Origin of the sequence: Enterococcus sp. DIV1368d, assembly GCF_050542975.1 — a bacterium.
Classification (GTDB): domain Bacteria; phylum Bacillota; class Bacilli; order Lactobacillales; family Enterococcaceae; genus Enterococcus_D; species Enterococcus_D casseliflavus.
On the sequence record NZ_CP172939.1, the window covers coordinates 1844383 to 1902053 of the forward strand.

Consider the following 57671-nt stretch of genomic DNA (forward strand, 5'->3'; position numbering starts at 1 on the left):
ACCCGACGTCCGTCGATCCCCAACTCATTGCCTTGCTGGATATGATTGTCGATCAATGCAGACAAGGCATTGTTTGCTGCTGTGATCGCATGTATATCGCCAGTGAAGTGTAAGTTGATATCCTCCATCGGCAACACTTGTGCTTTGCCGCCGCCGGTGGCGCCGCCTTTGATGCCCATTACTGGTCCTAAAGATGGCTCACGTAAGGCGATGACGGTTTGCTTGCCGATTTGATTTAACGCATCTGCAAGTCCAATGGTCACGGTTGACTTGCCTTCTCCAGCGGGTGTCGGACTGATCGCTGTGACTAAAATGAGTTTACCCAGCGGATTGTTTGCTTTTTCGTTGATTGCCGACCATTCGATTTTTGCTTTATACTTGCCATAAAGTTCCAGGTCATCGCCTGTTAAACCAAGTGGTTCAGCAATTTCAATAATCGGTTTAGGCATTGATTCTTGTGCAATTTCGATATCTGATTTCATTTTTACCCTCAATTCACGAACTATTTAGCACTTTAAAATGTATTTTGTTTGCTATGCTCTTATTATACTTGATTTTATTCAGAAAGAAAGAGAGATTTTTCACACTTTTACAAGAAGTTTCACGAATCCTTAATGTAAACAAAAAACAACGTCCCTCCTAAGGCTGTAACGCCAAAAGGAGTGATCGCTGCTTTCTAGATTCCTATGAATTACTCGTTGGTTTCGACCTGCACCCTTTTTTCAGGGATTTTTTCTTGAAAAAAAGTTTCTAACCATGCCACATCTTTTTTACGCAACGTGAAGGTATATGTTTTTTGATGATCGGTAATGCTTATTAAACGGTTTATAATTTGCCATTTTTCTATCTCAGGTAAAGAAATAAGGCTTTTCTTCCATAAGCGCGCATAGCGAATCAGGAGCAAATCATTTCTGATGAGCATGCTTCGGTGAATCCCTAACCATACAAAAAAGAAAAAGACGGCTAATACGAGGTTGCTTTTCCAATAAGGTCTGGTATTTTCTAACGAAAGAATCAAACTGATAAATAATATCATCATAGTAAACGACCAATAAATGATCGCTGTAGCAGCTTCCGGTTGCCAATACAATTTACGCTTCATAAAAGTTCCTCACAACATAAAATTTCTAGTATACTATCTTTATCATATCAAAAAAGGGTGAGACAATGTTAAAAGTTTATCTTGATGCTTCCACGAAAGGCAACCCCGGCCCTAGTGGCGGTGGAATCGTCATTGTCGGTACTGATCTGCATGAACAAATTGCGTTTCCGCTACCTGATTCAACCAACCACCAAGCAGAGTTCGCTGTGATGGTCAACGCGTTGCAGCTGCTGATTGACAAAGGTTTACAGGAACAAACAATTATGCTCTATACCGACAGCAAAGTCGTTTCGCAGACCATCGACAAGAATTATACCAAAAACCCTGCTTTTTCTGATTATTTAACAGAAATTCAATACTTGTTGAAACAGTTCGCTTTAGCAATCATCCAATGGGTCCCTGAGAGTCAAAACAAAGGTGCCGACCATTTGGCACGCCAAGGATTAGCAAAAGCGATGAAATTAAAGGATCGGAGACAATAACCGAGAGAAGTTTTGTTTGAAGCGCAACCAGTAAGATTGCTTCGCCAAAATTTCATCCGTCAGTAATGTTGATTGTGCCATATCCTCTTCAAAGAAGCCTTTCAACGTTTGCGTGACATCGTGATCGTAGGCGAAGGCATTGACTTCAAAATTCAAGGCATAACTCCGAATGTCTTGATTCGTCGTCCCAAAGGAACTAATGGTATCATCCATCATGACCGTCTTCGCATGGAGGAAACCGTTGTTATAGATGTAGATTTTTGCACCACGACGATGCAAGTAATTGGCATAATGCTGCGTTGCCCGGTAAATAAATGGGTGATCCGGCATACATGGAATCATGATTCGGACGTCTACACCTGAGTGAATCGCAATTTCTAATGCATTCATCATACTGTCATCGGGAATCAAATAAGGCGTTTGGATCCAAATCGATTCTTTGGCAGCCAAAATCATTTTTACAAAACCGCCTTTGAGAATTTGGGTCTCACTTTCCGGCCCATCAGCGACGATCTGCAAATCAACATTTCCAGATCGCTCTTTCGGCGGTAGAATAAAGTAGCGATCCTCGTATTCCAGCTGATCCTCTTCTCTTTTTACAGATGCGTTCCAGTCACGAATAAAAATCTCTTGTAGTGTAAAACTGGCAGTACCTACGATTCTCGCATGGGTGTCTCGCCAATAGCCAAATTTGGCCTTTTTCCCTAAATACTGATCGCCGACATTAAAGCCGCCAGTCCATCCGATTTGACCGTCGATCACAACGATTTTTCGATGTAGATGGTAGTTCAATCGTGTGTTGCGGATTAGGTTCTTCGAAGTGATGAAAGGCACGACTTTTCCACCGGCATCAATCAACGGTTGAAAGAATTTCCGATTGGCCTTCGGTGACCCCCATGGATCATAGACCAAACGCACTTCAACACCTTCACGGGCTTTATCGATCAAGATTGACAAGAATTGGCCACCGATCTCATCATTAAAAAACGAATAATACTCCACATGCAGATTATCTTCTGCTTGCTTCATGTCCTCAAACAATGCTGCAAATTTTTCTTTTCCATCTGTATAAAATTCTACTTTGTTTCCTTTCGTCAAGGGCGATTCATCAAGGTTCTTAAAATAGCGCTCTAATAGATGATTGTCATCTGAGTAAGGATGTTCAGGAAAAGAATAATTGTGCACTTTGATGATTTGATTCAACTCATTGATCCTACTTTGGTGGTGCTCACTAAATTTATAAATAATTTCTCCGTCGATCCCCCGACCACAAAACAAGTACAACAAGAACCCGATGCCGGGGATGAATACCAACGTCATCATCCAAGCAAAGACACTTGCAATCGAGCGTGGTTTCCGAAAAACAGTAATAAAGGCAGCGATCGTATTAATAAACAAAAGTGCCAATAATACTGTGGAAATCATGCTCATATCCATTTTTATCATAGTTTCCTCCTATATCCTGTAACCCTATAATAGGTAACTGTGATCGAAAGCAAGCTTCAATTCATAGTCCCCTAGTGTTTCTTTGATTTTTTGTTTCAGCATTTCTTCGATTTCTTGATCACTATACGCCGATTTTGCGGGAATCACTAAATCAAAAGCCAACAGATCTCCTTTGACCTGAAAATCATGCATCCGTAACTGTGGGTCAACGAAGCGAATGATCTTTGACACTTCTTTTTTTAAATGCCGATACTGCTGATCTTGAATTGGTACTGGATCAAGATGACAGACCAGGTCGACCTTTAAAGATTGGCGAAAATCTTGTTCAATCGCATCAATCACCTCATGCGCTTCTCGTAAAGACCACGTTTCATCCACTTCGATATGCACACTGGCAAAGCGATTTTTCGGTCCATAATTATGAACCAGTAAATCATGGTAACCGAGAATCGTCGGATAGTGATCCAAGCGTTGCTCCATGGCAGCTACTTCTTCTTGGGTTGGGCGTGCCCCTAATAATTCGTTGATAAAGGAACGAATCATTTTGATTCCGCTAATCAAAATATACAAGGCAATCAGACAGCCGACAAAGCCATCGATACGTAGGCCAGTCAGCCACTCGATCGTCGCTGAAAACAAAACTGCCCCCGTTGTATACACATCGTTGAGACTGTCTTGTCCGCTGGCTTTAAGTGTTTGAGAGCCGATCAGGTTCGCCAGCTTGCGGTACATCGCTCCCTGCCAGATTTTGATCAAAATCGATAAGACCAAAACGATAAACAATAGTGGGGAAAAACGGATACTCGTCGGTTCCATGATGCGTTGCACAGAGCTGATGAGAAATTGGCCGCCAACAAACGTGATGATCAAAGATACTACAAACCCACTGATGGCTTCAAATCGCTCATGACCATATGGATGTTCACTGTCGGCTGGTTTCGCAGAGATCTGAAAACCGATCAATGTTAAAATAGACGAAGCGGTATCTGAAAGACTGTTGATGGCATCTGCCATAATCGAAACAGACTGGGCAGATAAGCCAATGATAAATTTCCCAGCAAATAATAGTAGGTTGGAAAGCAACCCGAGGCTACCTGCTAATTTCCCGATGGCTGTACGTTCGTAGACACCATTTTTTTTGCTACGATCTAAAAAAAAGTTTAGCAAATCATCACCCTCTCAAAAAACCATCTTTCTTATTTTACCCCGAAGGAATTCAATTAAACAACTATTCGTATCGTTTTTTCGAAAAAAAAAGCGAATTCCCTTCAATTATCAAACGCATTTTCAGATAACACGTAGGAAAAAAGGAAAAAGATAACGGAAGGGTCTCCCCCTCCGTCATCTTCGTTCAAAAAAGGAATGTGTTAAAGACCTACGCTCCTCTTTCACCTATCTTCTTAAAGGAAAGGAACTCGCGGGTATAGATTCAACCATAGTGTGCTTACTTGGCAGCTAACCACGCTGCTGCTGTCTCAAGTGCTGCTGCGATTCCTTCTGGATTCTTCCCGCCGGCTTGTGCCATATCAGGACGGCCGCCACCGCCGCCGCCAACTTTAGGTGCGATCTCTTTGATCAAATCGCCCGCTTTCAATCCTTTTTCGTTGGCTGCTTTCTTCATGGCAGCTAAAAGATTCACTTTGCCATCATTCGCGGTAGCTAACACTAAAATATCAGAATGGTCTTTTTGTTTCCATTGGTCAGCTAGTTGACGTAATTGGTTCATGTCCTTTACAGTCACTTTTGCTGTGATCAGACGCAGACCATTTACTTCTTTGACATCCTTGAAAACATCCCCTGCTTGCTGGTTTGCTAACTTGCTGGCAAGAGCTTCGTTTTCTTTTTGCAATTCACGCAGCTGCGCTTGCAGTTGTTCTGTTTTGGCAACGACTTCTTTTAATTGGGCGGATTTAACGATCCCTGCAATTGCTTTTAATTGCGCTTCTTCTTCATGCAATAACGTATAAGCTTCTTGACTAGTCACTGCTTCAATCCGACGAACACCAGCACCGATCCCTGATTCAGAAACGATTTTGAAAATACCGATATCCTCCGTATTTGCTACATGGGTTCCCCCACATAATTCGATCGACCAATCGGCAACATTGACGACGCGAACGTCATGCCCATATTTTTCACCAAAGAGTGCCATCGCTCCCATGCCTTTTGCGGTATCGATATCCGTTTCGATCGTCACAACAGGAAGAGCTTCCCAAATTTTCTGGTTTACGATTTGTTCCATTTGGCTCAGCTCTTCGCTGGTCACTTGCCCAAAATGACTAAAGTCAAAGCGCAAATGTCCTGGAGCAACTAATGAACCTGCTTGGTTCGCATGGCTGCCCAATACTTCTTTTAAGGCTTTATGCAATAAGTGAGTCGCTGTATGATTTTTAATGATCTTATTGCGACGATGCTGATCCACTTGTAAGAAATAGTTCATGCCTTCTTGTAGTGGCGCTTTGATTGTAGCAGTATGCAAGAACTGACCGTTCGGTGCTTTTTTGACATCCGTCACTTCCGCTACGATCGTACCATCTTCTGCTACGATCGTGCCTGTGTCCGCAACTTGTCCACCCATTTCTGCGTAAAATGGTGTTTCGGCAAAAATCAGTTTTGCTTCACCTGTCGAAACAGAATCATGTAACGCTTCGTCTTGGATGATCACTAATAATTCGCTGTTTGCTTCAAGTGAATCATAGCCAACGAAACGGCTGTCAACTTTGATATCTGTCAATAAAGCGGATTGTACGCCCATTGAAAGCTCCGTTTGTCGAGCTGCACGAGCACGGGCACGTTGTGCATCCATTTCTTGTTCAAACCCTTGGTGGTCCACTTTCAACCCTTCGTCTTCCGCCACTTCTTCTGTCAATTCAACTGGGAAGCCGTAAGTGTCATACAATTTGAAAATATCTTGACCAGCTAACGTATCTTGACCGTCTGCTTTTACTTGGGCGATCACTTGATTTAAAATATCTAACCCTTCATTGATGGTTTCATGGAAACGTTCTTCCTCGTTGCGGATCACTTTCTCAATAAATTCTTGCTGCTCTAGTACTTCAGGATAGTAGCTTTCCATGATCTCGCCAACGATCGGTACTAATTTGTATAAGAAGGCAGCATCGATCCCTAATTTTTTCCCATGCATGACTGCACGACGTAATAAACGACGTAAAACATAGCCACGGCCTTCATTTGAAGGAAGTGCCCCATCGCCGATCGCAAAAGAAAGCGCGCGGATATGGTCTGCAATCACTTTAAAGGAGATATCTGTCGTTTTGCTGTCGCCGTAGTTCACACGACCGCTTAAATCTGCCACTGCATTAATGATCGGCAGAAACAAGTCTGTTTCAAAATTGGTTGGTGCATTTTGAACGATGGAAACCATTCGTTCCAGCCCCATCCCCGTATCAATGTTTTTATGTGGTAGTGGTTCATAGGAGCCATCTGGTTGATGATTGAATTCTGAAAAGACCAGATTCCAGATTTCCAAATAGCGTTCATTTTCGCCACCAGGATAGTTTTCGGGATCATCTTCCGCTACGTCATTAAACTCAGGACCACGGTCATAGAAAATCTCTGAATCTGGTCCACATGGTCCTGCACCGATGTCCCAAAAGTTGTCTTCAATCTCAACGATATGCTCTGGTGTCAAGCCGACTTCTTCTGCCCAGATCCGTTTTGCTTCTGTGTCTTTTGGATAAACCGTGACATATAATTTTTCTGGATCAAAAGCCATCCATTCTGGTGATGTCAAAAACTCCCAGGCCCAATGAATCGCTTCATTTTTAAAGTAATCGCCGATCGAAAAGTTGCCTAGCATTTCAAACATCGTATGGTGTCTCGCTGTTTTCCCAACATTTTCAATATCGTTGGTCCGAATCGATTTTTGCGCATTGGTAATTCTTGGGTTTTCAGGAACAACACTGCCATCAAAATATTTTTTTAGCGTTGCCACTCCTGAATTGATCCATAATAGGGTTGGATCGTTGACTGGGACAAGGGACGCACTTGGTTCAATTGAATGACCTTTTGATTGAAAGAAGTCCAAAAACATTTGGCGTACTTCTGCACTGGATAATTGTTTCACGTTATTCTCCTACTTTCTTCTGTGTTCGCTTAAGATACAGGGGCTGACAAAATTGCTGGTAAGGCGCTCTTATGCCTGTCGAGTCATTTTGACGAAAAAAAACACCATTGCAGAGCAAGGACGTCGATACGCGGTACCACCTTGCTTGCAATGATGTGACTCATTACCTCTTAGACTCGTTAACGCGGAGTGGACGGCAACATTTCTGCTACAGTTGAGCACCAAAGGGAGCAATCCGTCTGAATTCATGTTTTTCTCTCAGCAATGAAAAACTTTCTGTAATGAATCATCAAACCGACCATATCCTTCGTCATTCAAAGTATAAGGAAATGTGTCGAAAAAGTCAATCCTCAAATCCGTTCTTTGTTGATCAGAATCGCTTTGCGGTAACGATAGCTTTGCGGAGAAAGCTTTTGATCTGGCTGCAGCATTTTCCGTGAACGGTAATAACTGGCATATGGCAAGGCATCGAATAAAGGATGCCCACAAATCTGCCAGTTCTCCATTTTTAAAGACAAGCCATCTGTCAGCTCCCACGCATCCGCAAGCCCATAGGTGCAGCCAAATAAATTCGGTTCAAGCAATTCAGCGGTTGACAAAGAGACACTATCGTCGCAGGACTTTTCATTGCCCCAGCGAAAAAGTCGCCGAGTCGCAGCACCGCAAACGTATTCCCATTGATCCTCTGATAGTAGCTGAAAGCCTTGTTTATCTAACTGCTGTTTCAATTCTGTTTGACTGACGGATTCGTGGGTAAATAACTGATAGGTTTCCGATAACGGCTCTAGTGCAGCAAAATAGCGATTCTCTTCGTGGTAAAAAGCGGGTAATTCCCAACGCAAGCTTTCCTCAAAGGACGCTGGTGCTGTGAATTGTGCCTTTAGCTCTTTTTCGAAAACACTGAATTGATCGACTAACCCGTGAAACTCCCCAGTGATTGTATTTAACTGCCCGATATACCTTGCGCCAGCAGGCAGAGAACTTTTTTGGACTAGCATAGGATCAATCACAGCTTTGCGCAAAGGGCTCGTAGACTCATTGACAAAAATCCCCCAATCCTGGCTGGTTTCTAACTCATAGATTGTTTCCAGCTGGCGAATGATCTCGTTGGGGGCTGACTGCCAATTTTTACTCCAGCAAGTAGCTGGTAATCCTTGCACACCGAGATCCCAACCTAAGATCGCCTCAGAGTTCCCTGGTATAAAGACAAAGTCTTCGCCATCGATCGTTAATTCAAAGGTCGCACATTTCAACCCTGCATACGTCAACTGACTAAAATGGACATCGGTGATCTCCTTTAAAGGACTGACAAAATACATTAAAATTTGCTGGATCAGCTGTTCTTTGATTTCAAAGGACAGTGTCTTCCAATTTGACCATTGTAACGCCTCAAAAAAATCCACGTCATTTCTCCTCTCATCTGCTACAATTACTATATAACGAGTATACCACGAAAAAGGAGGAAAACGACTGATGCTTTATTTTGGACGCAGTCCGTGGATGCTACAAGCGGTTTTCGCCCTGCGGCAAGCCGTTTTTGTGGAAGAACAGCACATCCCTATAGAATGGGAATTTGATGAAAAAGACCAATCTTGCCCATACTTTCTTTGGCTAGATGGACGCATCCCGATCGCGACCATTCGCTATCAATTCTCTTCACCGAACACTCTGCAACCTGATCGCTTTTGCGTAGCCAAGGCCTATCGGCACCAAGGATACGGCACCAAATTATTGCATTATCTCGAAATGCGTGGTGTCCAAGAGGGTGCCCTCCAATCAGTGTTATCCGCAGAGATCGACGCTTGTGCGTTTTATGAATCCTGTGGGTATCAAAAAAAATCCGAGCCCTATACTGAAGATGGTGTATTGTGTGTAGAAATGACCAAACAATTAAAAACAGCAGTCAAGTAAGAGAACACCCCTTACATGACTGCTGTTTTGGTAACCATTAACTATTCGAATTTTTCTTGTTTTTGCGGGCGGTTCGAGTCGTTTGACGACGTTCGATCTTCCGTTTTTCTTTGTTCTTCTTATCAACAGCCCATTGAATTTTTTTCTTGTAGCCAGGCTTGATTTTTTTCTTCTTTTTCTTGACTAAGCCAATCAAGGTTGGGTCTAATTCGTCACGAGATTTTTCCCGCTTTTGCCGACGATTCCGATCGTAAGTCGCAACGATCTCGCCATTTTTGATTTCCTTCGGTTGGAAAACAACCCCTAAATCTTCGATGGCTTGGATTGCTCCTTCATCGCTTGGATCATATAACGTGATCGCGGTCCCATCCATTTGGTTTCGACCGGTCCGACCAACACGGTGGATAAAGAAGTCTAAATCAGCTGGAATCTCAGCATTGATGACATGAGAAACCCCTTCAATATCAATTCCTCGCGCAGCTAAATCTGTTGCGACAACATATTGGTAGTCCAAATTTTGCACTTGGCGCATGATCCGTTTTCTTTCACGAGGACTGATGTCGCCGTGGATCTTCGCTACTTTTAAGCCTTGTTCCTTTAAGTAATCCGTAATTTCATCCACACGGCTCTTCGTGTTGGCAAAAACGATGGCAAGATAGGGATGGCCTGTAGTCAATAATTGGTAGATCAATTTATTGGTATTTTTCCCTTTGGTAGAAATCAACCAATTCTCGATCGTATCAGAGATGACTGCTTTCGATTTGATTTCTTCGATCAATGGATTGGCCATGTATTTTTTCAAGAATGGGCGCAATTTCTCTGGAATCGTTGCGGAGAAAACCAGCATTTGTAGTTTCTCAGGCAAACGTCCCGCAATTTGATCGACTTCTTCTAAAAAGCCCATATCCAAGGTCATGTCTGCTTCATCCACGACAAATACATTGGCAGTGTGAACCCCTAACGCTTGTTCGTTGATCATATCCAGGATACGACCAGGTGTCCCAATCACGACATGGGGCTGTTGATTTTGCAGACGGCTTAATTGACGTTGCTTATCCGTTCCTCCGACGAAATTTGACACTCGAATTTCAGGATCATGAAATCCGCCGATTTGTTTTGCGGCGTGATAGATTTGCGTGGCTAATTCACGACTCGGTGCAGTGATCACTACTTGCACTTCATCTTTTTCGGCATCGATTTTATCCATCAATGGCAGTAAAAATGTGTGGGTCTTACCACTTCCGGTCTGTGATTGCCCTACAACACTGCGTCCTTTTTGGATAACAGGTATCAGTTTTTCTTGCACTTCTGTTGGCTTAGAGAACTTTTTATCAGCAAGTGCTTCATAAATAAATGGTTGAAATTTAAATGACTCAAAAGACATTCAAACACCTTCTTTCTTTTAGCATCCTTTGGATTATAGCATATGTTGCCTTGTTTTCCTAACTTTCTTTTGTAATCGATTGATGATCGATCGTACTGATAGTATACGTTGCACTGCGGCGTTCATAGAAAAAGCGGCTTTCTTTTTTTATTGCTGCCCACAAGAGATTCAAGTAAAAACCAAACTGGATCAACCCAAAAATAACTACCATCAACAAACTAACGACTAAAAGCAGCAGATTGTTGGACTCAAGAAACGGTGCGAAAAAGATATTGACCCGACTGATGCTGGCATAAATCAGATAAAACAAACCATAGCGTTTCAATAAAGCCCCCAAGCTGACACGCTCACGGCCTTCTTGCATGATTTTGATTCGTACGAGTTTTTTTCCAATCGTTTGTCCTTTGGCAAGGTAAGCCAACAACACAAAGTACAGCAACACTTCAAGAGCAAAGTACCAATAGTCCCCACTAAAGTCCCGTACCGTCTGTTGAGTGAGCAAACGAACAGCGATCACCACAATAAAACTGACCACTTTCAGTATTACCCAGTCGATCAACCAAGCAAACACCCTTCGTGTCACAGTCACCCGAGTGCCTTTGGCGTAAGAATCCGCATCCATCTCTTCCCTTGATGGCAATAAGAACGTAAAAAGTGGGGCGATCGTCCAGCCCACAAGCCCTCCAACTGTATTGACAAAGAGATCATTGACATCGAATAAGCGATACGGACGAGGATAAATAAAATACAGTCCCGTCAACTGCGTTAATTCAAAAAACAACGTCAAGCAAAACGTAATAACGAGTGTTTTTAAAAAGGAACATTTGAAGTAATAACGCAAATAGACCCCAAATGGTAAGGTCAACAATAAATTAAAGAGTGGCTCAAGGAAGACCCCCTGCTTCATAGCGGGAAGATAGGTTTGCGGATCGTGAATGTTTAAGACGGTCTGTTGGACAAAATGTTGCCACGATGCCCCTAACTGCAATTCCATCTTAGGACCAGTCATCTGTGCTACCTCTTCGATCGAGGGCAATGGTAGGATAACTAAGAAATAGGCGCACAATAAATAGAAGACAAATGAATACAGAACCAGTGCGCGTGACAAGATAAAACGACCGTATTTTCGATATTGGATAACAAAAAAAATCATTGATATCGCCAATGCTAGGAAAGGAAAAACCAGCAAGGCAACCTTTATTGGGGTAATATAAGCGGACATAAAGAACTCCTTCACGTTTTCTTTTTATCTTACACGCTATTTCCCAAAACGTAAATTTTGGAGTATCATAAAAGAAAAGGAGGTTAAAAAACCATGTTAAATCCCTATTTTGCCTTTGGCGTACCGGCATTCCTTTTGGTTTTATATGCAGCTTTTGCTCTTTTTCGCCGGTCTTCCGATATTCCCTATTTAGGCTTCGTCCTTTTCATCATTGCTGGTTTTCTGACAGGATTTAGTTTACAAGTCATTCAACAAGCCATCAATGAAGTGGAGAAAACATCTCTTGAACACGTGCAAGAAACCCACCTTTACTCGCCTTACTTATTAGCGATTCCATTGATTGTGGGCATTCTTTTACTGATTGTCAACTTGATTCGCGGCTATTTAAAAGTCAAAAACGTTCGTCTGCGGACAAAATAAAAACAACTTACCTAGAAATACGAATTGATCTTGCTCCTCTTGACGGGAAATGAGATCGCTTCGTATTTTTTTGGTAAGCTGCCTAGATTGCTAGACCCCTTCTAAAGATCCATCCGCCACTTTCGTAGTAAAACAGTTTATCAACTAAAAAAAGGTTTATTCGTCGGCTAGTTCTTCATCCAGGTCTGTCTCTGAGGTATCAGCAAAAGACTCTTTCACATCATCATTGACTTGCTCCAATAAATATTGCCAATCACTATTCGACACAACCACCACATCGATATTCTTTTCTTCATCGATCAGCTCGAAATTCGAAACATCCTCTCCTAACTGCTGGAATAGGTCGATCAATGTTTGGTCTTGTAGCGTTACGTATTCAGTCCGTTTCATCCTTCTTCCCCCCATGAGTCAAAAAATTCATAAAACAAGATATCGAAACTAGTAAGATCGGTCATCTTTTGTAAAGTAGATAGATCTAAACGAATAAACGCTTTTTCCACTAATAAATAATGGTTTTCTTCCAGCGCTTCTTCGATAAATGGTAAAATCTCTTCTTCATCCCCTAATGTTTCACTAGAGATTTGGTCGATTTGATCAAACAAGCGATCATCTTGCAACAAAAAGAATTGATCGTCGTAAAGATAGACTGCGATTTGATATTGCCGGATGGGTAGCTCAGCCCGAATGACAAAAAAGCATTCCCCTGAATTGGAAATCGCTGGCAATAGTTCATTCGGTTGTAATGCCTGTTGGTAGTACATTTCCATCCCTCCTTTGTACTTATTATTATAAAGAACAATGGAGGAAAAAGGAAATAATCGAATTTCAGTTTAAAAAACTCTAAACAAAGTTAAACATCCCACTCTGCATAGAATTCTTCTAAAAAATCCTTCATGAAAGCCACACGTCGTTGGGCTTCTTTTTTGCCATACGCCGTGGTCATCTTTTCAGGAAGCAAAAATAGTTTCTCATAAAAATGATTGATCACCGTCGTTCCTTTTCGGTAATCTTCATGATTTTGAAACGTCTTTGGGGCTAAGTCACTGACATGGATCGGGTGTTGATGACTGCCACCAAAATAACTCGTCCGTAAAATACCGATCGCACCTAAAGCATCGAGACGATCTGCATCACGAACGACGCGGCCTTCTACTGAGACAACTTGCGCGCCTTGCAAAAGTTCTTTTGAAAAAGACAGATTCTCGATAATAGAAAAAATTTCTTTCGTTTGTGCTTCACTGGCTCCCGCTGTGGTCAAACAAGCTCGCACTTCATTAGACGCCGCTGTGACATCCGCCACAACTTTGTCATCCACCGTATCATGGAGATAGGCTGCCGCCTGTACGACAAAGCAATCAACTGCCAATTCGTCGGCATCAATGATGGCTTGACTTAACCCAGCCACTCGTTTGACATGATCAAACCCATGTCCTGTGTAATCATTCCCCAGAATACTTTCGGCATAAGCAATTACTTTGCTAAGATCGGCAACATTGTATTCTTCCTTCATTTTTTTCCTTCTTTCGATATGAAAGCAGCTAGCCTTCTTTTTTCGATGGTGTTTGATACAAAAGGAAAAGAAGTTCAACAAGACGAGCACCCCATGAAATAATTGGGGCGGCAACGTCTTGCGAAGCTTCTTTCCACTCGTTACTTTTAAGCGAAATCTTGCGTCTCGCTGATTTTATAGACGCTAAAATAGATCTTGCGTAAATAGTCTAATAGATATTGAGGATTCAATAATTCATCCGTTGCATCTAAAATCAATTCATTTGGTTTCTTGGATGCGCCATATTGATGGATATTTTCAGTCAACCATTTACGAATCGGTGAATAATCATCCGAAGCCAACACTTCATCGACATTGATTTCTTTTTCCATGGCATGGAGTAATTGCGCTGCATACATATATCCTAGAGCATAGGATGGGAAATACCCGAAGCTTGAACCTGACCAATGAACGTCTTGTAAGATCCCTTCCAAGTCATTTTCTGGACGAATCCCTAAATATTCCTCGTATTTGTCATTCCAGATTTTTGGCAGTTCATCGATCGATACGGTTTCGTTAAAGATCATTTTTTCGATCTCGTAACGAATAATAATATGAATGACATATGTCAGACTATCAGCTTCAATACGGATCAAGCTAGCTTTTGAATGCTTTAAGGAGTCATAGAAAGTGTCAAAAGACACATCATCAAACGTGCCTTCCGCACATTCTTGGAAAAATGGGTATTGCTTTGCCCAGAAATTGCGGTTGCTGCCGATAATGATTTCATTAAACAGCGATTGGGATTCGTGGATTCCCATGGACGCCCCTTCATGAACAGGCGTGCCTTCGTATTTCTCATCGATGTTTTGCTCGTACATCCCGTGACCAGCTTCATGAATCACACCGAACAGTCCCATCGAAAAGTCAGTTTCGCTCCAGCGTGTGGTCAACCGTACATCATTGTGGTTGATCCCCGTAGCGAATGGGTGGACCGTATTATCCAAACGGCCGCGAGAAAAGTCATAGCCTAAGTCGGCGATCACTTTTGAGATAAATTTACGTTGTTGCGCTTCGGTCATCTTACGTGAAAGGATCGAAGTGTCTGGCGCTGTTCCTTTTTCAGCCAATTGACGACGAATATCCATGATACCATCTCTCACTTGTGAGAATACGTTATCCAAGATCTCAACCGTCATATTCGGTTCGTATTGATTTAATAAGACGTCATAGTTCGTCAGCTCATTTTTCTTCCAATAAGGAATCAATTCTTTCGTTAAGCGAATGTTTTCAGAAAGAGCATCTTTAAATAAAGAAAAATCTTTTTCTTTACGGGCTTTGAGCCAAGCAGTATGTGCTTTTGACGTAGCTGAGGAAGCCGCCATCGCCAACTCATTGGGCACATCTTTTTGCAATTCATATTCTTCTTTGACTAATTGATACGCCGCTTTCCCTACTTCTGATAATTCATCTGGGTGTTTCCCGAAATAGCTGATTGCTTCTTGGATTGGTTCCCCCACTTTTTTATCAAAGTATAGACCATATAAATAGCTGTCAACTTCCGCACGGTAATCACTGGCTTTTTCTGGCATCCCTGTTTGATTATCCCAACCTAAGATCCCCATTGCTTGTTGTAATAGATCGATTTCTTTTAATTCTTTCAGAAATTCTTGTTCTTTCATTCAGCAGACTCCTTTTTGCGTGGCGGACGTTGTCCCCAGTATTGGAAGAGATCGGTACGAATGGCACCGTTGTATAATTTGCGTTTTTTTGTCGCTTTTTCGCCGTAATGGGTCTCAAAAGTCAAGTCACTGGTCAAAAAGTACTTGCTCCAGGTTTTAAGCGGTCGAAACACTTGGCCCATTTCCTGATACAGTCGCTGAACGGACGCTTCTTCTCCTAAGCGTTCGCCATAAGGAGGGTTAGCCACAACGACACCATACTCTTTTTCTGTTTTAAAGTCTTTAACGGCTTGTTGTTTGAAGGTGATCGAGTCTCCTAGACCGATTTCTTCCGCATTTCTGCGGGCGATCTCAATCATTCGACCATTGATATCCGAACCGGTAATATCTAATTCGACATCATAATCTGCTGCTTCATCTGCTTCTTTCCGTACTTTTTCAAATACTTCTGCTGGGAACCAATCCCACGTTTCGCAAACAAATTCCCGATTAAAGCCAGGGGCGATATTATGGCCGATCAACGCTGCTTCAATGCACAATGTGCCTGATCCACAAACGGGATCGACAAACGGCTTGTCTTTGTACCAATTTGTCAGCATCACTAAAGCCGCAGCCATGTTTTCTTTCAGCGGCGCGCCTCCTTTTTCTAAACGATAGCCACGTTTAAACAAACTAGGGCCAGTCGTATCCAATGTGATCATCGCATGGTCTTTCAATAAAGCGACTTCTAATTGGAAAAAAGCGCCAGTTTCAGTCAGCGGCACACTTGCTGGACGATGGTATACTTCTCTTAAGCGATTGACGATTGCTTTTTTGGTGATCGCTTGACAATCAGGTACGCTATACAATTTTGATTTGATTGATTTTCCAGCTACTGGAAATTCAGCGTCTAAAGGTAAAAAGTCTTCCCACGGTAACGCTTTAACTTCTTCAAACAGCTGATCGAAAGTCAATACGTCAAATTCCCCGACGACAATTTTGATACGGTCCGCTGTACGGAGCCACAAGTTCGCGGTAGCAATGGTCTCCATCGTCCCTTTAAAGCGCGCTCGGCCGTTTTCAACCTCACACTCGATCCCTAAATCCCGTAATTCTTTGCCCACTAGTGCTTCTAAACCGCTCGCAGCGGTGGCAATACAATTAAATGTTTTTTCAGTCATAACGCTCTCCTTCTTGGTATAAAAAAACCTTCCGTTGCTGGAAGGATTCCCTGATAGGTTGTGATTTTCTATAAGCCATGTTTTGTCCGTATTTTCCTCAGGGAGAAGAAAACACTGGGTAATTATCTATCTGCAATTACTTGCCTTCTTGCTCCGTTCATTTCCGTGCAAAAAGTGCCCCTACCATTGTTTGGGTTGCTCGCTCGAGGGGTTTACCGCGTTCCACCAAGACGGTTTCCCGCCTTGCTTCGTCACTGTGGCACTTTCAAGGATACTTTGGCATAGCTTACACCTTAGCCATTTTTCCTGCCGTTACTTTCTCAAGTACCCTAGCTTATGGTTTCGCTAGGCACGAACACTACAAGCATCTCAGCTTGTGCGAGCATGGACTTTCCTCAGCATAATCGAGTTATGCCGCAATTACCCGAAAACCACAACTATCTTTTCTACATTAGATTAGAATTGACGGGTTTTTTCGTTGTCATCTTCAAAATCAGCATTTGTATAGTTGCTGTTGTAGGAAGAAGAACGAGTGACAGGTTCTGATTCACGATCAAGCTTTTTGCCAAACACTTCTTTTTCAAGATTCGACAAACGTTTCAAAATATCAAAGTTTGTAACGGTTTGGCTTTTCGGCGCTTCTTGTTGAACACGAGATGCGATCGCTTGGTTTTTCGACAATTGATCGATTTTCGCTGTCAGACGGTCATTTTCTTCTTGCAGGGCTAAGATCTCTTTATTGTAGCTTTCGTAGTCTTTAATGATATTATCTAAAAACTCGTCCACTTCAACTGGATCATACCCGCGCATTTTTGTTTTGAATTCTTGTTGCAGAATATCTTTTGGACTATAAATTAAATTTGCCATTATTTACACCTCATTGTTTATTCCAAATGGTTTTCACTTTCTAGACCATTCTATCAAAAAATATACGAAAATCAAAGTAAATTACTATCAAATGTTGCGTTTTGTAGGTCATCCATTGTTATTTGATGAATAAAGTAGGGATTTTGCTCACTATAAGCTTTGGCATCTCTTAAGAAATAATTAGGTTTTCCTGGAAATTCGTCATCATATAACACAAGTGCGCCTTCGGTATGCTCCAGTAAAAATGCCGTGTGATTTCTTAATTGACTGGGGTCTTGGTAAGGCTTATGGCTGGTGGCATTGACATAATCGGCAAATGACTTCGCTGTTTGCAGTGCCTGCTGATTTGTTTCGTTCCAATTTTCACCAAACCCTTCAAAAGGAAAAATAATTCCTAGTTTCAGTTCTGGGTATGTTTGTTTTAATTGTTCAACGGCTTCGGCACACCACAGCTCCGCTCCAAGATTCCCGCTGATCAAGAGCCATTCTAACCCTTCTTCGACATAATTGGTCAAAGTCGACATTATTACTTTCTTAATAACTGCAATCTTGGGATCTTTTGCTTGAAAGACACCTAATTCATAATTACGATAGCCAGTAAAGTATAAGGTTTTCATTGTTTCTCTGGTCATCTCTTTTCTTTCCAAACGACTTTTTGGTATAATGTTGCCTAGGAGTGTGAACAACATGGTTATTCGTTACCCGAATGGACAATCTACTACCTATGATGACGGCAAAAAACAAAAAATGCAAGAGAAACTAATAAAGCCAAAAACGTATGCCAATCGTGGGATGCGTTTTGAAGAAGCGATCAATGAAAGCAACCTTTATTATTTGAATCGTAAACTTGCTGTCATTCATAAGAAACCGACACCAATTCAAATCGTGAAGGTAGATTATCCAAGAAGAAGCGCCGCCGTAATCAAAGAAGCCTATTTCCGCGAGGCATCCACCACTGATTACAATGGGGTTTATCAAGGGCAATATATCGACTTTGAAGCGAAAGAGACTCAAAACAAAACGTCATTTCCCTTTAAAAATTTTCATCCACACCAAATCAAGCATATGGAAGACTGTTTGGAACAAGCGGGTTTATGTTTTGTTCTTTTATGGTTTTCTAGTCTACAACGCTGCTTTTTTCTCGATAGCAAGTGCTTAGTTTCTCAATGGCACCTGCAAAAAGAAACGGGAAAAAAATCAATGACACTGGCCTATATTGAAACGAATGGGATTGAAATTATCCCTTCAATTGCGCCACGTATTCCCTATTTAAAAGCAGTTGATCAATTTTTAACGATGAAGGAGAATGATTAGTATGGCAAATGGATCACAATCGAGGACCTCTCGGCATGATTCTAAAAAAGGTACAGCTAAAAAAGCACCAAAGCCTCCTAAGGCAAAAGGCAAACGAAGCATTGGGAGTATTCTTTTAAAAGTATTTATGGGGCTGTTTTTCTTGGGCTGTATCGGGATTCTATCCGGGATGGGGTTATTCTGGTGGTATGCCAAAGATGCGCCTGCACTTGATGAAACACGCTTGGATTCAACGGTTTCTTCTCGTTTCTATGCGTCAAATGGCGAATTGATCACTGAATTCGGTAGTGAAACCAGAGAGAAAATTACAGCAAGTGAGATTCCTCAACTGCTGGAAGACGCGATCGTCTCTGTCGAAGATCGCCGCTTCTACCAGCATATCGGAGTCGATCCGATTCGGATCGTCGGTTCCGCATTATCCAATGCCACAACCGGCGGTATGCAAGGCGGAAGTACGTTGACACAGCAATTGATCAAGCTGTCCTTCTTTTCTACCAGCGCTGAAGACCAAACATTGCGTCGAAAAGCACAAGAAGCATGGATGGCGGTTCGTCTTGAACAAATGAAATCAAAACAAGAGATCCTCACTTACTACATCAATAAAGTATATATGTCCAATGGTGTATATGGGATGCAAACGGCCGCAATGAAGTTTTACGGCAAGCCGTTAGCTGAACTAGACCTTGCGCAAACCGCTTTGATTGCGGGTTTACCAAATGCCCCTTCAGCTTTTGACCCATTTGCGCATCCTGATAATGCGAAAAGTCGGCGAGATGTTGTTTTAGGTGCGATGCTGGAAAATGAAAAAATCACGCAAGCGGAATATGATGCGGCCGTTGCCGAGGATATTCAAGAAGGCTTGCAAGACAATCCCCGTGAAAACCAAGAGTGGAAATACTTTGACAACTACTTTAACGAAGTGATCGCTGAAGTCAAAGAAAAAACTGGGAAAGATGTGTATACTGACGGCTTAGATATTTATACTAATGTCGATATCGATGCACAAAAACGATTATATGACATCGTCAACAGTGACGACTACGTTGATTACCCAGATGACAAGATGCAAGTTGCCGCTACCTTAGTTGATGTCAACACAGGCAAGGTGACCGCTCAGATCGGTGCCCGTAATGTTGATGATGTTCTAGCAAATAACCTGGCTGTCAATGTCGCACGAGACTTTGGTTCGACCGTCAAACCAATCACAGACTATGGCCCTGCCTTTCAATTTCTACAAGATTCCACGGGTAGAATGATTTTAGATGAACCTTACACGTATAAAGGGACGAATATTCCTGTTTACAACTGGGATCGCCAATATATGGGCAATATCACCTTGCGGACCGCTCTAGCAGAGTCTAGAAATGTGCCGGCAGTGAAGCTGTTTGATGAAGTCGGCGCGGACAATATCGCAGACTTTCTCAGTGGTTTAGGAATCGAATATGATACGATCACCCAATCCAATGCGATTTCCAGCAATACAGATAAATTGGATGGCACAAAGTATGGGATCTCCAGTCTGAAAATGGCCGCTGCTTATGCTGCGTTTTCAAATGGTGGCACCTATTATGAACCACAGTACGTCAATAAAATCGTCATGCAAGATGGTACAGAAGACGAAGAATCCTTTAAAGTTTCTGGTCAAGAAGCAATGGATGATACGACAGCTTACATGGTGACCGATATCTTGAAAGATGTTATTTCAGTCGGAACTGGAACCAACGCGCAAATCGATGGTTTGTACCAAGCAGGGAAAACGGGAACGTCCAACTACACCGATGACCAGTTAGCACAACTGGATACATCGAATGGTGCCTACCCTGATATTACCTTTGCCGGCTATACTCCCTCCTACTCATTGGCGGTTTGGACAGGCTACAACGACAAAATGACACCGATCACTGATAGTAGTACCCATGTGGCTTCAGATGTCTATCGTGAATTGATGCGCTATGTTTCTGCTTCTGTAGAAAACACGGACTGGACAATGCCTGACGGATTGACACGGATCGGAAGAGAGCTTTATCTTGAAGGGACGTACACCCAACCAAGCTATTCAGCACCAAGTTCTTCCAGCAGCAGTTCCTACGTTGAACCAACGACACCTTCTACAGAAAGTAGCGAATCAACACCATCAAGTACAACAGAATCATCAAGCGAAGTAACACCACCAGTGACAACACCTGATGAGGATGATTCATCATCGGTCGTTACGCCTCCTGCTTCTAGTCAGGATCCCGGTTCAACAACACCTTCCAGCAGTGAGGATAATCCTTCCTCACCACCGGACCCGCCGGAACCAAACGATGGTAGTGTCGAATAATGGAGAATCGCAAAAAAACAGTAGATCAAAATCTGATCTACTGTTTTTTTTAATTCCTGCCATATAAATGTAGAAGCTTACTTTTCAAGCTCTTCAAACAGCAATTTTTTATCGGAAAGCTGATAAACTTGATTATGCAGATCGTCAAATAAATGAATCACATTTTCTTTCGTCTCGTTCACTTCAAAAAGAATCTCTTTGGCACGATCATGAATCCCATCGATCCGCATTTCTGTCGTACGGATCATTCGTTCAGATTCGATCTTCGCTTCTTGAATCGTGCGATTTGCTTTTCTTCTAGCAAAGACTAAAACCTCACTGATTTCTGTTTGGAACTGCTCGTTTTCGATTTGTAGGGTTGCATTTTCTTCCCGTAGTGCTTCGATCTTCGCCTGAAGCTCTGCGACTTCTTCATTTGATTCGCTAGCTGAAACTTTTGCTGCAAGCTCTTCTTTTTCTGCCAATTGCTGTTTCAAATCAGCAATTACTTCTTGCAACTGCTGGATTTCTTGCCGCTTCAACGTCCATTCAGCGCGTTCCTTTTCGTAATTTTGTTTCTCTTTTTGCTCTTTTTCTTGCTGAACAGCTAACTTAGCTTCTAATTGCTGGATCTTTGCTTCAAGTTTTTCTGTATCTACTTTTCTAAGCTGTTCTTCTAGGTCTTTGACTTTCTTATTCGCTTCTACTAGCGAAGCTTTTAATTCTTTTGCCTCTGCTTCTTGTTGAGCCACTACCTTCTGCTGTTTTTTTAACTGTTTTTTTTCTTCCTGTAGTTGCTCGTTTTCTAAAATCAATTCTTTAATTTCAAAAGATAAATTTTCAATCATATGATCCTTTTCTTGTTCTTCTGACTCTTGCTGATGTGTCTGGTTTATACTCAATTCTTTCTCCATACGTTCTCCTTTATCTTCAACGAGTTGACTATCCTTGGCGTGGTTATCACGGTTCCCAGAGGATTTTTGCTGCACTGCTATCTTTTTGACACTTTGATCTGTCTGTTGATCAACAGATACTCTTTGCTGAGAAATCGGTTTTGCTAAAGTCTGTGCGACAGGTTTCGCTGTTTCTTTCTGAGTTTTAGGTAGTTCATTGTCCGCTTGTCGATTGGTTCCTTTCTCTTTTTTTTCAGGCGTAGCCTTTGCGGACCCTTGATCCTCAATGATTCCCTCTTCTTGATTTGTCTCCTCAAATTCATTCAACTCTTCTATGGATAATTGATTTACTTCATCCATTAGCTTTTGGACAGAAAACAAACCTTTGTTTTTCTTTTTCATCATTAATTTTTCACACTGCCTTTTTGTTCATTTGTATTGATCGTTTCACTTTGATCCGTTTGAGGAGTAGACGATATGCTCTCGCTCCTCTCGTTGTTGGCTACTTCTTGAGCATCAGTGTTTGGGAATCTGCGTTCTAAAAGGGTCCAGACCCCATTCTCGTCACGAATGATCGTCTGCTCAAAGGACTGATCAGAATCCTTGGAAAATTGGACAGAGAAGGTTCCTTGGGTGATCAGGGGAACGTTCTGCATATCATGGAGTAGATAAGAAAAATTCTCTTCCCATCCGTTTAAGTCATCAATTGATGGTAATTTGCTAGATAGAACAATCGAGATTTCTTGCAAAGGCTGATCAACAAAAATCATCGCTACAGTGCGACCTAGATATGGTGATAACTGATAGGCCAACTCATATTCAGCTGCGAACTGTGCTTCACGATCATTGGAGACGAGTAAATGCTCCCAATCAATCGCTTCAAAAGAAAAGCCGTTCTCAGGATATGCAAAAATCGGCATACGCATCCATTCCGTTTGTTCAGTTCTTAGCGCGAAGACTTCCTCTTTCAATTGACTGGTTTCTTCTTGCAGCTTTTGCAAATGAATGCCGCCTGTCAGCTGAAAAACTGTTAGTAGCAAGACACTTACGATTATGGCACTACTGCAGCCCAATACAATTAGCAGGTGCCCACTGCGCAGGTTGTGCTTAAATAAACGCAGTTTCCTTTTGGCTAAAGCATCTGACGACAGCTGCTTTTCAACTTTTCTTAATAAATATTCTCGATACAATCGCCAACCGATGATACTACCTGCTCCAATGGCAAGCAGTATCATCCCAATATAGATAAAAATCACAGTCTCTTCCTTCCATCAAAACTAAAATTCGTTTTATTCATCTATTTTGATACAAACTTAGTCTTGTTGATATGTTGCAAGAAATGAATCATCGCAAACTTCCTTTCAAAAAGCTGATGTGTCAGAAGAACGTGGTCACCACACCATAAAAGGTTTTACTTGAAATGATTCCAAATTCTCTACTATCACTTGAAGTGAGCAGTGCATCGCCAACGACAAAGTACTCATCTTCTTTGAGGTACCCCCGAATCGGCAACGCCTCAACGGCTTCATCCTTCACAGTGATCATAAATGAAAAATCAAAGTCAGTATCCTCCGCCCCAATCAACAAACGCTCCTGTGTACGAACGAAGGAATCCCCCGGCACACCAATCACTCTCTTGATCAAAAATTTTCCTTCCTGTTCGAAAGCGATCAGCTGATAGCGATTTGGCTGGCGCTTTTTATGAATCAGCACAACTTGTCGATCCTCGATCGTCGGCAGCATGGACGTTCCTCTGACTAACGCCAGTCGATACGGCTGAAGAAACACAATAAGCAATAGGACCATCAAAAAGATACCGCTGATAGGAAGACCTATTTGTCTATGCCTTTTACTCATATTGCCAGCCCTCCATCCTTATTTTGGCATAATATATGAAACACTTGATGAGTGCGCCAATTCATTGCTGATCACGCGATAAGAGATTGTGGTTCCACCATAGACATTTCCTTCTGAAACCAAAATACCATTTGGACCAACGGCTTCAACAAAAGCGACATGACCATAACGAGGATCAGATCCAGCTGTTCCAGGTGCAAAAGAGATCATACTGCCTGCTTTAGGCGTTTGACTGACGTTGTAACCTAAACGTCGTCCGGTATTGCCCCATTGACCACCATTTCCCATGTAGTCATCTACTTGACCGCCTAATTGACTCACGCGATTGAACACATACCAAGTACATTGTCCAACAGGATACGAACCAGAAAGATTGTAGTCACGACCGTTGTATTCTGGGAATGTCATAAGGGAGCGATACTCTTCTGGAATTTGTTCTTTTCCTTGGATAAACAAGCCTGTTTCTGTTGCGATCACTTGGTCATATTGCGTCAATCCATAGACCGCAATCAGTGAATTGATTTTTTTACTATAATTAACATCAGTCGCATAAGTGCCCGTCAAAGCATCTGCTGCCCGAAGATAGTTTTTTGATTCAGAGCACCACACGTCTTGATAAAAGGTTGGATTTCCAGTGATTCCTCCGCGAATCAATTTGACATAATCTGCCATGGAATCTCGATAACTTGAATAGGAACGAAAGGCGGCTTGAATTTGGAAAAGTTCCCCGTTGCCTTTATCTTCCATTGTTGGTAAAGTCACGCTGTTTCCTTGATAACTGCCTTTGATGCCAAAAAGGTTATAATGGGGACTGCTGGAAAGCCCGCTGTCGCCACTGCCGCTTTCAAGGATCGCTTGCGCGATCAAAACAGAAGCAAAGACATCGTATTCTTGCCCTAAGCTTTGGGCTTCTTGTGCCAATGTTTCAATAAACATCTGGGTCTTTTGATTCACTGTAAATTCGTAAGGGGCTGGATATTCAGCAACTAGCTTTTCGCCATATGTAGCCAATTCAGGATTTGATAGCCGTCTGATCGATAGCGGCTCTTCGATAGAAACCCGCTGAACTTCGATGGCAGTTTTCATTGGCTCTTCTTGATTTGTCACTAAACTTGCTTGGTAACCATCTGCGAGGTAGATACCGATTAACTTATTTGCGTCATATAAAAGATCCCCCGGCTGTAATTGTTCAACCTGCTGTTCTTTTTCTATCCAGCTAGCTTCCCCATTTATAACCGCTTTGATCCGTTCATTGATCCATTCGTCCATCGTCAATGGTTCTTCTAGTTCACCAATTTGTCCGATGATCTCGTAGACGAATGCCGCTTGCCATTGCGCATCATAATCAGCTAATATCGGCAAGGTGAAATCTAACAGATTCGAATCTGCGATCTTTGCTGCCCGAAAACTCTCTGGTAAATCAATAGTACGTCCATCATAAAAAGAATTTTTCAAGTCAGAAGTAGCATCTGGTGTTTGAACGACAGGGTTTATTACTTGCTCAGGTGCAATAATCGGAGGTGTTTTCGGCTCCTCTTTTTTTGCATTTTCAGTATTTTCGTTGCTATCAGTTGAAATTTCATTTTCTTTTGGTGCCAATGACTCATCAATCAAGTCGGTCTCTTTTGGCTTGTTCTCTGTTTCTACTTCTAGATCGTCCGTTTCAGCATCTATTTTTTCCTCTTCCTCGGAAGGTTCCGTGGACTCTGATTCCTCTATTTCGGTCGTTTCCGCTGACTCGGTCGTTTGCGTTGAGTCTACTTCTTCAGACGAATCGGGAGTTTCTACAACGGTATCTGCTGTTTCTGAATCCATAAGCGTCTCATTTGATTCGGTGGATAGCTCGGTCGAGCCCTCCGTTTGCTCTTTGCTGACGTCTTCTTGACTCTCTTGGTCTTCTGCTGCCGATGAATCTTGATCATCAAGTTCCTGTTCGACATTTGTATTTTCTGAATAGTTATCAGGCTGAGGGCTTTCTTTCGCCAGCAATACGGGAGAAACAAAAAGTTGGCTTGCTAAAATCCCAGCACTGAATAATGTCAGATATGACTTCTTTTTTTTACTCTTCATACAGTTTCCTTTCTCTTGTTTCAGCTGGCATCATTGGTTTTGAACAAAACCTGACGAACTGATTCAAAGCTGCTTGAATAGTTTTTGCACGAGTTTAGGTGAACTCTATATCTTCGCGGTTATTATGAAGTAAGCGTGATCTACCGCAAAAAAACGGTAAAACCCACTGCTTTTCAAGCGATTTACTCACTATCTTCCTATCAAGAATGGAAGCTGTCATAGGTGTCAACAGCTTCCATTTGATAAGATTGAGCATTGATCATTCGGTAGATGGGACAAAACTTAACTCCCATTCAATCGTTGCTTGGTAGGTCATGTTACGCGGATTTGATCCAATGGGAACTTCAAGTTTGACACTATCCCCCATCGTCCCCATATCCCCGTAGCGCTGAATCCAGGTACCGCTTCCTTCATTTGCATCTGCTTCAGCGATCAAAGCGGGTACCCCAGGATCAAGGATCATTGATTCACTATAAGTGGGAGGAATTGCTGAATTGGCAGCATTCGTCAGCATAACTGCATTTTCTAAAATAATTCGTGCACCCCGAAGTTCTTCTCCTCGATCATTACGAAATCCTGCAGCGGATAATGTCGCGTTAAGTTCCCAACCGGTAAATTGAGCGCGCCGGTCAGAAATCTGCACGTAATTTGGCCGTTCCTCAGTTACTGAGCCATCTGCACTGCTAAGACGTTGCGGCAATGCCTTGTACTGTTTGGTATCTGCACTTATTGATACATCTCCAAAGCTATACTGGGAGATGAAATCGACACTGATAAACCCTAAATGGTCTGGTATATCCGGTTTATTTTCTGGGTTCACTTCAATATCTGGCGCGATCGGATCTCGTGGATTCATTGTGGCAATCTCTTGAACAACTGTTTCATCTGTATCGAATTTTCCATTTAAGAAAGCGTAAGCCGTCACCGTATTATGTTTTGTAAACCGATCCCCCTCGGCTAAGGTCAAGCTGAAATCACCATTGGCATCTGCTTGAAGATGAAACAAGCTGTTATCATCAAAAGAAGGTGATTGCAGTTGCGGTGCGGGAATAACTGGATCTCCGTCAAAACGAATCACACTATAAGGTGTGGCTTTTCCTCTAATGATTCTTGATCCATCTAGTGCCGGGTCTTCCGTTAATGGTTCTAAATGAACTTCGACATCTGGAATATATTCAAATAGGATACGTTGTGCTCTTGTGGTAAAATTCGCGCGAAAATGATCAACGATCTCTTGTGAGATGGAAGAAACATTCGAAATCGATGACAAGGTAGAGGAAAAATTCACTTTTAAATTGAAGATTGGACTCCAACTGAAGTCTGGTTCCTCCGTCAAGTTTCCATGCCGCCATTGCTTCGCTGCTTGAATATCCACATCTAATAGCCCGCCGCTGCCGGAAATCGAAATAAGGCTACTATTTGCTGCATTTCCGGTAACCGCCCTTGTTTTCTCTAAATTGATGCGTTGTGCATCCGCAAAAGTGAAGGTTGAGGCCGAGCTCAAAAATGTCATCAAGGAATGAGAGGGATTGGTTCCGTCTGACTTAATATCCAAGATTCCTTCTTTAGCAACAATAAATGTGGCGGCACCGGCTACATGGATCACTCCGGATGTGGTGGTCCCTTGATTCACTGCATCAATTTCGACACTGCTTTTATTTCCAATAAGCATCGTGCTTCCAGCACCCATGTAGATAATGTTATAGGACCATCCATTGAGGCTTGTGGTACGTCCGTCAGCTTTGATTACCACTTTGCTATCCTCAGACATTTCAAAGTGGGCGCCGCTTGCATACATACTGATTGCGGGGGAGTTGGCTCGGGCATTCAAATGCAGCTCTGATCGATTACCGATATTGATCCGTCCATTCGCAATATAAATATTTGCTCCAAAAGCCTCACCGGCTGTTCCAGCTGCACGCAGGGACATCTTTGCATCATTGCCAATAGTCATACGCCCCGTTGCATAATATAAATAGATATTGCCGGAATTTATTGTCGACATGTCAACTGTTGCGTTATCAAGAATTTCCAATTGTGTTACTTCCATATTCGCTTGGTTGGTTGCATTGATCGTTTGCACACGTCCAGATCTGGAAGTATATGTCGGAGTTTGATGCGATATTACTTCGCCAGACATAATAACAGGTGTCGCTAACGAGTGGATCAACTGATTGCCCGCGTTGGTTAAATTGTGGTAACGCATTCTGGATAGATTTTGCTGAGGAATACTCATATTCGTAAAGTTCATAAACCCATACCAGTTGCCATGAACGACATCGATATTTTGATACGTAATGTCCCACGGCGTTGCACTATTGACGGTACTATCATAAAATCCGACAGCAACAGCTCTAAAGTCGATTTGATACCCATTGCCTTCGATCACAAGCGTTCTTGAAATTCCAGAAGCATTGGTCCAAATATAGGCTAATCCATTTGTTGGGTTGGAAGTTGCACTTCCCACAGCCACTCCAGAAACTCCTTGAGTAGGATTATCCGAAGATTCAAAGTCGTTTACGATATTGATATAATTTACATCTTTGTTCACGATTGCCGCCATAAATTCTTGCCAATTGGAAACATCTCGGTGACTGATTTCGTTTAACGGTGTGACCGGTTCTGTCAATTGGGCAATCGCTTCTGCTTGATCAGCTTCTGTGTCTTGCTGATTCTCGTTTAGGTTCGCGTCATTGGAAGGTTGCGTGGTTCGTTCCCCTTCCTGCGGCGTCTCTGATGGTGAGACTTCTGTCTCGATCGTTTCATTATCTGCATCATCATCCGAGTCCTCTTCCCCGTCATCTTCTGCCTGTACTTCGATCGTTAGTTCCGCTTCACCTATAATCAGTTGATAATCGCCTATTTTATTAAAGACGATAGGAATCTCGAACTCCATTAGCTCTTCATCAAAGGTAAGCTTCCATTCCTGTTCTTCTTCAGACAGCTTTTTACTCTTCACTTCTGCAGCAAATTCTTCTTCCACGATCAATGCTTCTTTCGCTACAACTAGCGTAATCTCATCTAACGGTTGGCTTGATACGACGAAAACATCGATCGGTTGATCCACGATACCTTCAATCACACTAACTGGAAACTGAAAAAAAGGATTATGGATGTCAAATTCTTTTGTTTGGATCGGTTGTGTTGCTTTATCAAGCAAGGACATGTTCTGCGTTTCGTCCAATGGTTCAATCGTGTGATCGATGGCGTGGATTTCTGGCAATAGTAAACTACTCAGACTTGGAAAAAAAGTTTGCACACTTAGTAATCCAATAATGATCGCAATTATTACCTTGTGTGGGGTATTCTTCATTTCAACTATTCCCACCTTCCTTTGCCTTTTTTTTCTTATGAACAATTAGGATGATCACAAGCAATAAAAACAAGCTGATTAGACCAGCCGTGGCGATCATCCACCAATTGAGCGACGTATCTACATTGACATCGAGTTCATTTAAGCGGCGAGCATCTTCTGCCTCCACGCTAAATGTCTGTTCCCAAGACCACTCTTCCTCTCCTGACCGTGCAGTAAGATTTAATACATACTCCCCATTACGAAAACGATCGCCATTCAAGGGAATTGGGAAATGCATATGTGAATTAGGAGCCATTTGCATCGCTGCTTGACTTGCTTCATATAAGATCGTCTCACTGCCAACAGATCGAATTTCAGCTGTTACTTCCAATTGATTGACAAATGTCGATGTATAATTTTGGATAACAGCACTAAATACGTTTCGGTAATTTACTTGATCGGCAAAAACATCAAGCAGTTCCAATCCCGGATCCATTGCGGACCGATTGTTGCTTACTACCACACCAATGACATAGGAAAATGCATTCCGTATGCCTAATCCTTCTTCAGCAGATTGTGTTTGCTCCTCTTTAGAAATAACTTCATTGATTCGAATGCCACCTGCCAAAACCCCTTTGAATTCCTCTTCTGGCATCGCAATCGGTAAAGAAATGATTCGTTTTTCTAATGGATCTAACGATATGGTTTCCGGCACCTCTACCAGTTCATCAATTGATGCAGGTAAAGTCGGATCAGGGGATTCTGCATCCCGGCCATATTCCACAACACCATTCACATTCGTAAATGCCGTATGGGCAGAAATTTCTATTTCGATCGCTTGATCAGAACCATTTTCGATCTCTAAAGCCAATTCATCACGTTCTCTTGCCCCAAGATTTAAATCGAAATACCCCAACGCCCCTCCTTCCAGCTGACTTTCTGGTAAGATAGGCGTCACATAGAAGTTTAATTCTGATTCTGTCTGAGCATAGCTCAATCTTGGCGAAAAAAAGAATGATAGCAGGATGACCGCACAGGTAACCGTTTTTATCCATTTCATTCTTATACGTTGTTCAGTCAAAAGTGGTTCTCCTTCCAAAAAAGGCAGGAATAATTTACTATTCCTGCCAGTTGTTTCTTGTTGCAAGCTATGATCCTTCTTACGGATTTACTGTTTCGCCGCCACTATCAACAGAAGCAGTTAGCGTCCATGTCATTTCCGCAGTATAGTTGGTTGCTAGCTGCGTGGTAGAGCCTGGTACAAATAGTTGAATATCATCATTTCTGATAATTTCGTCTTCTTGTTTATTAAGATTTTGTTCCGTCAATTTTTCTTGATCTCCCCAGTAAATCGATGAAGCGCCCGCGCCTTGACCGACCGAAGCACGCATGACAGGAATGTCTTGATCGTTGACATCTAGGATCAACGCATTTTGTTCTTCACTATTGATAACGGCACTTGGCTGTAAGTCTCGATCACCTTCGCCTTTGTTGAACACGATCTCAGGGTTTGCCAACTTGATTTTTGCCCCAGTCAAAACATCCCCTGATTCAGAAGTAAAATCAGTTAGACTAACATTTAATGTCCAACCAGCATGCGTTCCTCGGGTATCTTGCACTTGGGCAAATGATACATACGGTGTCGTACCTGATTGATCAGCCAAATTACGCTCATCTGCAACCATTGAATACCAACGATCACTGGTAGAGATAGCATTCTGACCAAAATCAAAAGTTTTTGGTGCATAAGCAATGGTAAACGGACCCGTTTGCCCTGGCGGTGTTGGTTCGATTGTTTCTACTTCTGGGTTTACGACTGGAGGCTGTACCTCTGTTAGATCGCTTCCGTCTGAGGTAAATCCTATAACGTTATCGGTAGTCGTTTCTAATGAAGATTGGGCAAAGGCTTGAACGCCTCCGGCTAGTAAAGTGGTGGATAATACAGCGACCGTAGCTAAACGAATCTTTTGCATTTCTAGTTCCTTCTTTCTTTTTTATTCAGTACAAAACCAAGTTATTGAACCGTTTCTCCGTCCGGTCCGGCTGTTGCAGCCAATGTCCAAGTAAGGGTTGCTTCATAAAGAGCAGCGTCTTTTGCTGTTGATCCAGGAACAAGTAATTCGATTCCGGCATTTTCAACAACCTCTGCGCCTGCTTCCACTTGTCGATTGATTTCTTCCTGATCGCCCCAAACGACTGACGAAACGCCGGCACCTTTTGTTTGAGCGGCGGTCAGAACCGAACGCTCACTATTTGTAGCATCTAAAATCAATCCATCCGCATGAATTTGTGGTTCATTTTCTTGGTTGCTTCCGTTATATTCCAATTTCGGCGAATTAAAACGAATTCTTGCTCCAGTCAGTTCATTATTTTGTGTTCCTGATTCAAAAGCACTTAATGAAACTTTTAAATCCCAACCAGCATTTGTCCCTCGCGTATCTTGGATTTGGGCAAATGAAACATACGGAACTCTTTCTTCACTATCTTCCGCGTCTTTTAGCTTGTGTAATTCAGCCACTAGCTTATATTCTTGATCGGTATTAGAAATCACTTGCTCACCGAAATTAAGCGTAGGTGCGTAAGCAATCGTCACTGGTCCTGTTTGTCCTTCAGGGCCGACTGGATTGATCTCTACATCTGGACCATTAGGACCAGGATTTGGTGGTTGAACCACTGTCGCTTCGCTATCGTTTGGTACAAAGAGAACTTTCCCTTCTGTATCATGGTTTGTTACACTTTCAGTAGCGAAGGCTTCCGCGCTAATAGTAAATAAAGTTGCAGCTAAAACAGCTGCCGATGCAAATCGTACGAATTTCAAATTCATCCCTGCTTTCAAATTATTTGTCTTTTCTTTTTAACCATCATAAATTTTGATCGATGTTTGGTATATTGCGCATACAATGCAACCAGTACGAGCAGTAATCCAAGCAAGATTACGCCGTAAGTTTTTGTCTCGTTGGTCTTTGGTAAAATGCCACCTGGTTTTGCTACCTCTTTTGGTGGCGAGATATTCTCTGTAGGGCCTGCTGGCGGTGCTGGTTTGGGTTGGCCAATAGGCTCATAAACACCGGTAAAAAGCACAGAGCTTTCTGTTTCAACCGACTGCACTTCCTGAGCATTCACCGCTGCCGTAGAAATAGTTATCCCATAAAAAAGAGTGCAAAACAGAACCATACGAACTAATTTCCATACATTTTCTCCTTTCATTCTCCCTCCTCCTCTATACTTGCCACATCTTATAAGTGATCTTTTCAAAACTGCGTTTGTCTAGTATCCGTAACAAAAATGATTATGAGATTGTTAAAGAATCATTTCGAAATTTGCAACGCTTTTTCTGTCATTAGCAAAATAGCAGAGAAAGACTTATAACCTTTGACAAAGTTCACTATACTGATGATTTCCACAGATTTGAAATACTATTTTTCACCAATAGGTGAATTTTCTTATTAACGTTACTTATTATTGACCAAAAATAGGATTTTATAAAAAAGAGAAGTTAAAATTTTTGCGAAAGAATCCCATCATATTAAGCCTACAAACACTTTCATAAAAAGGCGTATTGGAAGGTTTAATCTCGTATCGAGCAACAATCGTCACACGCGCTCTTTGTGAAAAACCACCTGTTTTTGAGTGGTGTAATCAAAAAAGTTCAGTAAGCTTATGTTTTTCCAGTTACTTGAAACGGCTTTATCAAAGGTTGTTACGTTAATCACCTGTTCTTTTATCAACTTATGCAAAAAAAACGCTAAGCGATTTCGCTTAGCGTCTTGATCCTAGTTACTTTTGGTTTATGTTCACCATTAAATGGTTTTCTTCCCCTTCATCCGAAGTTTTCCTTCTTGGCACATTGTCAACAATGGACAAACCTCACACTTAGGTGCCCGTGCTGTGCAATGATAACGACCAAAGAAAATTAACGTGTGATGCGTTTTGACCCACAACGTATCTAGAATCTTTTTCATCAATGTTTGTTCGACTTCTAATACGTTGGCGTCTAGTTTACAGATGCGCAGCCTTTTTGATACCCGCTCGACATGCGTATCGACAGCGATTGCTGGAATGCCAAATGCATCGCCAAGAACGACGTTCGCTGTTTTTCTGCCGACACCTGGCAAAGAAATTAAGTCTTCTCTGGTTTGAGGCACTTCGCCTCCAAAACGCAGCAACAATTCAGAGGCACAAGCTTTGATATTTTTCGCTTTGTTTCGATAGAGGCCAATCGATTTGATTTTTTCAATAATGTCTTCTAACGGCGCCTCGCTGAGAGCCTGCGGCGTTGGATATGCTTCAAAAAGTGCCGGTGTCACTTTATTGACTGACACATCCGTTGCCTGTGCGCTTAGGATGACAGCAATCAGCAATTCAAAGGCATTTTTTGACACTAGTTCTCCATGTGCATCAGGAAACATCTCATACATTATTTCTATCGCAGTCATTGTTTTTTCTTTACTGATCATTGGACGAATTAAACTCCTTGTATCTTACTCTCCTTCTAACCAATTATGCATAGGGATTTTGGGCATTGGGCCATCTTCTTGTGGCGTAGTTTCATTTTGAAGAAACTGTTTTTTTCTTCTTTTTTGCTCTTCTTCTACTTGCGCTTTTGAGGTAATATTCTTGCGTTCCCACGAAAGCAAAATACGATCGATATAGTTTAAACTATACGCTTGATTCAAGACCGCTTCTCGCAAAGCAAACTGGACCAGCTCGGGATCATAGTGGTCCTCATCCAACCACTGCCCGATCCGTTGGTATTCGATCGCCGATAAGGGGCGACCAAATTCTCCTTCAAATAAGCGATACAACTCGCGTATCTTCTCTTCATTTGTTTCAGCGGATTCCTTTTTAGATTGCTGCTGCAAAAGAAACTCGAGCCGTTCATAAATGCCAGTGAAATCATAATAATCCACCATTTTTCCTGCGTCGTCTTTTTTTGAACCCATTCGCAGCACATCTTTTTTCAGCAATTGATTCAACCAATGATAGATCTCTTTTTGGTCGCTGCCCATCACCGAGGCGATCTCACGTAAATCTGGAAAATCATTGCCTTGCTCATGGCTGCGATACAGTTGCAGCCATAACAAAAATTCATCATTCGTCAAACCAAGATGATGGTAATTCTCTAAAAGCAAATTTGAAATCGTCGTTTGCCCTTTTGCCAAATATTCCTTTAATGAAACCATACTACATCCTCTTCTCCTTGGCTCATCTGAAACATAAAGATTCATCCTATCAGGATCGAATCAATAAAAAGGGGACGACGCAAATGCGGACGTCCCACGATTCTTTGTTGGTTACGCTTTTTCTTTGACTGCTGCGATGATCTCAACTTCAACCAAAACATCTTTTGGTAAGCGAGCAACTTCGACAGCAGAACGTGCAGGTAACGCTTCATTGAACAATGTGCTATACGTATTATTGAAAGGAACGAAATCATTCATATTTTTTAAAAAACATGTCGTCTTAACGATGTCATCTGGCGTAAGTTCCGCCGCTTCAAGAATCGCGTTGATATTTTTCAATACTTGCTGAGTCTGTACTTCAATCGTCGTACCGACAACTTCCCCCGAAACAGGATCTAATGGCACTTGACCAGAAGCAAACAAAAAGCCGTTTGCGATTTTTGCTTGAACATAAGGACCGATTGCTTGTGGTGCTTGATCTGTAGAAATTATCTTCATTTTGTTTCCTCCTCTTTCACTTGGCATTCGGGACATAGGCCATAAACTTCTAGTCGATGGTTATTTATTTGATACCCAGTTAATTTCGAAGCCGCCATTTCGACATCTTCCAATCCTGGATAGTAAAAATCAGCGATCTTTCCACACTTTTGACAGATAGCATGATAATGAGGCTCCGTTGTAAAATCAAAACGACTGGAGGCATCTCCATAATTCATTTCTTTTACAAAGCCAATTTCTGTGAACAAACGTAAGTTATTGTATACCGTTGCGACACTTATACCAGGAAAATGAACTTCGATCGCCCGATAAATCTCTTCAGCGGTCGGATGGGCATCGTGACTGGCTAAAAATTCTAATATCGCTACTCGCTGCGGTGTAATACGAATATTTTCATGTTTTAATCGTTTGATCGCTTCATCGTAGATCGTACTCACAGGAGTTCCTCCATTTCTCTTATCTTACCTATCATACTATGTAAAACCTAAAAATTCAAACAGCTTTCCTTGTTTTTTTAAAGGAATAACGCATTTGCCCAGCCCGTCTTCCCTCAGTTTTTCGAGAAAGAAAAGCAGACAAACGAATGCCTGCTTTCCCCCTCTTTGTTAGTCTTCAAACTGATACAGTGCCGTAGACAAATAGCGTTCACCATTATCTGGTACGATCGCTAAGACTTTTTTGCCTTTTCCTAAGTCCTTAGCAACCTCTAATGCCGCTTTGATCGCTGCACCAGAAGAAATTCCTACTAAGATTCCTTCTTTCATCCCAACTTGACGCGCAGTTTCCATGGCATCCTCACTAGCGATGGCAATGACCTGATCATAAATCTCAGTGTCTAGTACTTTAGGAACAAATCCCGTGCCGATCCCTTGGATCTTATGGGGACCAGGTTTGCCACCTCCTAAAATAGCTGATTCTGCAGGCTCAACGCCCACGATCTTCAAATTAGGATAGACGCGCTTCAATTCCTTCCCCGCACCAGTGATCGTGCCACCTGTGCCGATCCCAGCAACAAAAGCGTCTAACCCTTTAGATTCAAACGCATCCTCAATTTCTTTCCCTGTCGTTTTTTCATGGACTTCTGGATTGGCTGGGTTTTCAAATTGTAATGGCATATAATAGCCGTCTTGTTCTGCTAATTCTTTTGCTTTATTGATAGAACCAGTGATTCCTTCAGACCCAGGGGTCAAAATCAACTCTGCGCCATAAGCTTGAACAATTTTACGTCTTTCAATACTCATGGTTTCTGGCATAACCAGCACGACACGATAGCCTTTTGCCGTACCGATCATGGCTAAGCCGATCCCAGTATTCCCAGATGTTGGTTCGATGATGGTATCACCAGCTTTTAACAAGCCATTTTTTTCTGCTTTTTCAATCATGGCTAAAGCAATTCTGTCCTTGACACTTCCCCCAGGATTGAAGAACTCTAATTTCAGATACACATCCGCAGAACCTTCTTCTACGATGTGATTTAATTTGACGATTGGCGTATGCCCAACTAACTCATTGACCGATTGATAGATTTTTGTCATTGAAAATCCCTCCCGTTCTTATTCTTCCATTCTACCTAAAATAACCCCGAGTTGCGAATAAAAAGTAAGCAATTTCAAGTTTTTTCTTATTTTTTTATATTTGTTTGTATTCACTTTCTTGATTTTGTTTTTCCATTACAAAAAAACCTTAAGAATGATGCCATTTAGAGCAATCATTCTTAAGGCGGTATCAGATAATTAAACGATTAATTCTTGGCCAACAACAATGACCTCACTAGATAACCCATTTGTTGCCATTAGAGCGTCGACCGTTGTGCCAAATTTATTGGCGATATCCCAAAGTGTATCGCCTGAAGCAACGTGATAGCTCTGCGCTGTAGATCCGCTGTTTACCTGAGTCGTCGTTGTAGTTTGCGTAGTACTCGTGCTAGTCGTGCTCGTTGTACTTGTCCATGCGGTACTTTGCGTTGTCCCAGTATCAAAGCGTGTGAGCTGATACGTTTCAATTAACCAGTTCAGTTTTTGTGCATACCCTGGATCGGTAGCATAGCGCCCCGTCAAGTAATTCGTTGCATCATAAAATGAGGTTGTTTGGCTTTTCCAAACACCACTGTAATGAGCAGTTCCTGTCGCGAAACTCGTGCTGAGCAAGACATTCGCATGATCCTGAAACGATTCCCAGTAAGAGTTATATTGACGAAACGGTTCATTCATCTCTACCCACTGACCATTCAAATACTCTTGTGTAGGCATATAGACACTTTGTCCGTTGTAACTGCCTTTGACCCCAAACAAATTGTAATAGGGTGCATTGGATAACGCGGAAGAACCATAGCCGCTTTCCAAAATCGCTTGAGCAATCATCACAGAAGCATAGAGATCATTGTTGGCAGCAACATCTTGTGCTGACCAGCCAATTTGCTCAATAAAACCTGAGATGTCCTGCGTCGCGTATTGATTCTCAGCAGCTTGTACCTGTTGAGGAACGAAAGTGACCGTCATTGGCGCTAACATCATTCCTGCCCCCATCAAAGAGACCACCGCCTTTTTAGTAGGTCTTTTTATCGTCTTCTTTGGTTGATGATGTCTTTCACTTCTTGTTTGATAACTTCCCATTTTTTTCCTCCAGTAACTGTACGTTTTTTCAAATAAATCAATACAGCTATTATACGGAAAAACATCTAACAGTGCAAACAATGATCACTTTGCAAACAACAAAAGACTTTTAAAAAACTGTATGGGTATCCCGCTTGGATTGCTAACTACTGATAAGTTTTTTTAAAAACTGTTAGATTGCTATTTTATCGATTCCCTCTTACTATTCACAAGTGCTTGTGCCTTGCGGTACAACCATTTTTTGGAAATCTTAGCCACTATTACTTTAAATAAGTCACTCTAACACGTTTAAAGTGGCAAGAATCCAGACAAAAAAACACGCTCGAAAATCGAAAAGATTCTCGAACGTGCTATTTTTGATTGATTGTCGATCAATTAATCGATTGATTTGAAAGTATTCACGACATTCTCAACACTGAAGCCGAATTCCGCTAAGACTTTGTCACCAGGTGCGGATGCACCGAAATGATCGATCGCGATCACTTTTCCATGGCAACCGGCGTAACGTTCCCAACCAAATGGGGAAGCTGCTTCGATCGCTACCCGTTTCTTCACTGCTTTTGGCAAGACGCTTTCTTTGTATTCTGAGCTTTGTGCTTCAAACAGATCAAAGCTTGGTAAGGAGACCACCGATACATCGATGCCTTCTTCTGCCAATTTAGCTTGTGCTTGGACCGCAAGATTCACTTCAGAACCTGTGGCGATCAAAATCCCCGCTGGTGTTTCACCAGCTTGTTTTGAAATCACGTAGCCACCTTTTGCGACATTTTCATCCGCACCGGTTTGCGTGCCTTCGATCACTGGTAGATTTTGTCGGCTTAAGACTAAGACCGTTGGTTTATCCGTTGTTGTCATGGCCAATTTCCAGGCAGCACGGGTTTCATTGCCGTCTGCTGGACGAATCACTTGGACATTTGGCATGCAACGGACGCTGGCTAATTGCTCGATTGGCTCATGCGTCGGTCCATCTTCTCCCACCGCCACGGAGTCATGCGTCAAGACATAGATCACAGGTGCATGCTGGATCGCAGACAAGCGCACCGCTGGACGTAAGTAATCAACGAAGACGAAGAAGGTTCCGCCATAGATTCGCGTACCGCCATGCAATTGGATGCCGTTCATCGCTGCCGCCATCGCAAATTCTCGGACGCCAAACCAAATGTTGCGGCCTTCGTATTGGCCAGGTTCAAAGTCTTTTTCTGCTGCCACCATCGTGTTGTTGGATCCAGAAAGGTCAGCCGATCCACCCCAGAGACTAGGGACGGCTTTGGATAAGGCTTGGATCATCTCTTTGCTAGATACTCGACTAGCTTGTGAGCTGCCAACTTCGTAGCTTGGTAATGCTGCATCCCAATCTGCTGGCAATTCACCCGCAAAGGCTTGTTTGAATTGCGCAGCAAGTTCTGGGTAGGCTGCTTCATAGGCACGGAAGGTTTCGTTCCAAGCTGCTTCAGCTTTTTGCCCTTCATCGATCATGGTTTCTTTGAAGCGCGCGGCAACTTCTTCAGGTACGGTAAATTCTGGGTATTCCCAACCATAAATCGCTTTAGCTGCAGAAATGCCTTCGGCACCGATCGGCGCACCATGAACGGCAGAGGTGCCTTGATTTGGCGCACCGTATCCGATCACAGTCTTGATTTCGATCAAGGTTGGTTTGTCGCTTTCAGCTTTTGCTTCGTCGATCGCTTTCGAGATCGCTTCTAAATCATTGCCGTCTTCAACGAGAATGTGTTGCCAGCCATACGCTTCAAAACGCGCACCGACATTTTCTGTAAAGGCTTTTGAAGTTGGGCCATCTAGGGAGATGTCATTTGAATCGTACAAGACGATCAGTTTGTCTAATTTCATGTGACCAGCCATGGATGCAGCTTCTTGCGAAACACCTTCCATCAAGTCGCCATCGCCACATAAAGCGTAGGTATAGTGATCAATGACTTGATACTTTTCGCGATTGTAGGTTGCAGCCAAGTGGGCTTCGGCCATTGCCATACCGACTGCCATGGCGATCCCTTGTCCTAAAGGTCCAGTGGTTGCTTCCACGCCGTCTGTGTGATCGACTTCTGGATGCCCTGGCGTGCGGCTATCCCATTGACGGAAGTTTTTTAGATCCTCAATGGTCACATCGTAGCCAGACACGTGCAACAAGCTGTACAATAACGCCGAACCGTGTCCAGCAGACAAAACAAAACGGTCACGATCCACCCAGTTGCGAGAAGTCGTTGGATTGACTTTCAAGTGTTTCGTCCACAAGGCATAGGCCATGGGTGCTGCCCCCATCGGTAATCCTGGATGTCCTGAATTGGCTTTTTGTACGGCTTCGATACTTAATGTACGAAGGGTGTTCACTCCTAATTGATCGATTTTATCAAACAATGGTAGTTCCTCCTAATTTAGGTTTTTTTTACCTTTATTACATCTTTCATTATACGTGATTCAGAAGCTTATTTCAATAGCAATGAAAAGGAATTCACAATTATCTGCCGTGGAGACCTTTTTTCTTTTGAATCTCTTTTAACTTCTCTGGTGTCACATCAGCACCTTCAGGGTCAACGATTTTCATTCCTTCGATATGGTGTCGCATCCCTCCACGAAAGGCGGTTAAATACTCTTCACGCAGAACTTTTTGTTCGTGGGTCTCAGCCTCAGTCAATCCTTCTGTTTTTTTCTTGTTGGCAAGTTCATTGATTCGAGCTAATTTTTCTTGAGATAGCATAGTTGTTCCTCCTTTTCCCTCTTGATTTTACTACAAACTAGCGAGCAAAAACAATAGTACAAAAAGCGAACATTTGTTTGAATAATCGATATAGCTATGGTACACTAAGGTTATCAAATGAAAGAAGGTGTCAGTTTTGGCAAAACGAACAGAAAATCGACAAATCGAAATTCTTAAGTTCATTCATACACGTGTCACTGAAAAAGGCTATCCGCCGACTGTTCGCGAAATTGGCGAAGCCGTTCAGTTATCTTCTACCTCAACTGTTCATGGCCATTTGTCCCGACTTGAAAAAAAAGGGCTGATCTTACGAGATCCTACAAAACCCAGAGCCATTGAATTAACTGCTTCCGGTCTTGAAAAAATCGATGTTCAACCAGCATCCATTCCGATGCTTGGTGTCGTAACTGCTGGAGAACCGATTTTAGCCGTGGAAGATGCATCCGATTTCTTTCCGATTCCGCCAGATTTAGCGAATAGCACAGGAAGTTTATTCATGTTGACGATCCGAGGAGAAAGTATGATCAATGCTGGCATTCTCGACGGTGATCAAGTAATCGTTCGTAAACAACAAAGTGCTCAAAATGGCGATATCGTGATTGCTATGACAGATGAAGACGAAGCTACGTGCAAACGATTCTATAAAGAAAAGAATTACATTCGTTTACAACCAGAAAATGATTATTTAGACCCAATCATTTTGCCTGACGTAACGATTTTAGGATTGGTTGTTGGATTGTATCGCCATCTGCTTTGATGCTCAACGAGCTGACTAGGAAATCTTCGTTTTTACGAAGATTTTTTTTCTTTCCTCTTTACAAAGCGAACAAACATTCGTATAATAAGTATACAAACATAAGTTCGTATTATTTAAGGAGTGAATGAGATGAAAGCAGTTCGTCGATTTGGTTTTATGTTGTGGGTATTATTGATGGGAATTGTTATTGGCTATTTTGGCGTTTTAAGTGCTGTTCTGATTTTTTGCCCTCTAATGATGCTTTGGTTCATGCTTTGGGATGAAAAGAAATTCCGCCAAGCAGAGCGCAAACGTAACCGCCATTATTATCACGATCATGATTTTTATCGTTATGAACCATGATCCTTCCCCTACATACGCCCATAAGGCAGCAGAAACAAAAAAGGACTCCAGCGAGTCCTTTTTTGTTTCTGCTTTTTTAGTATTCCATTAACGTCTTGATTTCGACACCTTGGATCTTGTCTCTTCCATGTAGATCCATCAGTTCGATCAAGAAGGCACAGCCAACAACGATGCCACCTAGTTTTTCTACGAGTTCGATCGTTGCTTTGATCGTTCCGCCAGTTGCTAGTAGATCATCACAGATCAAGACACGTTGACCTGGTTTTATGGCATCGGCGTGCAGCGTCAAGACATCCACACCGTACTCTTTTTCATATTCTGCTTCAATCGTTTCCCGTGGCAATTTGCCTTTTTTACGTACTGGGGCAAAGCCGACACCTAATTGATAGGCAACTGGACAACCAACGATAAAGCCGCGGGCTTCAGGTCCTACCACCATATCGATGCCTTTTTCTTGTGCATACTCAACGATTTGTTGTGTCGCATACCGATACGCTTCTCCATCTGCCATCAATGGCGAGATGTCCCGAAAAATAATTCCCTCTTGGGGATAATCAGGAATACTAGCAATATACTCTTTTAAATCCATTTTCTTTCCTCCTAGACTGTCAACCACTGACGAAGGGTTGATAAATCACTCATTAATAAAAATTCTTCTGTTTTGATCAGTTTTTGTCGTTGCTGATACAAATGACTCTCCGTCAATGGACGGGAAACAGGATCAGCAGTTTTATTCAAAACACCATCTTGTATTGTAACAAATTCCAGCTCAGAAAACACCTGAATCATGAAAATAAGTAATTTTTGTGGAATTTTTAGATAGTCAGCGACCATCTTTAGTTTGTAACGAATGTCCAAACGAGGCTGCTGTTTGATCAGTTGAAAGAGACGACTGTATTGCTCTCTTGTCCCTACCCCATCTAAATAAGCATCTTCTGTCGAGTAGAAAACAAAAGCAACTCTTGACGCCTGGAGCGCTTGAACGATCTCTTTGATCAATGCAGGGTCAGCAGGACAATCTAAAAATGCAATCTCTTGGAACTGACCAGCACGAAAAGTATCTTCCAAGGCTGTAACTGAGTCAAATATGGTGGTTTGCCCACAAAAGCCTTGCAATTCCCGAGGAAGTTTCTGCTTGAAAAGAACGCCTAGTGTTTGACTGCCCAGAGAGACACCTTGACGGCTTCTTTTCGAACGATAATCAAATAGCTGAATCCCTTCCACTGCAAAATCATCCAACATGAGCTGCGGTTTTTTGTTGCCATTCCATTCATTGATGGAAAGCTGACCAACGATCGATAAGCGGTCGTTTTCAAACGCTACTAAATCTTTTCCAAAACCAAACCCAATGACATCCAGCTGCGTGTTAGACTCATCGCTCATCACTAACTTCAAATGCTGATTTTCTGAACCAATCTGGCGAGCATTTTGAGTCATCAGATTAGAAAATAAAAATTTCGGTAAGGGGTTGTCCGTTCCAAAAGGCGCTAAGACTTTTAATGATTCAATAAAACTGATCGAAACTTCTGTTAACGGTAGCTCCTCATCGATCGCTAAGGGGATGCCCTGACTGAGGTCAATGGCATTTTCTTCAACGTAACGATTCATTTGGGCTTGCAACATATCTAAATGATCGATGGGGATACTTAATCCAACTGCTGCATGATGGCCGCCAAAGCTAGTAAACATGTCTTTCATCGTCGACAGCATTTCAAACAGATTCAACGCAGCAATGCTTCTTCCCGACCCTTTGGCTAAGCCATTTTCTTTTTTGGTCAAAACGATCACTGGTTGTCCTGTACTTTGCATGATTCGCCCTGCCACGATCCCTAAAACGCCTTCGTGCCAATGATCTCCCACCACCAAATGAACATGGTTCGCAGGATCGATTTTTTCTTGTGCTTCTTTCATGATTTCTTCAACAAAGGTTTTTCGCTGCTGATTGATTGTATCTAAGGTTTTGGCTAAGCTTACTGCCTCTTCTTCATCGAAGGTAGTCAACAAGCGAACAGCCGGATTGGGGTCCTCCAAACGACCGATCGCATTTAACCGTGGTCCAACGGCGAAGCCAATATCTGTTTCGTTGACTGTTTGTTTTTTTAAACCGCTGACTGACAGCAACTCATTCAGTCCGATGCGATCCGATTGCTGAATCATTTTCAACCCGTTGCTGACTAATAGCCGATTCTCATCGGTTAAAGAAACCATATCAGCGATCGTCCCAATCGCAACAAGATCAAGCAATTCCACTGGCACTTCTTCTAACAAAGCGCAAGCCACTTTAAATGCAACGCCGACTCCAGCCAAATCACCAAAAGGATAGTTTCCTTGAGGGTGACGGGGATGGACAATAGCAAACGCCTCCGGTAGTTCTGCAGGTAGTTCATGGTGATCTGTGACGATCACGTCAACTCCTTGTCCTTGAGCATAAGCAATCGCCTCATGACCAGACACCCCATTGTCGACGGTGATGATCAATTGCGTCCCTGCTGCAATTTTATCTTGATAGACAGTTAGATTGGGCCCATATCCATCTGTAAAACGATTAGGCAAATAATACTCAGCTTCCGCCCCTAGCAATTCCAACGTTTCCTTTAACACGGTAGTGCTCGTAATCCCATCCGCATCGTAATCACCATAAATCAAGATTCGTTCGCCATTTAAAATCGCTTCATGGATTCGTTCCACGGCTTTAGCCATATCATGAAATAAAAACGGATCATGAAGATATTGCAGGTCCGTTGATAAAAAAGCATCGAGCGCCTCTGCTGTTCGAATATTTCGCTGCCATAGCAACGCGCCGATCCGCTCAGGGATCTTTCTTTCTTGGATCAGCTCTTTAAATACTGGGGTCGTTTCGCTTTCTTGCGGACGCACCCAGTGAAAATTTGCACGTTTCACCAAATCACTCCTAACTAGGATATTATAGCAAAGTTTATGCAAAAAAGAAAAACAACGAGAGAAACAGCACTCGTTTTACAACACAAAAAAAAAGAGCTTGCAGCAAATCTTGCACTAGCAAACTCTTTTTTTGTGAAACGTCGTTCTTTTAGGCTTGCGATTCAAAAGACTTCATTTCCTCATTGATCGTTGGCGGCGTGGATGCGCCCGCAGCACGTGAGGAAAGCTGGGCTTCTTGATCATCGAGCTGCTGCTGTCTTGCCGCTAACTCCGCCTGCTTGTTCGTGTATTCCCGTTCCAAAGCTTCTCGTTGTTCTTGGAGAACCTTCTCGTTATTCGAACGATAATCTGAAAGCTCTTTTCTCAATTGCTTTAGTTCTTTTTTTTGGCGGAACATTGCGCTTGTGGAAACCAGCAGCAAAATCAATGCGCCTAACAAAGCAGAACCAATAATGACTAAGATCAGTGGCGATTGAATCGTTGTGAAGCCAAAGTTGATCGGGACAGTCATATTGTTTGCAACGGCAAATAAAACGATCACTAAAATCAGTAAAATACCAACGATAACACGCCATTGATTTTTCATGGGCTTCAACTCCTATTTTTTGTTGAACATCGTTCCCGCCATATAATCGCCGATTGAAGGAAACAGGGTATATAGTTTCGCAGCAGCGCCTAAAATATGTGGGCGATTGATTTCTCGTTTTGGATGGATCATCGCTTTGACGATCGTTTGCGCTAATTTGTTCGGTTCGAGCACTAGGCTGCCCACCGACGATAAGTAACTACCGCTTGGGTCTGCTTGGTCAAAGAATGCCGTTTCGATCGGTCCAGGATTGACCGTTGTTACGTTGATCCCTAATGGTTTTAGTTCTAAACGTAATGCGTTAGAAAAACCGAGCACAGCAAATTTTGTTGCAGAGTAGACGGCCGTTTTTGGCGTAGCGATCTTACCTGCGATCGAAGCAACATTTATGATATGACCATGCTTTTGTTCAGCCATTTGGATCGCTACTTGCTGGGTCAAAACCATCATGCCAAGCACATTGACTTCGAACATATTTCGGATGACCGCCGGGTCCATCTCTGTAAATTCTTGAAAGATCCCGTAGCCAGCATTATTGACGAAGACATCGATCTTACCAACTTTTTCATTGATTTTTTCTAGTAAGCGCTCCACACTTTCAGGATTTGCTACATCCAATTGAAACGCATACGCTTCTTTGCCGCTTAATTCCATACATTGTTCTTTGACTTTTCCAATCAGATTCGTTCTTCGGGCACAAGTCACGACGATCGCACCACGTTTTGCGGCTTCATAACAGATTTGTTCTCCAAGTCCAGCAGAGCCACCTGTTACAACGACAACTTTATTCTCTAAATTCATCTGTTTCTTCCTCTCCGGCAAAAGGGATCTCGACAATATCAAAATCTTTGACGATCAACGTATTCGGAAATACTTCTTTTGCTTCATTTACTAAATTTGTAATATCTTTGCCAACGTAACGCGCACTGATATGGGTCAACAGCAAACGCTTCGCTTGAGCTTCTTGTGCCACTTCGGCAGCTTGCCGCGTCGTCGAGTGAAAATAAGCGCGAGCCAACTTGGCTTCTTCTTTGTTAAAGGTACTTTCATGCACCAATACATCCGCATCTTCTGCTAGCAGTACGGCGTTTTGACATTTACGCGTATCACCTAATATCGCCACGATCCGACCTTTTTTCGCTTGGCCCAAGAAATCAGCCCCATTGATTTGACGTCCATCGTCAAGGGTAACTACTTCACCTTTTTTCAAACGACCGAAGAGCGGCCCAGGTTTCAACCCAAGTTCCAGTAAAGCCTGCACTTGCAATTCCCCTTGATGGCTTGCTTCAACAATCCGATAACCAAAACTGTCAATGCCATGATCAAGACGCAGACACGATACTTCAAATTGCTGATCTTTAAAAAGAATCCCTTCTTCTTTAATCTCGAAAAAATGTAAGGGGTAGCTGACTTTGGTCTGAGAAATCCGCAAAACGGTTTGAACGTATGCTTTGATCCCCTTGGGTCCATAAATCTCTAGAGGCGTGTCGCCTCCTTGAAAGGAGCGGCTGCTGATCAATCCTGGCAACCCATAGATATGGTCACCATGAAGATGAGTGATAAAGATTTTTTCAATCTTTCGTGGACGAATCGTAGAATGCAAAATCTGCATTTGCGTCCCTTCGCCACAATCAAAAAGCCAAACGGCATTCCGTTCATCTAAAAGTCGTAACGCAATGCTGGTCACGTTTCGATGTTTCGCAGGCACACCTGCGCCTGTTCCTAAAAATTCTAATTCCATAAGCTTCTTTCCTTTCATCTCTTTCCAATTTTAGCGGAAAAGAAATCAAGTTGCAATTGAAGCTTGTGGATTTTATTTCTCAGATTGGCGATCTTCTGCGTCGTTATGAGAGTTTTTCCAGTCTTCTTGAACGCGTGCTTTGGTGGATTCTTCGACTTTCTTAGCCGTTTCAATCTCTGCTTCCACTTCATCGTAGTCAAAGCGCGTGATGTCACCGCCTAATTCATTCATGATCAATTGATTCAAAGGACGATTGTCTTCTTCATCTGCGATCAATAATAACCCCGTGTCACCAACACCAATTTGGTTTCCGACATGTTCAAAAAGCATTTGCGCATTTTGGATCTCTTTTGCATCACGAGTAGCACCGATCATACTGCCACCAAACCAGCCCAGCATGATTCCTAAAGGTCCGCCTAGCACGCCAACGAGCATCCCGATCAATCCACCCGTTGATGTCTTATTGTTCCCAGTAAAATCGAGAAAGTCCTCGACTTTAAATTGATGCACGCCTTCATTGGTGTGGGTAAGAACTGCCATTTGTTCCCCTTTGATCTTCCGTTCCATATGCATCCGTTTCACTTCCGAAAAGGCTTGGTACGCTTTGGCACTGGCATCAAAATTCATTACAATGACACGTTTTGACATAAAAATCGCTCCCTTTGGTTTATTTGTTCTCTTCTTTATTTTAACAGTAAATCATTTAAATGAAAAAAGAAACCAAAAAGACTACCGATCATTGATTTCTTAGTGAAAATCAATGATCGGTAGTCAAATCCACTGCAGCTAAAAAGGTATTTTTTAGGCAAATGATGTTCTTTTAAACGATTATTCGACAAACTCGAACTCGAAGTTGCCGATCCGAACGATATCGCCGTCTTTGGCACCGCGCGCCCGTAATGCTTCATCGACACCTAAACCACGCAGCTGTCGAGCAAAACGCATCACGGTCTCATCATGATCAAAATTCGTCATCTGGAATAGTTTTTCGATTTTTTCACCGCTCAAGATCCAAGTTGCATCAGGATCGCGATCAATTGAGAACTCTGGTTCATCCGATTGGAAGCCATAATGAACAACATCTTCTTCCATTTCTTCATCGTATAAAAGAAACTCAGGGGTGACTTCCAATAGATCCGCTGTCGCATTCAACAAGGCATCGATTCCCTTACGAGTGACACCAGAGATGGGGAAAATCATTGGTTCATCCGCGAACTCATCCGTTTTTTCTTTTGCCAGCTGCTCTTTGAAAAGGGCTAGGTTTTCTTCAGCATCCGGCATATCCATCTTATTGGCAACGATGATTTGTGGTCGCTCTAGTAAGCGCAAGTTATGGGTCGACAATTCATTGTTGATGGACAAATAGTCCTCGTATGGATCGCGTCCTTCCATGCCACTCATATCGATCACATGTAAAATGACGCGGGTCCGTTCGATATGGCGTAAAAACTGAGTCCCTAAACCAACCCCTTGTGAGGCTCCTTCGATCAGACCAGGTAGATCAGCGACCGCAAAACTACGGCCATCAGTAGTTGTTACCATACCTAAATTTGGTACCAGCGTGGTAAAATGATACGCACCAATTTTTGGTCGAGCAGAGGAAATCACAGAGAGTAATGTAGACTTCCCAACTGAAGGGAAACCAACTAGACCAACATCTGCTAAAACTTTTAATTCGAGCTCGATTTTTCTTTCTTGACCAGGTTCTCCATTCTCAGCTAATTCTGGGGCTGGGTTTTTCGGAGAGGCAAACCGAATGTTGCCACGGCCGCCACGGCCACCTTTAGCAATCACTAATGTTTGGCCTTGCTCAATCAAATCACCTAATAAGGCACCTGTTTCAGCGTCACGAACGGTCGTTCCCTGTGGTACTTTGATGTAGGTATCATCTGAGCCACGACCGTGCATTCCTTTACTCATGCCGTTTTCCCCGGGTTGCGCTTTAAAATGACGATTAAAACGGAAATCCATTAATGTACGCAGACCCTCGTCTACGACTAAAATGACATCACCACCACGTCCACCGTCACCACCTGCGGGTCCGCCGTCTGGGACATATTTCTCTCGGCGAAAAGCAACCATTCCGTCGCCGCCTTTTCCTGCTTTGACATCGATTGTCACTTGATCTAAAAACATGGACATTATTTGTCCTCCATTCTTTTTTTACTACCTTCTATACTTTTTGATTATCAGTTATCTCACCTTAAGTGGTTACTATTTCTCTAATAAGAAAGTCTATTTTATTGTAACGACCGAAACGTCTTTTGTCTATCTTTTCTCATGGGTTTCCGTAAGAAATCGCGAATTCTTAAGGGTTATTCTTTGACAGTCACTTGAAATCGTAGCAAACTTTTAAGTGTACCAGACACAATCAAAGGAGGAAACAAGAAATGACAGTAAAAGTTGGAATCAATGGTTTTGGACGAATTGGACGTTTGGCTTTTCGTAGGATCAAAGAAGTTTCTGCCGATATTGAAGTTGTGGCAATCAATGATTTAACGAGTCCAGTCATGTTAGCACACTTATTGCAATTTGACTCGACCCACGGCACGTACCCTGGAACTGTTACTGCAACGGATAATGCTATCGTTGTCGATGGCAAAGAGACCCGTGTGTACGCTGAACCAGACGCAAGCAAAATCCCTTGGGCAAAAGAAAATGGCGTCGATATCGTTTTAGAATGCACGGGATTTTACACTTCCGCAGAAAAAGCACAAGCCCATCTTGATGCGGGTGTCAAACGAGTCGTTATCTCCGCACCAGCTGGTAATATGAAAACGATCGTTTACAATGTCAACTCCGACACGTTAACACCAGAGGATACTATCATATCCGCAGGTTCTTGTACGACCAATTGCTTAGCTCCGATGGCCTACTTCTTAAATGAGGAATTCGGGATCGAAGTTGGTACGATGACGACGGTACATGCCTATACTTCTACCCAAATGCTATTGGATGGCCCGGTAAAAGGCGGAAACTTAAGAGCCGCTCGGTCCGCTGCAGACAACACGATCCCTCACTCGACAGGTGCTGCCAAAGCGATCGGTCTAGTTATCCCAGAATTAAATGGCAAATTACAAGGACACGCCCAACGGGTTCCTGTCGTCGATGGTTCTTTAACAGAATTAGTCTCAATTTTGAAAACCAAAGTAACCGCCGATGAAGTCAATGAAGCGATCAGAAAACACACCGTCGATAATCCGTCATTCGGTTACGATGACCGTGAGATCGTCTCTGGAGATGTGATTGGTACCACTCAAGGTTCTATCTTTGATCCGACACAAACAGAAGTAACCACGGCTGGCGATTTCCAACTGGTGAAAACCGTCGCTTGGTATGATAATGAATATGGCTTTACTTGCCAAATGATTCGTTTGCTAGAAGAATTTGCTCGTTTATAAGCCAAGGGTCAAGCAAAAAGTGCCGGTTCTTTTTTTGAACCGGCACTTTTTTATTCACTTGCTGGGTGATCGTATTTGTCCAAAAAAGCTGCAATTTTTTCTTTATAAAGCGCTGGATCTGTTTTGTAGCTTTTCGCATGCTCGGCACCTGAAACAACCCACTTTTCTTTTGGTGCATCGGTCGCGTTATACAAAATTTCCAGCATCGAATAAGGAACAAACGTATCCGCATCGCCATGGATAAAAAAGATTGGACGCGTATTCTTTTGCAGTTGTTTGACTGCATCTGCTTCACCAAAGAAATACCCCGCTCGGATTTTTGTGACAAGGCTAGTGACATTCATCAATGGAAAGGCAGGTAGACCAAACAATTGATCGAGTTGATACCCCAATTCTTCATTGACGTTAGTATACCCACAATCTTCAATGATAGAAGTGACATTTTTCGGCAAGTCTTCCCCACTGGTCATCATTACCGTGGCAGCCCCCATACTGATGCCATACAAAGTGATCGTCTCTTCAGGACCATTTTTTGCGAGTACTTCATCAATCCATTGCAGATAATCCTTACGTTCGTGCCACCCAAAACCAATATAATCTCCTTCACTTTGACCATGCCCTCGAGCGTCTGGAACCAAGACATTATAGCCTAAATCATGATACATCTTAGCATAGTCCGCCATCGTTTCTGCATTCCCCATGTAGCCATGCGCGATGATCGCCGTTTTTCCTCGATTCTTCTCCTCTGCCGGTAGATAAATGGCGGATAATTTTAAATCGTCTTCAGAAGTCAGCTGCCACATCTCACGATTTGCTGGATCTGTAAACCAATTTTGCGATTCATTTCCTGTCTGATTTTCATCCGTACCAGGGGTATCTCCTTCCAAAAAATCTTTTTCTGAAGGAACCACCGCATAATCGTAAAAATAATTTCCTGCATACCCTAATCCTGCAATTGCTAATACAGCCACTCCGATGGCAATCTTCCAGCGCAATTTCACACTTGTCACGTCCTCTTGTTATATAGTTTACATAATATTATTATGGTTTCATCGTTCTTCATGGAAAGAACCCACTACATAAATTACCGTTTTTTGCTCGTGTTTGTCAATTGCAAGCGCCCAAAAAGAAAACCATTGCCAACACGCTTTGTTGGCAATGGTTGATTTCTCGTGATAATTAGTTATTTTCGACCAATTTAAAACTTGACCAAGGTTTCAAAAATTCTAATAAGAATAGTTCCTCATCAGCGATTTTCCCAACGACATTGACGCGGCCATCATTTTTCATTGCTTTCAAGGCGATTTGCGTCTCACCTTTGTATTGTCCATAGCCAGCATTATCGATCAAGACATCCCCTCTTACCATATCACGGGTATCATGAGGTGGAAATTCCTTGTCTTTATAATAGATCCGCGTCATCGTTGAACGCAAGATGTACTCTGAGCGATCTCCTCGATAGCTTTGCAGATTATCGAAGAGACAAATTCGTTCATCTTCAGTGATTCCGTCAACGACATCGACTCTTAATGTCGGATAATCAGCATGAAACGCTTCAGCCATTGCTGCCAATTCTGCTTCTGAAGCATAGGCATTTCCAATAGAGATATCATCGATCAAACCAGTCAACACTAAATGTTTGACTTGTGTAGCTAGTGGCAGATCACGATGGTCTTCCAAAGAGCACAAACCATCTTGTGTTGGCCATGGACCGAAATCAGCTTCGTGAGAATTCACGAAAGCCATCGTATTTAAATTGTATTTGCGGAATTTTTCCGAACAAAAAACAAAATGGTCATAGCCTAACCCTGAATAGCGATGAGGATAGAAGTTATGCGAACCGAGTAAATTTTCAGTATTAGGTGAATAACTCATGATGTTATCCACGTAGCTCGTGCCGCTGCTCATATTGATTTCGATTTTGATCCCGTAAGGATTACGGGTCATTTTGGCTTCTTCTGAACCAGTGAAACCAATATCTAACCGAACACCGTAAGCCCCCATCTCATCAAAGAAGGATAAATCATCATAAGAAATACCTAACTGTTCGAATAAACCAGGATTGATATCTACCATGACTTCCATTCCTAACTGATTGGCATAATCCACGACTTGTTTAAAGTCTGCCAAGACTTTTTCTTTATCATCGTTGATTTGCAGCAAACTGGTAAATACCCGTTTAAAGCCGTATTTGTGTGCCAAGTCTAGATACGCTTTGTCCTTTTCAAACGTTGAGCGCTCTGGATAAATCGATATCCCTAATTTTCCCATCAAAAAAACCTCCTGTAAATTCTATCCGTTTATTATAATGAATCCTCTTTCATTATAGCAAACATCTAAAAAGTGGTCTACACCTTTCCGTCTGTTTCTTTCTCATTCCACAAAATCTGCGCTTTCTTCTATGTCTCTTTTTTGTTATGATTATCATTAAGAAAACTGGAAGGAATGAAAGAATGAAAAAAATCCTATTCACACTGACAGCAGCTGCTAGCCTTTTATTACTAGCTGCTTGTACAGGTTCAAGTACCACCGATCCCTCATCAAGCAATTCGGCAGAAAGCACGTCAACCTCAGAATCTGTTGACTTGAATGCCCTGGAATTGCCGCAATTATCAACGGATGTGCAAGAGAATGAAGCTTTAGTTGAAATGGTAACGGAAGAAGGCTCGATCAAAATCAAACTTTTCCCAGAGATCGCGCCCAAAGCAGTCGAAAACTTTTTGACCCATGCCAAAGATGGGTATTATGACGGCTTGACTTTCCATCGTGTCGTAGAAGAGTTTATGATCCAAGGGGGCGACCCTAATGGTGATGGCACTGGCGGAGAAAGCATTTGGGGCGAAGGATTCGGCGAAGAATACTCGAACCAGCTTTATCACTTGCGAGGCGCATTAGCAATGGCAAAATCAAGTGCGCCAAACAGCCAAGGCAGTCAATTCTACATCGTTCAAAATGATCAAGATGTATCTGACGGTCTAGCGATCCAACACTATCCTGAAAAAATCATCGAAGCCTACAAAAATGGTGGAACACCACAATTGGACGGCAGCTATACCGTTTTTGGTCAAGTGATTGAAGGCATGGATGTCGTAGATAAAATTGCACAAGCAGAAACCCAAGACTCTGGCAATGGTGAGAATTCTCAACCGGTTGAGCCAGTGAAGATCGAAACGATCAAGGTCTTACAAGAAGCCAAAGAATAAATAAAAAACCGCTGAAGTCTCCGATATTCGGGAATTTCAGCGGTTTTCTTTTATTTTTGGTCGCCAACGATAAAGGTGAATTCGCATTCCGCAGCTTTTTTGCCGTCCACTGTAGCGACCGCATCAGCAGTTCCTACAGAGCCTTTGATTTTAGTGATCTCGAAAACAAGTTTCATGGTATCTCCCGGAACAACTTTTTGACGGAATTTGGCTTTGTTGATGCCGCCGATATACGCCGTTCTACCTTGGAATTCCTCGGATTTCAAGATCAGGATCGATCCTGCTTGTGCCAATGTTTCTAAAATCAAGGCACCTGGCATTACTGGATTTCCTGGGAAATGTCCTTGGAAAAAGTCTTCGTTGATGGTGACATTTTTCGTTGCGATAATCTTTTTGCCAGACTCGATTTCATCGACGTAATCAATATATATAATTGGATAGCGATTTGGAATCAAATCCATGACTTCTGTTTCAGTCAATAGTTTTTTCATGGTTTCCCTTCCTTGCTTAAGAATTTATTATAGTTTGATTATCAAAGTATCATAGTTCAGCGAAATTCGCAACTAAATATTTATTAAGAAAAAAATAGTTTGACAATCAAACAATTATGCTTAATAATTAGAAATCAAGATAGTTTGATTTACTATTTGTCATTATACGTATTTTATTATTGTTGAATTTATTAAGGAGTGGAATTATGAGTTTTTTAACCGGTAAAAAAGTTGTCGTCATGGGCGTTGCTAACAAACGCAGTATCGCTTGGGGCTGTGCACAAGCATTAAAAGCACAAGGAGCCGAAGTGATCTACACGTATCAAAACGACCGCATGAAAAAGCCTTTAGAGCGCTTATTGGAATCTGATGAATTTGTAGTGGAATGTGACGTCGCCAATGACGAAAGCATTGCTTCCGCCTTTGAAACGATCAAAGAATATGCAGGTGAGATCCACGGTGTTGTCCATGCCGTTGCTTATGCCAATAAAGAAGATCTATCTGGCGATATTTTGAATATTTCTCGTGACGGTTATGCTTTGGCGCAAGACATCAGCAGTTATTCATTGATTGCCGTCACTAAATATGCCAAACCAATCTTAGCTGAAAATGCTGGAATCGTTACCCTTTCCTACTTAGGTGCCGAACGGGCAGTACCGAACTACAATATGATGGGGATTGCAAAAGCCGCTTTAGAATCAAGCGTTCGCTATTTAGCTGCCGAACTTTCACCGCAAAAAATCCGCGTCAATGCGATTTCAGCTGGTGCCATCAAGACGCTGGCAGTAACTGGTGTAAAAGACTATCAAAAACTGATCCAATTGTCAGAGGATCGAACACCTGATCATATTGGTGTGACGATTGAAGAAGTGGGCAATACTTGTGCCTTCTTGATCAGTCCATTATCAAGCGGGATTATCGGCGAAGTGATTTTCGTTGATAAAGGCGTTCATTTATCTTAATCAATGATTGTCATAGAAAAGCCTGCCTACCCGTTGGCTAAGCAGGCTTTTTCTGAAAAAAACAGGTATTTCAGAAAACCTCCTTTGCATTTCTATTTTATCTTCGTTAAAATAGATGCAGTAAGACTTGGAGGGATTTTATGAAACAACTGCTACTTGCAGCTAGCACGACCGATTCAAGTGGTTCCAGCATTACCGAACCAGCAGCTGCTCAGCTCAATGCATTACAAAAATGGTGGGCATCGATCGACTGGGAATCGATCATTGGCCTACTGATCCAAAAAGCACTGATGCTGCTTTTTTTGTGTATCTTATTCGGAATTTTATTAAAAATAAGCAACATGATCATTGACCGGATCTATCGGTCCTATGAAAAAAAAGCCACCTTCAATGTGAGTCGAATCAACACGATCCATACTCTGATCCGCAATACGGTTCATTACACATTAGGCTTCTTTTTTGTCTATGCACTCCTTTCTACCATCGGTGTACCTGTAGGCTCGCTACTAGCCGGTGCCGGAGTCGTCGGTGTCGCCCTCGGTCTCGGTGCCCAAGGCTTTATGAATGACTTGATTACTGGCTTCTTTATTATTACCGAACAACAAATCAACGTTGGTGATTACGTCCGCTTGACCAATCTGACGCTTGAAGGTACAGTGACGGCCGTCGGTATTCGGACTGTTCAATTAAAATCCGTTGATGGAACCGTTCATTATATCCCAAATCGTAACATCACAACCATCAGTAATACATCCAGAGCCAATATGCAAGTCGTGGTAGACGTACGTATCTTACCATCTGAAGGCTTAGATGAAATACGTGCCATCATTGAAGAAGTCAATGAACAGATTGCTCAGCAGCACGAAGAAGAGATTCAAACGGCCCCTACGGTCTTCGGTCTGGTGGATCTAGGAAACAACAACTTTGCAATTCGCACGACCATGTATGTGACCAACGGTACGCAATGGAAAATCAAAGAGGAATTTTTGGCCGCATCGATCGATGCTTTAACTGCCAAAGGCTATACGATCCCCAATGCGCCGATCGTCGGTATTTAAAAAAAGGTTATCCCGAAACTGGGATAACCTTTTTTCTATACCACATGTAGTTCATCTGTCATCTTTGGGGCATCTTCTTTCGAAATCAGCAAATAGCGTCTTTCGATTTCATGCGCCAAATGATTGACGGATTTTAAAATCTCTTTGCGGGTGATAATCCCAACAAAGACATTGTCATCATCAACGATCGGCAAGAATGCTTGATCCACTAACAGATGCAGCATACTTTCCAACTCATCGTTTTCTTTGATGCAATTCACATTGACTTCCATGACATCTGCCACAGTCAGCCCTTCAATATTTTCCATACTGAAGCCAGTGAGATCCATCATTCGTTCTACGATGTTTGAGAGGCTGATTAAGCCGACTAAATGGTCCTCACTATCTAGTACTGGGATCTTTGAATAGCCCACTTTTGATAAAACAAGCAATGCGTGACTCAAAGGGTGGTTATAAAATACCGATGCCACATTCTCTGCCGGCACCAAGAAATTTTCTTGATTCTCGAGTAATATTTTTTCTACGGTCTGTCCTATCAATCTAATTGCCTCCATTTCACAGCTACTCTTCTATTTTACTTGAAAATGAGAATAGAAAGTAGAAACCTGCAAAATTATAATGAAATTTTTACTTTTTGATTCCGCTTACTTAACGTGTAAAAACGAAAGCTAGCTCTGGGACTTTATGAAAGGAACGATCATAGTATTGGATTGCCCATTGTTCTGGCGTACTTTCAATAATCGCAAAACTTTTGATTTGAATTTGCCCTCGCGGTTGGGAAATACTGCCGGGATTCAAGAAAAGTCGATTCCCGACTTTCTCACAAGCAATTTGATGCGTATGACCAAACAAAGCGATCGAGGCATCTGCTTGTTGCGCTTTTAAGCCTAATTTGGTTACGCCAAAACGAACATCCGCCAAATGGCCATGGGTCATATAGATGATATCCAGCGGCGTTTTAACGATACGCTCATTCGGAAAACCACCACCGTAATCGCAATTCCCACAAACGACTTGGAATGTTTCCCATAAAGGATCCGTTTCAGGAAGTTCTGAATCCCCACAGTGAAGGAACAAATCGACTTGATTTTCGAATTCATTTTTAAGATCAACAAGAATCTCACGATCTGAATGATTGTCACTGACAACTAAGTATTTCATACATTTTCTCCTTCTAACCACTCCTGCCACTGTTCCTGCAGTTTTTTGATTGCTAGACCACGGTGGCTCACTCGGTTCTTTTCTTCTTGACTCATTTGGGCTGCGCTTTGCTCTGAACCATCAGGAATAAACAATGGATCGTAGCCGAACCCATTTTCTCCGCGAGGGATGCGACCGATTCTCCCCGGCCATTGAGCTTCAACCACCAAACTCTCTTTTCCTGGCGCTGCAAAAACTAACGTACAGTGAAATTGGGCACTGCGTTTGTCATCTTCGACATCCGTCAATTCATAGAGCAATTTTGCATTATTGGCAGCGTCACTTTTTTGCTCACCAGCAAATCGAGCAGAGTACACCCCTGGTCGCCCCCCTAGTGCATCGACTTTCAGTCCTGAGTCATCAGCTAACACCGGTCTTCCCAAAATTCTGGCGATGGTTTCGGCTTTAAGGCGGGCATTTTCTTCAAAGGTGGTGCCGGTTTCTTCAACATCTGGCAAGGAAGGATAGTCTTTTAAGGTACGGACATCGTAACCTGCTGCGCCAAATACGGCTTTAAATTCCTTGGCTTTTCCTGGATTGCCTGTAGCAATGACGATCGTTTTTTCGGGAATCTCATAAGGGGGTTCATCTGGTAAAAACAGTGCCTCTTTTTGATAGGCAATCAATTCTTCGATAGCCGTTTTTCCGTAAATCAGCATCTCATTCAACTGCTGACCATCAAAGGTCGCTTCTTCCCCAGTTCCTTGCAATTCGACAAATCGACCAGATTCCGTCATCACCAAATTCATGTCAACAGCAGCTGAAGAATCTTCTTGATAATCAAGATCGGTCACACAGGTGCCATCTGGTAAGATCCCGACACTAATTGCTGCCAAATGCTCCTTGATTGGATCTTCCGTCAATGCTTTGTCACGCAACAAGGTATCGATAGCTAAACGCAACGCGACAAATGCGCCGGTAATACTAGCTGTTCGGGTACCGCCATCTGCTTGAACGACATCACAATCGACCACGATACTGCGCTCCCCTAATTTTTCTAAATCGACTACTGCGCGCAAGGAACGAGCGATCAGCCGTTG

The 57671-nt window shown here is 42.5% G+C and carries 56 protein-coding genes and 1 other RNA gene (2 of these 57 only partly in view); 11 read left to right on the forward strand and 46 right to left on the reverse strand.

Annotated elements, in window-relative coordinates; all coding sequences use genetic code 11:
* Positions 1 to 482: the 5' end (the start) of a formate--tetrahydrofolate ligase gene (locus tag IGJ44_RS08565; protein WP_074535783.1), read on the reverse strand. It extends 1189 nt beyond the left edge of the window; 482 of the gene's 1671 nt are visible here — the first part of the coding sequence; its start codon is at positions 480 to 482; the stop codon falls past the left edge of the window.
* Positions 483 to 691: 209 nt separating this feature from the next.
* On the reverse strand, positions 692 to 1102 hold the full coding sequence (locus IGJ44_RS08570; RefSeq protein WP_074535782.1) for an EbsA family protein: 411 nt from the start codon (positions 1100 to 1102) through the stop codon (positions 692 to 694).
* Positions 1103 to 1167: 65 nt separating this feature from the next.
* Here IGJ44_RS08570 and IGJ44_RS08575 point away from each other — a divergent pair, with 65 nt between their 5' ends.
* Positions 1168 to 1584: a ribonuclease HI family protein gene (locus tag IGJ44_RS08575; RefSeq protein WP_430605630.1), complete on the forward strand. Its 417-nt coding sequence runs from the start codon at positions 1168 to 1170 to the stop codon at positions 1582 to 1584.
* Here the strand turns inward: IGJ44_RS08575 and cls are convergent.
* From cls to IGJ44_RS08595, 4 genes are all read right to left on the reverse strand, one after another.
* Complete coding sequence (gene cls / locus IGJ44_RS08580) at positions 1564 to 3030, reverse strand: cardiolipin synthase (protein ID WP_015509734.1); 1467 nt, start codon at positions 3028 to 3030, stop codon at positions 1564 to 1566. The two genes, IGJ44_RS08575 and cls, sit on opposite strands and share 21 nt — an antisense overlap.
* Before the next feature lie 24 nt (positions 3031 to 3054).
* On the reverse strand, positions 3055 to 4197 hold the full coding sequence (locus IGJ44_RS08585) for a cation diffusion facilitator family transporter (protein ID WP_086295415.1): 1143 nt from the start codon (positions 4195 to 4197) through the stop codon (positions 3055 to 3057).
* 277 nt (positions 4198 to 4474) lie between these two features.
* Entirely contained in the window at positions 4475 to 7117 is a 2643-nt protein-coding gene (alaS, locus tag IGJ44_RS08590; protein WP_074535779.1) for an alanine--tRNA ligase, read from the reverse strand.
* A 350-nt stretch (positions 7118 to 7467) separates the two neighbouring features.
* Complete coding sequence (locus IGJ44_RS08595; RefSeq protein ID WP_167827273.1) at positions 7468 to 8520, reverse strand: DUF7278 family profilin-like fold-containing protein; 1053 nt, start codon at positions 8518 to 8520, stop codon at positions 7468 to 7470.
* A gap of 70 nt (positions 8521 to 8590) precedes the next feature.
* Here IGJ44_RS08595 and IGJ44_RS08600 point away from each other — a divergent pair, with 70 nt between their 5' ends.
* A complete protein-coding gene (locus tag IGJ44_RS08600) occupies positions 8591 to 9028 on the forward strand; it encodes a GNAT family N-acetyltransferase (protein WP_074535776.1) in 438 nt (145 codons plus the stop codon).
* 37 nt (positions 9029 to 9065) lie between these two features.
* Here IGJ44_RS08600 and IGJ44_RS08605 read toward each other — a convergent pair whose 3' ends face one another.
* Both IGJ44_RS08605 and IGJ44_RS08610 read right to left on the reverse strand, forming a co-directional pair.
* Complete coding sequence (locus IGJ44_RS08605; RefSeq protein WP_005226134.1) at positions 9066 to 10412, reverse strand: DEAD/DEAH box helicase; 1347 nt, start codon at positions 10410 to 10412, stop codon at positions 9066 to 9068.
* Positions 10413 to 10470: 58 nt separating this feature from the next.
* Positions 10471 to 11634, reverse strand: coding sequence for a VanZ family protein (locus IGJ44_RS08610; protein ID WP_430605632.1), 1164 nt, complete (start codon positions 11632 to 11634; stop codon positions 10471 to 10473).
* A 93-nt stretch (positions 11635 to 11727) separates the two neighbouring features.
* Here IGJ44_RS08610 and IGJ44_RS08615 point away from each other — a divergent pair, with 93 nt between their 5' ends.
* Positions 11728 to 12054: a hypothetical protein gene (locus IGJ44_RS08615; RefSeq protein ID WP_010748384.1), complete on the forward strand. Its 327-nt coding sequence runs from the start codon at positions 11728 to 11730 to the stop codon at positions 12052 to 12054.
* A gap of 156 nt (positions 12055 to 12210) precedes the next feature.
* Here the strand turns inward: IGJ44_RS08615 and IGJ44_RS08620 are convergent, their stop codons facing one another.
* The 8 genes from IGJ44_RS08620 to IGJ44_RS08655 form a co-directional block, all read right to left on the reverse strand.
* Positions 12211 to 12444, reverse strand: coding sequence for a hypothetical protein (locus IGJ44_RS08620; RefSeq protein ID WP_430605633.1), 234 nt, complete (start codon positions 12442 to 12444; stop codon positions 12211 to 12213).
* On the reverse strand, positions 12441 to 12821 hold the full coding sequence (locus tag IGJ44_RS08625) for a hypothetical protein (protein WP_005226138.1): 381 nt from the start codon (positions 12819 to 12821) through the stop codon (positions 12441 to 12443). The genes IGJ44_RS08620 and IGJ44_RS08625 overlap by 4 nt, the downstream gene beginning before the upstream one ends.
* Positions 12822 to 12904: 83 nt before the next feature.
* Positions 12905 to 13564, reverse strand: a complete 660-nt coding sequence (locus IGJ44_RS08630) for an HD domain-containing protein (RefSeq protein WP_005226139.1) — start codon at positions 13562 to 13564, stop codon at positions 12905 to 12907.
* A gap of 146 nt (positions 13565 to 13710) precedes the next feature.
* Entirely contained in the window at positions 13711 to 15225 is a 1515-nt protein-coding gene (locus IGJ44_RS08635; protein WP_074535773.1) for a carboxypeptidase M32, read from the reverse strand.
* Positions 15222 to 16385, reverse strand: a complete 1164-nt coding sequence (locus IGJ44_RS08640; protein WP_010748389.1) for a THUMP domain-containing class I SAM-dependent RNA methyltransferase — start codon at positions 16383 to 16385, stop codon at positions 15222 to 15224. Before IGJ44_RS08640 ends, IGJ44_RS08635 begins: the two co-directional genes overlap by 4 nt.
* A gap of 66 nt (positions 16386 to 16451) precedes the next feature.
* An RNA gene (gene rnpB, locus IGJ44_RS08645) (RNase P RNA component class B) lies at positions 16452 to 16817 on the reverse strand.
* 24 nt (positions 16818 to 16841) lie between these two features.
* Entirely contained in the window at positions 16842 to 17252 is a 411-nt protein-coding gene (gene gpsB / locus IGJ44_RS08650; protein WP_005226142.1) for a cell division regulator GpsB, read from the reverse strand.
* Positions 17253 to 17323: 71 nt separating this feature from the next.
* The gene (locus tag IGJ44_RS08655; protein WP_005226143.1) at positions 17324 to 17869 is read right to left on the reverse strand and encodes a DUF1273 domain-containing protein; all 546 of its coding nucleotides are present in this window, start codon (positions 17867 to 17869) and stop codon (positions 17324 to 17326) included.
* 70 nt (positions 17870 to 17939) lie between these two features.
* Here IGJ44_RS08655 and recU point away from each other — a divergent pair, with 70 nt between their 5' ends.
* Together recU and IGJ44_RS08665 are read left to right on the forward strand one after the other, a co-directional pair.
* A complete protein-coding gene (gene recU, locus IGJ44_RS08660) occupies positions 17940 to 18566 on the forward strand; it encodes a Holliday junction resolvase RecU (RefSeq protein WP_015509744.1) in 627 nt (208 codons plus the stop codon).
* Between the two features lies 1 nt (position 18567).
* Complete coding sequence (locus IGJ44_RS08665) at positions 18568 to 20889, forward strand: PBP1A family penicillin-binding protein (RefSeq protein WP_034857413.1); 2322 nt, start codon at positions 18568 to 18570, stop codon at positions 20887 to 20889.
* A 77-nt stretch (positions 20890 to 20966) separates the two neighbouring features.
* On the opposite strand, the gene IGJ44_RS08670 is transcribed toward IGJ44_RS08665, so the two are convergent.
* From IGJ44_RS08670 to IGJ44_RS08750, 17 genes are all read right to left on the reverse strand, one after another.
* Positions 20967 to 22166, reverse strand: coding sequence for a hypothetical protein (locus tag IGJ44_RS08670; RefSeq protein ID WP_086295421.1), 1200 nt, complete (start codon positions 22164 to 22166; stop codon positions 20967 to 20969).
* The gene (locus tag IGJ44_RS08675) at positions 22166 to 23017 is read right to left on the reverse strand and encodes a hypothetical protein (protein WP_256925782.1); all 852 of its coding nucleotides are present in this window, start codon (positions 23015 to 23017) and stop codon (positions 22166 to 22168) included. The genes IGJ44_RS08670 and IGJ44_RS08675 overlap by 1 nt, the downstream gene beginning before the upstream one ends.
* Before the next feature lie 121 nt (positions 23018 to 23138).
* Positions 23139 to 23618: a signal peptidase I gene (lepB, locus tag IGJ44_RS08680; protein ID WP_086295423.1), complete on the reverse strand. Its 480-nt coding sequence runs from the start codon at positions 23616 to 23618 to the stop codon at positions 23139 to 23141.
* Positions 23619 to 23636: 18 nt separating this feature from the next.
* Positions 23637 to 25688 carry a glucosaminidase domain-containing protein gene (locus IGJ44_RS08685; RefSeq protein ID WP_430605634.1) on the reverse strand — a complete coding sequence of 684 codons (2052 nt, stop codon included), beginning with the start codon at positions 25686 to 25688 and terminating at the stop codon, positions 23637 to 23639.
* 259 nt (positions 25689 to 25947) lie between these two features.
* Positions 25948 to 29001: a WxL domain-containing protein gene (locus IGJ44_RS08690; protein ID WP_086295427.1), complete on the reverse strand. Its 3054-nt coding sequence runs from the start codon at positions 28999 to 29001 to the stop codon at positions 25948 to 25950.
* Between the two features lies 1 nt (position 29002).
* Positions 29003 to 30130, reverse strand: coding sequence for a DUF916 and DUF3324 domain-containing protein (locus tag IGJ44_RS08695; protein WP_430605635.1), 1128 nt, complete (start codon positions 30128 to 30130; stop codon positions 29003 to 29005).
* Between the two features lie 13 nt (positions 30131 to 30143).
* Complete coding sequence (locus tag IGJ44_RS08700; RefSeq protein ID WP_074535768.1) at positions 30144 to 30956, reverse strand: WxL domain-containing protein; 813 nt, start codon at positions 30954 to 30956, stop codon at positions 30144 to 30146.
* 41 nt (positions 30957 to 30997) lie between these two features.
* Complete coding sequence (locus IGJ44_RS08705; RefSeq protein WP_167827269.1) at positions 30998 to 31801, reverse strand: WxL domain-containing protein; 804 nt, start codon at positions 31799 to 31801, stop codon at positions 30998 to 31000.
* Positions 31802 to 31815: 14 nt separating this feature from the next.
* Complete coding sequence (locus IGJ44_RS08710) at positions 31816 to 32190, reverse strand: LPXTG cell wall anchor domain-containing protein (protein WP_074535766.1); 375 nt, start codon at positions 32188 to 32190, stop codon at positions 31816 to 31818.
* A 593-nt stretch (positions 32191 to 32783) separates the two neighbouring features.
* Complete coding sequence (gene nth, locus IGJ44_RS08715) at positions 32784 to 33440, reverse strand: endonuclease III (protein WP_430605636.1); 657 nt, start codon at positions 33438 to 33440, stop codon at positions 32784 to 32786.
* A 24-nt stretch (positions 33441 to 33464) separates the two neighbouring features.
* Complete coding sequence (locus IGJ44_RS08720) at positions 33465 to 34166, reverse strand: DnaD domain protein (protein ID WP_167827268.1); 702 nt, start codon at positions 34164 to 34166, stop codon at positions 33465 to 33467.
* Positions 34167 to 34277: 111 nt separating this feature from the next.
* Positions 34278 to 34664: a RidA family protein gene (locus IGJ44_RS08725; protein WP_015509753.1), complete on the reverse strand. Its 387-nt coding sequence runs from the start codon at positions 34662 to 34664 to the stop codon at positions 34278 to 34280.
* A complete protein-coding gene (locus IGJ44_RS08730; protein WP_005226158.1) occupies positions 34661 to 35101 on the reverse strand; it encodes a Fur family transcriptional regulator in 441 nt (146 codons plus the stop codon). The genes IGJ44_RS08725 and IGJ44_RS08730 overlap by 4 nt, the downstream gene beginning before the upstream one ends.
* 168 nt (positions 35102 to 35269) lie before the next feature.
* A complete protein-coding gene (gene cysK, locus IGJ44_RS08735) occupies positions 35270 to 36199 on the reverse strand; it encodes a cysteine synthase A (protein ID WP_005226159.1) in 930 nt (309 codons plus the stop codon).
* 198 nt (positions 36200 to 36397) lie between these two features.
* A complete protein-coding gene (locus tag IGJ44_RS08740; RefSeq protein ID WP_074535762.1) occupies positions 36398 to 37276 on the reverse strand; it encodes a glucosaminidase domain-containing protein in 879 nt (292 codons plus the stop codon).
* Positions 37277 to 37651: 375 nt separating this feature from the next.
* A complete protein-coding gene (gene tkt, locus IGJ44_RS08745; RefSeq protein WP_430605638.1) occupies positions 37652 to 39649 on the reverse strand; it encodes a transketolase in 1998 nt (665 codons plus the stop codon).
* A 100-nt stretch (positions 39650 to 39749) separates the two neighbouring features.
* Positions 39750 to 39989: a DUF896 family protein gene (locus IGJ44_RS08750; protein ID WP_005226164.1), complete on the reverse strand. Its 240-nt coding sequence runs from the start codon at positions 39987 to 39989 to the stop codon at positions 39750 to 39752.
* Between the two features lie 136 nt (positions 39990 to 40125).
* On the opposite strand from IGJ44_RS08750, the gene lexA reads away from it, so the two are divergent.
* Positions 40126 to 40746, forward strand: a complete 621-nt coding sequence (gene lexA / locus IGJ44_RS08755) for a transcriptional repressor LexA (RefSeq protein WP_167827404.1) — start codon at positions 40126 to 40128, stop codon at positions 40744 to 40746.
* A gap of 129 nt (positions 40747 to 40875) precedes the next feature.
* On the forward strand, positions 40876 to 41088 hold the full coding sequence (locus tag IGJ44_RS08760) for a hypothetical protein (RefSeq protein WP_005236082.1): 213 nt from the start codon (positions 40876 to 40878) through the stop codon (positions 41086 to 41088).
* Between the two features lie 76 nt (positions 41089 to 41164).
* Here the strand turns inward: IGJ44_RS08760 and IGJ44_RS08765 are convergent, their stop codons facing one another.
* From IGJ44_RS08765 to obgE, 7 genes are all read right to left on the reverse strand, one after another.
* Complete coding sequence (locus tag IGJ44_RS08765; RefSeq protein ID WP_005226167.1) at positions 41165 to 41677, reverse strand: adenine phosphoribosyltransferase; 513 nt, start codon at positions 41675 to 41677, stop codon at positions 41165 to 41167.
* Positions 41678 to 41688: 11 nt separating this feature from the next.
* Positions 41689 to 43989 (reverse strand): single-stranded-DNA-specific exonuclease RecJ, encoded by a 2301-nt coding sequence (recJ, locus tag IGJ44_RS08770; protein ID WP_167827405.1) that lies wholly within the window; start codon positions 43987 to 43989, stop codon positions 41689 to 41691.
* A 148-nt stretch (positions 43990 to 44137) separates the two neighbouring features.
* Positions 44138 to 44575, reverse strand: a complete 438-nt coding sequence (locus IGJ44_RS08775) for a lipopolysaccharide assembly protein LapA domain-containing protein (RefSeq protein ID WP_015509760.1) — start codon at positions 44573 to 44575, stop codon at positions 44138 to 44140.
* Between the two features lie 12 nt (positions 44576 to 44587).
* Positions 44588 to 45376 carry an SDR family NAD(P)-dependent oxidoreductase gene (locus tag IGJ44_RS08780; RefSeq protein ID WP_015509761.1) on the reverse strand — a complete coding sequence of 263 codons (789 nt, stop codon included), beginning with the start codon at positions 45374 to 45376 and terminating at the stop codon, positions 44588 to 44590.
* Positions 45360 to 46316 carry a ribonuclease Z gene (rnz, locus tag IGJ44_RS08785; RefSeq protein ID WP_167827407.1) on the reverse strand — a complete coding sequence of 319 codons (957 nt, stop codon included), beginning with the start codon at positions 46314 to 46316 and terminating at the stop codon, positions 45360 to 45362. Before rnz ends, IGJ44_RS08780 begins: the two co-directional genes overlap by 17 nt.
* A gap of 72 nt (positions 46317 to 46388) precedes the next feature.
* Positions 46389 to 46964, reverse strand: a complete 576-nt coding sequence (locus IGJ44_RS08790; protein WP_010748409.1) for a DUF456 domain-containing protein — start codon at positions 46962 to 46964, stop codon at positions 46389 to 46391.
* Between the two features lie 180 nt (positions 46965 to 47144).
* Positions 47145 to 48458 carry a GTPase ObgE gene (gene obgE / locus IGJ44_RS08795; protein WP_005226173.1) on the reverse strand — a complete coding sequence of 438 codons (1314 nt, stop codon included), beginning with the start codon at positions 48456 to 48458 and terminating at the stop codon, positions 47145 to 47147.
* Between the two features lie 248 nt (positions 48459 to 48706).
* Here obgE and gap point away from each other — a divergent pair, with 248 nt between their 5' ends.
* Positions 48707 to 49717 carry a type I glyceraldehyde-3-phosphate dehydrogenase gene (gene gap, locus IGJ44_RS08800; protein ID WP_005226174.1) on the forward strand — a complete coding sequence of 337 codons (1011 nt, stop codon included), beginning with the start codon at positions 48707 to 48709 and terminating at the stop codon, positions 49715 to 49717.
* 50 nt (positions 49718 to 49767) lie between these two features.
* On the opposite strand, the gene IGJ44_RS08805 is transcribed toward gap, so the two are convergent.
* Both IGJ44_RS08805 and IGJ44_RS08810 read right to left on the reverse strand, forming a co-directional pair.
* Positions 49768 to 50718 carry an alpha/beta hydrolase gene (locus IGJ44_RS08805; protein WP_034868634.1) on the reverse strand — a complete coding sequence of 317 codons (951 nt, stop codon included), beginning with the start codon at positions 50716 to 50718 and terminating at the stop codon, positions 49768 to 49770.
* Positions 50719 to 50896: 178 nt separating this feature from the next.
* Positions 50897 to 51988, reverse strand: coding sequence for a DUF871 domain-containing protein (locus IGJ44_RS08810; RefSeq protein WP_074536924.1), 1092 nt, complete (start codon positions 51986 to 51988; stop codon positions 50897 to 50899).
* 182 nt (positions 51989 to 52170) lie between these two features.
* Between IGJ44_RS08810 and IGJ44_RS08815 the strand changes: the two genes are divergently transcribed.
* The gene (locus tag IGJ44_RS08815) at positions 52171 to 52920 is read left to right on the forward strand and encodes a peptidylprolyl isomerase (protein WP_008381897.1); all 750 of its coding nucleotides are present in this window, start codon (positions 52171 to 52173) and stop codon (positions 52918 to 52920) included.
* 50 nt (positions 52921 to 52970) lie between these two features.
* On the opposite strand, the gene fabZ is transcribed toward IGJ44_RS08815, so the two are convergent.
* Entirely contained in the window at positions 52971 to 53411 is a 441-nt protein-coding gene (gene fabZ, locus IGJ44_RS08820) for a 3-hydroxyacyl-ACP dehydratase FabZ (protein WP_005226178.1), read from the reverse strand.
* A 206-nt stretch (positions 53412 to 53617) separates the two neighbouring features.
* Here fabZ and fabI point away from each other — a divergent pair, with 206 nt between their 5' ends.
* On the forward strand, positions 53618 to 54373 hold the full coding sequence (gene fabI / locus IGJ44_RS08825; protein ID WP_005226179.1) for an enoyl-ACP reductase FabI: 756 nt from the start codon (positions 53618 to 53620) through the stop codon (positions 54371 to 54373).
* 140 nt (positions 54374 to 54513) lie between these two features.
* The gene (locus IGJ44_RS08830; RefSeq protein ID WP_015509767.1) at positions 54514 to 55431 is read left to right on the forward strand and encodes a mechanosensitive ion channel family protein; all 918 of its coding nucleotides are present in this window, start codon (positions 54514 to 54516) and stop codon (positions 55429 to 55431) included.
* A gap of 35 nt (positions 55432 to 55466) precedes the next feature.
* Here IGJ44_RS08830 and cbpB read toward each other — a convergent pair whose 3' ends face one another.
* From cbpB to rph, 3 genes are all read right to left on the reverse strand, one after another.
* On the reverse strand, positions 55467 to 55970 hold the full coding sequence (gene cbpB / locus IGJ44_RS08835; protein ID WP_005226181.1) for a cyclic-di-AMP-binding protein CbpB: 504 nt from the start codon (positions 55968 to 55970) through the stop codon (positions 55467 to 55469).
* Between the two features lie 109 nt (positions 55971 to 56079).
* Positions 56080 to 56592 carry a metallophosphoesterase gene (locus tag IGJ44_RS08840; protein WP_074536749.1) on the reverse strand — a complete coding sequence of 171 codons (513 nt, stop codon included), beginning with the start codon at positions 56590 to 56592 and terminating at the stop codon, positions 56080 to 56082.
* Positions 56589 to 57671, reverse strand: partial view of a ribonuclease PH gene (rph, locus tag IGJ44_RS08845; protein WP_005226183.1) — the 3' portion only. It continues 270 nt past the right edge of the window; 1083 of the gene's 1353 nt are visible here — the last part of the coding sequence; its start codon lies off the right edge, out of view — the gene reads right to left on this strand; its stop codon occupies positions 56589 to 56591. The genes IGJ44_RS08840 and rph overlap by 4 nt, the downstream gene beginning before the upstream one ends.

Coding starts and splice junctions, on each gene's coding strand:
- IGJ44_RS08570 (WP_074535782.1), bottom strand. CDS start 1,102: ATGAAGCGTAAATTGTATTGGCAACCGGAAGCTGCTACAGCGATCATT.
- IGJ44_RS08575 (WP_430605630.1), top strand. CDS start 1,168: ATGTTAAAAGTTTATCTTGATGCTTCCACGAAAGGCAACCCCGGCCCT.
- cls (WP_015509734.1), bottom strand. CDS start 3,030: ATGATAAAAATGGATATGAGCATGATTTCCACAGTATTATTGGCACTT.
- IGJ44_RS08600 (WP_074535776.1), top strand. CDS start 8,591: ATGCTTTATTTTGGACGCAGTCCGTGGATGCTACAAGCGGTTTTCGCC.
- IGJ44_RS08605 (WP_005226134.1), bottom strand. CDS start 10,412: ATGTCTTTTGAGTCATTTAAATTTCAACCATTTATTTATGAAGCACTT.
- IGJ44_RS08610 (WP_430605632.1), bottom strand. CDS start 11,634: ATGTCCGCTTATATTACCCCAATAAAGGTTGCCTTGCTGGTTTTTCCT.
- IGJ44_RS08615 (WP_010748384.1), top strand. CDS start 11,728: ATGTTAAATCCCTATTTTGCCTTTGGCGTACCGGCATTCCTTTTGGTT.
- IGJ44_RS08620 (WP_430605633.1), bottom strand. CDS start 12,444: ATGAAACGGACTGAATACGTAACGCTACAAGACCAAACATTGATCGAC.
- IGJ44_RS08625 (WP_005226138.1), bottom strand. CDS start 12,821: ATGGAAATGTACTACCAACAGGCATTACAACCGAATGAACTATTGCCA.
- IGJ44_RS08630 (WP_005226139.1), bottom strand. CDS start 13,564: ATGAAGGAAGAATACAATGTTGCCGATCTTAGCAAAGTAATTGCTTAT.
- IGJ44_RS08635 (WP_074535773.1), bottom strand. CDS start 15,225: ATGAAAGAACAAGAATTTCTGAAAGAATTAAAAGAAATCGATCTATTA.
- IGJ44_RS08640 (WP_010748389.1), bottom strand. CDS start 16,385: ATGACTGAAAAAACATTTAATTGTATTGCCACCGCTGCGAGCGGTTTA.
- gpsB (WP_005226142.1), bottom strand. CDS start 17,252: ATGGCAAATTTAATTTATAGTCCAAAAGATATTCTGCAACAAGAATTC.
- IGJ44_RS08655 (WP_005226143.1), bottom strand. CDS start 17,869: ATGAAAACCTTATACTTTACTGGCTATCGTAATTATGAATTAGGTGTC.
- recU (WP_015509744.1), top strand. CDS start 17,940: ATGGTTATTCGTTACCCGAATGGACAATCTACTACCTATGATGACGGC.
- IGJ44_RS08665 (WP_034857413.1), top strand. CDS start 18,568: ATGGCAAATGGATCACAATCGAGGACCTCTCGGCATGATTCTAAAAAA.
- IGJ44_RS08670 (WP_086295421.1), bottom strand. CDS start 22,166: ATGATGAAAAAGAAAAACAAAGGTTTGTTTTCTGTCCAAAAGCTAATG.
- lepB (WP_086295423.1), bottom strand. CDS start 23,618: ATGAGTAAAAGGCATAGACAAATAGGTCTTCCTATCAGCGGTATCTTT.
- IGJ44_RS08685 (WP_430605634.1), bottom strand. CDS start 25,688: ATGAAGAGTAAAAAAAAGAAGTCATATCTGACATTATTCAGTGCTGGG.
- IGJ44_RS08690 (WP_086295427.1), bottom strand. CDS start 29,001: ATGAAGAATACCCCACACAAGGTAATAATTGCGATCATTATTGGATTA.
- IGJ44_RS08700 (WP_074535768.1), bottom strand. CDS start 30,956: ATGCAAAAGATTCGTTTAGCTACGGTCGCTGTATTATCCACCACTTTA.
- IGJ44_RS08710 (WP_074535766.1), bottom strand. CDS start 32,190: ATGAAAGGAGAAAATGTATGGAAATTAGTTCGTATGGTTCTGTTTTGC.
- nth (WP_430605636.1), bottom strand. CDS start 33,440: ATGATCAGTAAAGAAAAAACAATGACTGCGATAGAAATAATGTATGAG.
- IGJ44_RS08720 (WP_167827268.1), bottom strand. CDS start 34,166: ATGGTTTCATTAAAGGAATATTTGGCAAAAGGGCAAACGACGATTTCA.
- IGJ44_RS08725 (WP_015509753.1), bottom strand. CDS start 34,664: ATGAAGATAATTTCTACAGATCAAGCACCACAAGCAATCGGTCCTTAT.
- cysK (WP_005226159.1), bottom strand. CDS start 36,199: ATGACAAAAATCTATCAATCGGTCAATGAGTTAGTTGGGCATACGCCA.
- IGJ44_RS08740 (WP_074535762.1), bottom strand. CDS start 37,276: ATGGGAAGTTATCAAACAAGAAGTGAAAGACATCATCAACCAAAGAAG.
- IGJ44_RS08750 (WP_005226164.1), bottom strand. CDS start 39,989: ATGCTATCTCAAGAAAAATTAGCTCGAATCAATGAACTTGCCAACAAG.
- IGJ44_RS08760 (WP_005236082.1), top strand. CDS start 40,876: ATGAAAGCAGTTCGTCGATTTGGTTTTATGTTGTGGGTATTATTGATG.
- IGJ44_RS08765 (WP_005226167.1), bottom strand. CDS start 41,677: ATGGATTTAAAAGAGTATATTGCTAGTATTCCTGATTATCCCCAAGAG.
- IGJ44_RS08775 (WP_015509760.1), bottom strand. CDS start 44,575: ATGAAAAATCAATGGCGTGTTATCGTTGGTATTTTACTGATTTTAGTG.
- IGJ44_RS08780 (WP_015509761.1), bottom strand. CDS start 45,376: ATGAATTTAGAGAATAAAGTTGTCGTTGTAACAGGTGGCTCTGCTGGA.
- rnz (WP_167827407.1), bottom strand. CDS start 46,316: ATGGAATTAGAATTTTTAGGAACAGGCGCAGGTGTGCCTGCGAAACAT.
- IGJ44_RS08790 (WP_010748409.1), bottom strand. CDS start 46,964: ATGTCAAAACGTGTCATTGTAATGAATTTTGATGCCAGTGCCAAAGCG.
- obgE (WP_005226173.1), bottom strand. CDS start 48,458: ATGTCCATGTTTTTAGATCAAGTGACAATCGATGTCAAAGCAGGAAAA.
- gap (WP_005226174.1), top strand. CDS start 48,707: ATGACAGTAAAAGTTGGAATCAATGGTTTTGGACGAATTGGACGTTTG.
- IGJ44_RS08810 (WP_074536924.1), bottom strand. CDS start 51,988: ATGGGAAAATTAGGGATATCGATTTATCCAGAGCGCTCAACGTTTGAA.
- IGJ44_RS08815 (WP_008381897.1), top strand. CDS start 52,171: ATGAAAAAAATCCTATTCACACTGACAGCAGCTGCTAGCCTTTTATTA.
- fabZ (WP_005226178.1), bottom strand. CDS start 53,411: ATGAAAAAACTATTGACTGAAACAGAAGTCATGGATTTGATTCCAAAT.
- fabI (WP_005226179.1), top strand. CDS start 53,618: ATGAGTTTTTTAACCGGTAAAAAAGTTGTCGTCATGGGCGTTGCTAAC.
- IGJ44_RS08830 (WP_015509767.1), top strand. CDS start 54,514: ATGAAACAACTGCTACTTGCAGCTAGCACGACCGATTCAAGTGGTTCC.
- IGJ44_RS08840 (WP_074536749.1), bottom strand. CDS start 56,592: ATGAAATACTTAGTTGTCAGTGACAATCATTCAGATCGTGAGATTCTT.